At 71.9% G+C, this 56,057-nt stretch carries 51 protein-coding genes, 1 tRNA gene and 1 pseudogene (1 of these 53 running past the window's edge); 23 read left to right on the plus strand and 30 right to left on the minus strand.

The annotated features are described in order from the left end of the window. Window positions 1–124: 124 nt before the first annotated feature. From HTV45_RS01705 to HTV45_RS01730, 6 genes are all read left to right on the plus strand, one after another. On the plus strand, window positions 125–715 hold the full coding sequence (locus HTV45_RS01705; RefSeq protein WP_215203771.1) for a Tat pathway signal sequence domain protein: 591 nt from the start codon (window positions 125–127) through the stop codon (window positions 713–715). Window positions 716–1,002: 287 nt separating this feature from the next. After that, window positions 1,003–2,235, plus strand: coding sequence for a branched-chain amino acid ABC transporter substrate-binding protein (locus tag HTV45_RS01710; RefSeq protein WP_215203772.1), 1,233 nt, complete (start codon window positions 1,003–1,005; stop codon window positions 2,233–2,235). 116 nt (window positions 2,236–2,351) lie between these two features. After that, window positions 2,352–3,284, plus strand: coding sequence for a branched-chain amino acid ABC transporter permease (locus HTV45_RS01715; protein ID WP_215203773.1), 933 nt, complete (start codon window positions 2,352–2,354; stop codon window positions 3,282–3,284). Between the two features lie 5 nt (window positions 3,285–3,289). Beyond that, the gene (locus HTV45_RS01720; protein ID WP_215203774.1) at window positions 3,290–5,116 is read left to right on the plus strand and encodes a branched-chain amino acid ABC transporter permease; all 1,827 of its coding nucleotides are present in this window, start codon (window positions 3,290–3,292) and stop codon (window positions 5,114–5,116) included. A 5-nt stretch (window positions 5,117–5,121) separates the two neighbouring features. Then, window positions 5,122–6,099 carry an ABC transporter ATP-binding protein gene (locus HTV45_RS01725; protein WP_215203775.1) on the plus strand — a complete coding sequence of 326 codons (978 nt, stop codon included), beginning with the start codon at window positions 5,122–5,124 and terminating at the stop codon, window positions 6,097–6,099. After that, complete coding sequence (locus tag HTV45_RS01730; protein ID WP_215203776.1) at window positions 6,096–6,812, plus strand: ABC transporter ATP-binding protein; 717 nt, start codon at window positions 6,096–6,098, stop codon at window positions 6,810–6,812. Before HTV45_RS01725 ends, HTV45_RS01730 begins: the two co-directional genes overlap by 4 nt. 75 nt (window positions 6,813–6,887) lie before the next feature. On the opposite strand, the gene HTV45_RS01735 is transcribed toward HTV45_RS01730, so the two are convergent. Next, window positions 6,888–7,544 (minus strand): ANTAR domain-containing response regulator, encoded by a 657-nt coding sequence (locus HTV45_RS01735; protein ID WP_215203777.1) that lies wholly within the window; start codon window positions 7,542–7,544, stop codon window positions 6,888–6,890. Window positions 7,545–7,646: 102 nt separating this feature from the next. On the opposite strand from HTV45_RS01735, the gene HTV45_RS01740 reads away from it, so the two are divergent. Both HTV45_RS01740 and HTV45_RS01745 read left to right on the plus strand, forming a co-directional pair. After that, window positions 7,647–7,721, plus strand: a tRNA-Leu gene (locus tag HTV45_RS01740). Between the two features lie 104 nt (window positions 7,722–7,825). Next, window positions 7,826–8,598 (plus strand): annotated as a pseudogene (locus HTV45_RS01745) (transcriptional regulator). A 25-nt stretch (window positions 8,599–8,623) separates the two neighbouring features. Here HTV45_RS01745 and pyk read toward each other — a convergent pair. The 6 genes from pyk to HTV45_RS01775 form a co-directional block, all read right to left on the minus strand. Continuing rightward, entirely contained in the window at window positions 8,624–10,060 is a 1,437-nt protein-coding gene (gene pyk, locus HTV45_RS01750) for a pyruvate kinase (RefSeq protein ID WP_215203778.1), read from the minus strand. A gap of 288 nt (window positions 10,061–10,348) precedes the next feature. Next, complete coding sequence (locus tag HTV45_RS01755; protein WP_215203779.1) at window positions 10,349–11,743, minus strand: lysine N(6)-hydroxylase/L-ornithine N(5)-oxygenase family protein; 1,395 nt, start codon at window positions 11,741–11,743, stop codon at window positions 10,349–10,351. Continuing rightward, window positions 11,740–13,110: an aminotransferase class V-fold PLP-dependent enzyme gene (locus tag HTV45_RS01760; protein ID WP_215203780.1), complete on the minus strand. Its 1,371-nt coding sequence runs from the start codon at window positions 13,108–13,110 to the stop codon at window positions 11,740–11,742. Before HTV45_RS01760 ends, HTV45_RS01755 begins: the two co-directional genes overlap by 4 nt. A 420-nt stretch (window positions 13,111–13,530) precedes the next feature. Further along, a complete protein-coding gene (pepN, locus tag HTV45_RS01765) occupies window positions 13,531–16,068 on the minus strand; it encodes an aminopeptidase N (protein WP_215203781.1) in 2,538 nt (845 codons plus the stop codon). Window positions 16,069–16,116: 48 nt separating this feature from the next. Then, the gene (locus HTV45_RS01770; protein ID WP_215203782.1) at window positions 16,117–16,659 is read right to left on the minus strand and encodes a two-component system response regulator; all 543 of its coding nucleotides are present in this window, start codon (window positions 16,657–16,659) and stop codon (window positions 16,117–16,119) included. A gap of 112 nt (window positions 16,660–16,771) precedes the next feature. Continuing rightward, complete coding sequence (locus HTV45_RS01775) at window positions 16,772–17,146, minus strand: chorismate mutase (protein WP_215203783.1); 375 nt, start codon at window positions 17,144–17,146, stop codon at window positions 16,772–16,774. 107 nt (window positions 17,147–17,253) lie between these two features. Between HTV45_RS01775 and HTV45_RS01780 the strand changes: the two genes are divergently transcribed. Continuing rightward, complete coding sequence (locus tag HTV45_RS01780; protein ID WP_215203784.1) at window positions 17,254–18,147, plus strand: hypothetical protein; 894 nt, start codon at window positions 17,254–17,256, stop codon at window positions 18,145–18,147. A 95-nt stretch (window positions 18,148–18,242) separates the two neighbouring features. On the opposite strand, the gene HTV45_RS01785 is transcribed toward HTV45_RS01780, so the two are convergent. Continuing rightward, entirely contained in the window at window positions 18,243–18,968 is a 726-nt protein-coding gene (locus tag HTV45_RS01785; RefSeq protein WP_215203785.1) for a VWA domain-containing protein, read from the minus strand. A gap of 143 nt (window positions 18,969–19,111) precedes the next feature. On the opposite strand from HTV45_RS01785, the gene HTV45_RS01790 reads away from it, so the two are divergent. Both HTV45_RS01790 and HTV45_RS01795 read left to right on the plus strand, forming a co-directional pair. Next, a complete protein-coding gene (locus HTV45_RS01790; protein ID WP_215203786.1) occupies window positions 19,112–20,038 on the plus strand; it encodes a rhomboid family intramembrane serine protease in 927 nt (308 codons plus the stop codon). Then, complete coding sequence (locus HTV45_RS01795) at window positions 20,035–20,934, plus strand: chitosanase (RefSeq protein WP_308309004.1); 900 nt, start codon at window positions 20,035–20,037, stop codon at window positions 20,932–20,934. Before HTV45_RS01790 ends, HTV45_RS01795 begins: the two co-directional genes overlap by 4 nt. Before the next feature lie 161 nt (window positions 20,935–21,095). On the opposite strand, the gene HTV45_RS01800 is transcribed toward HTV45_RS01795, so the two are convergent. The 3 genes from HTV45_RS01800 to HTV45_RS01810 form a co-directional block, all read right to left on the minus strand. Next, complete coding sequence (locus tag HTV45_RS01800) at window positions 21,096–22,559, minus strand: glutamate synthase subunit beta (protein WP_215203787.1); 1,464 nt, start codon at window positions 22,557–22,559, stop codon at window positions 21,096–21,098. Then, window positions 22,552–27,150, minus strand: a complete 4,599-nt coding sequence (gltB, locus tag HTV45_RS01805) for a glutamate synthase large subunit (RefSeq protein WP_215204092.1) — start codon at window positions 27,148–27,150, stop codon at window positions 22,552–22,554. The genes HTV45_RS01800 and gltB overlap by 8 nt, the downstream gene beginning before the upstream one ends. 369 nt (window positions 27,151–27,519) lie before the next feature. Further along, window positions 27,520–28,251, minus strand: coding sequence for a VIT1/CCC1 transporter family protein (locus HTV45_RS01810; protein ID WP_215203788.1), 732 nt, complete (start codon window positions 28,249–28,251; stop codon window positions 27,520–27,522). 261 nt (window positions 28,252–28,512) lie between these two features. Between HTV45_RS01810 and HTV45_RS01815 the strand changes: the two genes are divergently transcribed. From HTV45_RS01815 to HTV45_RS01840, 6 genes are read left to right on the plus strand one after another with little or no spacing between them, the layout of a single operon-like run. Continuing rightward, on the plus strand, window positions 28,513–29,517 hold the full coding sequence (locus tag HTV45_RS01815) for an ADP-ribosylglycohydrolase family protein (RefSeq protein ID WP_215203789.1): 1,005 nt from the start codon (window positions 28,513–28,515) through the stop codon (window positions 29,515–29,517). Further along, complete coding sequence (locus HTV45_RS01820) at window positions 29,514–30,812, plus strand: ADP-ribosylglycohydrolase family protein (RefSeq protein ID WP_215203790.1); 1,299 nt, start codon at window positions 29,514–29,516, stop codon at window positions 30,810–30,812. The genes HTV45_RS01815 and HTV45_RS01820 overlap by 4 nt, the downstream gene beginning before the upstream one ends. Before the next feature lie 7 nt (window positions 30,813–30,819). Further along, on the plus strand, window positions 30,820–32,001 hold the full coding sequence (locus tag HTV45_RS01825) for an ADP-ribosylglycohydrolase family protein (protein ID WP_215203791.1): 1,182 nt from the start codon (window positions 30,820–30,822) through the stop codon (window positions 31,999–32,001). Beyond that, the gene (locus HTV45_RS01830) at window positions 31,989–33,410 is read left to right on the plus strand and encodes an ADP-ribosylglycohydrolase family protein (protein ID WP_215203792.1); all 1,422 of its coding nucleotides are present in this window, start codon (window positions 31,989–31,991) and stop codon (window positions 33,408–33,410) included. Before HTV45_RS01825 ends, HTV45_RS01830 begins: the two co-directional genes overlap by 13 nt. Beyond that, window positions 33,407–34,651, plus strand: a complete 1,245-nt coding sequence (locus tag HTV45_RS01835; protein ID WP_215203793.1) for a CaiB/BaiF CoA-transferase family protein — start codon at window positions 33,407–33,409, stop codon at window positions 34,649–34,651. Before HTV45_RS01830 ends, HTV45_RS01835 begins: the two co-directional genes overlap by 4 nt. Continuing rightward, complete coding sequence (locus tag HTV45_RS01840; RefSeq protein WP_215203794.1) at window positions 34,648–35,478, plus strand: CoA ester lyase; 831 nt, start codon at window positions 34,648–34,650, stop codon at window positions 35,476–35,478. The genes HTV45_RS01835 and HTV45_RS01840 overlap by 4 nt, the downstream gene beginning before the upstream one ends. A 209-nt stretch (window positions 35,479–35,687) precedes the next feature. On the opposite strand, the gene lgt is transcribed toward HTV45_RS01840, so the two are convergent. From lgt to hisI, 11 genes are all read right to left on the minus strand, one after another. After that, the gene (gene lgt, locus HTV45_RS01845; RefSeq protein ID WP_215203795.1) at window positions 35,688–36,752 is read right to left on the minus strand and encodes a prolipoprotein diacylglyceryl transferase; all 1,065 of its coding nucleotides are present in this window, start codon (window positions 36,750–36,752) and stop codon (window positions 35,688–35,690) included. A 96-nt stretch (window positions 36,753–36,848) separates the two neighbouring features. Further along, entirely contained in the window at window positions 36,849–37,628 is a 780-nt protein-coding gene (locus HTV45_RS01850) for a thioredoxin domain-containing protein (RefSeq protein ID WP_215203796.1), read from the minus strand. A 120-nt stretch (window positions 37,629–37,748) separates the two neighbouring features. Then, window positions 37,749–38,564: a tryptophan synthase subunit alpha gene (gene trpA, locus HTV45_RS01855; RefSeq protein WP_215203797.1), complete on the minus strand. Its 816-nt coding sequence runs from the start codon at window positions 38,562–38,564 to the stop codon at window positions 37,749–37,751. Further along, the gene (gene trpB / locus HTV45_RS01860; RefSeq protein WP_215203798.1) at window positions 38,561–39,844 is read right to left on the minus strand and encodes a tryptophan synthase subunit beta; all 1,284 of its coding nucleotides are present in this window, start codon (window positions 39,842–39,844) and stop codon (window positions 38,561–38,563) included. Before trpB ends, trpA begins: the two co-directional genes overlap by 4 nt. A gap of 56 nt (window positions 39,845–39,900) precedes the next feature. Continuing rightward, window positions 39,901–40,149 (minus strand): tryptophan biosynthesis modulator TrpM, encoded by a 249-nt coding sequence (gene trpM, locus HTV45_RS35145; RefSeq protein WP_368860765.1) that lies wholly within the window; start codon window positions 40,147–40,149, stop codon window positions 39,901–39,903. A gap of 24 nt (window positions 40,150–40,173) precedes the next feature. Then, entirely contained in the window at window positions 40,174–40,983 is an 810-nt protein-coding gene (trpC, locus tag HTV45_RS01865; RefSeq protein ID WP_215203799.1) for an indole-3-glycerol phosphate synthase TrpC, read from the minus strand. Between the two features lie 125 nt (window positions 40,984–41,108). Further along, complete coding sequence (locus HTV45_RS01870; protein ID WP_215203800.1) at window positions 41,109–41,549, minus strand: DUF2752 domain-containing protein; 441 nt, start codon at window positions 41,547–41,549, stop codon at window positions 41,109–41,111. Between the two features lie 79 nt (window positions 41,550–41,628). Next, window positions 41,629–41,880 (minus strand): HGxxPAAW family protein, encoded by a 252-nt coding sequence (locus HTV45_RS01875; RefSeq protein ID WP_215203801.1) that lies wholly within the window; start codon window positions 41,878–41,880, stop codon window positions 41,629–41,631. A 195-nt stretch (window positions 41,881–42,075) separates the two neighbouring features. Beyond that, a complete protein-coding gene (locus HTV45_RS01880) occupies window positions 42,076–42,720 on the minus strand; it encodes a TIGR02234 family membrane protein (RefSeq protein ID WP_215203802.1) in 645 nt (214 codons plus the stop codon). After that, window positions 42,720–44,264 carry an anthranilate synthase component I gene (locus HTV45_RS01885; RefSeq protein ID WP_215203803.1) on the minus strand — a complete coding sequence of 515 codons (1,545 nt, stop codon included), beginning with the start codon at window positions 44,262–44,264 and terminating at the stop codon, window positions 42,720–42,722. Before HTV45_RS01885 ends, HTV45_RS01880 begins: the two co-directional genes overlap by 1 nt. A gap of 11 nt (window positions 44,265–44,275) precedes the next feature. Continuing rightward, window positions 44,276–44,707: a phosphoribosyl-AMP cyclohydrolase gene (gene hisI, locus HTV45_RS01890; protein ID WP_215203804.1), complete on the minus strand. Its 432-nt coding sequence runs from the start codon at window positions 44,705–44,707 to the stop codon at window positions 44,276–44,278. Window positions 44,708–44,872: 165 nt separating this feature from the next. Here hisI and HTV45_RS01895 point away from each other — a divergent pair, with 165 nt between their 5' ends. Next, a complete protein-coding gene (locus HTV45_RS01895) occupies window positions 44,873–45,508 on the plus strand; it encodes a TIGR03085 family metal-binding protein (RefSeq protein WP_215203805.1) in 636 nt (211 codons plus the stop codon). Window positions 45,509–45,531: 23 nt separating this feature from the next. Beyond that, on the plus strand, window positions 45,532–45,930 hold the full coding sequence (locus HTV45_RS01900) for a VOC family protein (protein WP_215203806.1): 399 nt from the start codon (window positions 45,532–45,534) through the stop codon (window positions 45,928–45,930). Between the two features lie 13 nt (window positions 45,931–45,943). On the opposite strand, the gene hisF is transcribed toward HTV45_RS01900, so the two are convergent. Genes hisF through hisD form a run of 8 tightly spaced genes read right to left on the minus strand, consistent with a single transcriptional unit; the run spans window position 45,944 to window position 51,673 of the window. Then, window positions 45,944–46,699, minus strand: a complete 756-nt coding sequence (gene hisF / locus HTV45_RS01905) for an imidazole glycerol phosphate synthase subunit HisF (protein WP_215203807.1) — start codon at window positions 46,697–46,699, stop codon at window positions 45,944–45,946. Further along, entirely contained in the window at window positions 46,696–47,100 is a 405-nt protein-coding gene (locus HTV45_RS01910; RefSeq protein ID WP_215203808.1) for a Rid family hydrolase, read from the minus strand. The genes hisF and HTV45_RS01910 overlap by 4 nt, the downstream gene beginning before the upstream one ends. Before the next feature lie 16 nt (window positions 47,101–47,116). Continuing rightward, a complete protein-coding gene (priA, locus tag HTV45_RS01915; protein WP_215203809.1) occupies window positions 47,117–47,839 on the minus strand; it encodes a bifunctional 1-(5-phosphoribosyl)-5-((5-phosphoribosylamino)methylideneamino)imidazole-4-carboxamide isomerase/phosphoribosylanthranilate isomerase PriA in 723 nt (240 codons plus the stop codon). A gap of 4 nt (window positions 47,840–47,843) precedes the next feature. Then, entirely contained in the window at window positions 47,844–48,485 is a 642-nt protein-coding gene (gene hisH / locus HTV45_RS01920) for an imidazole glycerol phosphate synthase subunit HisH (protein WP_215203810.1), read from the minus strand. 4 nt (window positions 48,486–48,489) lie between these two features. Further along, window positions 48,490–48,648 carry a hypothetical protein gene (locus tag HTV45_RS01925; protein WP_215203811.1) on the minus strand — a complete coding sequence of 53 codons (159 nt, stop codon included), beginning with the start codon at window positions 48,646–48,648 and terminating at the stop codon, window positions 48,490–48,492. A gap of 3 nt (window positions 48,649–48,651) precedes the next feature. Further along, window positions 48,652–49,245, minus strand: coding sequence for an imidazoleglycerol-phosphate dehydratase HisB (hisB, locus tag HTV45_RS01930; protein ID WP_103540374.1), 594 nt, complete (start codon window positions 49,243–49,245; stop codon window positions 48,652–48,654). Then, window positions 49,242–50,351, minus strand: a complete 1,110-nt coding sequence (locus HTV45_RS01935; RefSeq protein WP_215203812.1) for a histidinol-phosphate transaminase — start codon at window positions 50,349–50,351, stop codon at window positions 49,242–49,244. The genes hisB and HTV45_RS01935 overlap by 4 nt, the downstream gene beginning before the upstream one ends. Further along, window positions 50,348–51,673 carry a histidinol dehydrogenase gene (hisD, locus tag HTV45_RS01940; RefSeq protein WP_215203813.1) on the minus strand — a complete coding sequence of 442 codons (1,326 nt, stop codon included), beginning with the start codon at window positions 51,671–51,673 and terminating at the stop codon, window positions 50,348–50,350. The genes HTV45_RS01935 and hisD overlap by 4 nt, the downstream gene beginning before the upstream one ends. 193 nt (window positions 51,674–51,866) lie before the next feature. Here hisD and HTV45_RS01945 point away from each other — a divergent pair, with 193 nt between their 5' ends. From HTV45_RS01945 to ybaK, 4 genes are all read left to right on the plus strand, one after another. Beyond that, complete coding sequence (locus HTV45_RS01945; RefSeq protein WP_215203814.1) at window positions 51,867–53,444, plus strand: oxidoreductase; 1,578 nt, start codon at window positions 51,867–51,869, stop codon at window positions 53,442–53,444. 336 nt (window positions 53,445–53,780) lie between these two features. Next, window positions 53,781–54,857, plus strand: coding sequence for a hypothetical protein (locus HTV45_RS01950; RefSeq protein WP_215203815.1), 1,077 nt, complete (start codon window positions 53,781–53,783; stop codon window positions 54,855–54,857). Window positions 54,858–54,868: 11 nt separating this feature from the next. Then, window positions 54,869–55,609 (plus strand): LON peptidase substrate-binding domain-containing protein, encoded by a 741-nt coding sequence (locus tag HTV45_RS01955; RefSeq protein ID WP_215203816.1) that lies wholly within the window; start codon window positions 54,869–54,871, stop codon window positions 55,607–55,609. A gap of 28 nt (window positions 55,610–55,637) precedes the next feature. After that, a protein-coding gene (ybaK, locus tag HTV45_RS01960) for a Cys-tRNA(Pro) deacylase (RefSeq protein WP_215203817.1) crosses the window boundary here: on the plus strand, window positions 55,638–56,057 show its 5' portion. Its footprint extends 111 nt past the window's final position; only the first 420 of its 531 coding nucleotides appear in the window; the start codon lies at window positions 55,638–55,640; its stop codon lies off the right edge, out of view.

Here is a 56,057-nt window from a genome sequence, read left to right on the forward strand (position 1 = left end):
CCGGCGCCGCACGGACCGCGCGGCGCCGGGCGGCGGCCGGGACGGGACGGCCGACCGACCGTGAGGCGCGCGCGGAGCGCCTCGCGTGGTACCGCTCCGGCGGGCCGGGCGAGGGGCCTCGGCGATGAGCGGGATCGGCCCCGTCGAGCCGGAGGAGGGCACCCACGCCCTGGACACCCGCGCCGCGCCCCGCCCTCAACGTGAGGGCTACGCACGGACGTTCGAGCGGCATCGCAGGGCCGTGACCGCCGGGCTCCTCGCCGGCGCCGTACTCACCGGCAGCGGCTACCTCTACGTCACCCGGCCCCGCCCCGAGCCGCCGTACCCGAGTCAGGTGACCGCGGTCGCCTACCTGAAAGCGCAGGCCACGGACCTCGACACCCCTGCGCGCGGCTTCACTTTCGATGTGGAGATGACCACGGAATCCGGCCCTCCGGTCACCGTCACCCGGATTTCCCAGCCGTACGCGGGGCTGTCCGTGACCTCCAGCCCGCGCGCCCCTTTCCGGACAGAAGCGGGCTCCCCCCGCAAGATCAAGATCACCGTACAGGTGACGGAATGCGGAAAAGTGCCACGGAATGCCGGACTCCCTTTCCTGGATGTAACTCTGCGTAATACGCGCGCAATGCAGGACCACAGCTTCATCCTCGGATCCCGGTACGCACAGGACCTCTCCCGGGCCTTGCGGGTAGCCTGCGGCAACGATACGCGGTAATGAGCAAAAACGCCGAGACGCCTGAACCAACCCCTCCGGGTCCTGCGGTTTCTCACCATCCGGACAGGGCAAAACGGCGAGAATTCTGCTCTTCCCCCCACCGAGTACCGCTCTGCAATACGTCGTGTCATAACAAGAGCGTCACAGCCTTGGCCAGAGTCTCCTCCGCATTCCCCACCCGCGCTTAGAGTCACGGCCAGTCACCGCGCCGCCTGATTCTCACTCGGCCCAGCGCTCGACTCGGCCGTTTCCACCGGGAGGCGGCTGTCAGGGGAAAGGACTGGATCGTGCGTCAACGTTCGCTCATAGCCATCACCGCCGCCCTGGCGGCGGGTGCACTCACCCTCACCGCCTGCGGCTCACGCGACGACGACGGCGGCGGCTCGGACTCCGGCAACGGTGGCACCACCGTGGTCATCGGCGTCGATGCGCCACTGACCGGCGACCTGTCCGCGCTGGGTCTCGGTATCAAGAACTCCGTGGACCTGGCGGCCAAGACCGCCAACAAGGACAAGTACGTCGAGGGCATCACCTTCGAGGTCGAAGCCCTCGACGACCAGGGCCAGGCCTCCGTCGGCCAGCAGAACGCCACCAAACTCGTCGCCAACGACGACGTCCTCGGTGTCGTCGGCCCGCTGAACTCCTCCGTCGGCGAGGCCATGCAGAAGGTCTTCGACACCGCCAAGCTGGTCGAGGTCTCCCCGGCCAACACCAACCCCGCCCTCACCCAGGGCGTGAAGTGGCAGACCGAGAAGGCCCGGCCGTACAAGTCCTACTTCCGCACCGCGACCACGGACGCCATCCAGGGCCCGTTCGCCGCCCAGTACGTCTTCAACGACGCCAAGAAGAAGAAGGTCTTCGTCATCGACGACAAGAAGACCTACGGCGCCGGCCTGGCCGCCACCTTCACCGACGAGTTCAAGAAGCTCGGCGGCCAGGTGGTCGGGACCGAACACATCAACCCCGACAGCAAGGACTTCAACGCTGTCGCCACCAAGGTCAAGAACTCCGGCGCCGACGCCGTCTACTACGGCGGCGAATACCCGCAGGCCGGCCCGCTCAGCAAGCAGATCAAGGAAGCCGGCGCCAACATCCCCCTCGTCGGCGGCGACGGCATCTACAGCGCCGACTTCATCAAGCTCGCCGGCACCGCGGGCACCGGCGACCTCGCCACCTCCGTCGGCGCACCCGTCGAGGAGCTCCCCTCCGCCAAGGAGTTCGTCGCCAACTACAAGGCCGGCGGCTACAAGGAGGACTACGAGGCCTACGGCGGTTACTCCTACGACTCCGCGTGGGCGATCATCGAGGCCGTCAAGAAGGTCGTCGAGGACAACGACGGCAAGCTCCCCGACGACGCCCGCTCCAAGGTCGTCGACGCCATGCAGAACGTCTCGTTCGACGGAGTGACCGGCAAGGTCGCCTTCGACGAGTTCGGTGACGCCACCAACAAGCAGCTCACCGTGTACTCCGTCAAGGACGGCGACTGGACGACGGTGAAGTCGGGCACCTTCACCGGCTGACCGCCACCCGCACCACTCCCACGAGCCGCGCGGGGCGCTGTTCCACTGGCGCCCCGCGCGGACCGGTTTCCGACCCCATCCGTCGAACTCATCCGAACGTCATCGGAGGACATGCGGTGAACGAACTGCCGCAGCAGCTGGTCAACGGCCTGCTACTGGGATCCATGTACGGGCTGATCGCCATCGGCTACACGATGGTCTACGGCATTGTCCAGCTCATCAACTTCGCGCACGGCGAGATCTTCATGGTCGGAGCTTTCGGCGCGCTCACGGTACACATGTACCTTCTGCCCGACGGCACCTCCATCTGGGTATCCCTCCCTCTGATGCTGCTCGGCGCCATGATCGTCTCCGTCCTGGTCGCCATCGGAGCGGAACGGTTCGCCTACCGCCCCCTGCGCGGAGCCCCCCGGCTCGCCCCGCTCATCACCGCCATCGGGCTCTCCCTCGCGCTCCAGCAGGCCATCTGGGCCTTCTACCCCAACGCCAAGTCCAAGCTCGCCTTCCCCCAGATCGAGGGCGGCCCCTTCACCATCGCCGGCGCGACCGTCCAGACCGGCGACATCTTCCTGCTCATCGCCGCCCCGGTCGGCATGGCCTTCCTCGCCTACTTCGTGATGCGCACCCGCACCGGACGCGGCATGCAGGCCACCGCCCAGGACCCGGACACCGCCAAGCTCATGGGCGTCAACACCGACCGCATCATCGTGGTCGCCTTCGCCCTCGGCGCCGTCTTCGCCGCGATCGGAGGCGTCGCCAGCGGCCTCAAGTACGGCCAGATCGACTTCAAAATGGGCTTCATCCTCGGCCTCAAAGCCTTCACCGCCGCGGTCCTCGGCGGCATCGGCAACATCTACGGCGCCATGATCGGCGGCGTGGTCCTCGGCGTCGCCGAAACCCTGGCAACCGCCTACATCTCCGACATCCCGGGCCTGGGCCAGTTCGGCAGCCAGTCCTGGGCCGACGTCTGGGCCTTCATTCTCCTCATCCTCGTGCTCCTGTTCCGGCCACAGGGCCTGCTCGGCGAGCGCGTTGCGGACAGGGCGTGACACCGATGACGACACAGACCACCACTTCGACCACCAAGGCCACCCCGGCCGCGAAGACCCCCACCGGCCTCATCGGTCTCCCCCCGCACATCGGCCGCGCCCTCGCCACCGGCGGCAGCGCCCTCGCCGTCGCCTCCACCTTCCTCGCGTGGACCTGGACCGCCGAATTCCCCGGCGACCTCACGTACTACGGCTACCCCGGCGGACTACAGGTCCTCGTCCTCGTGGGCGCCCTGCTCACCACGCTCTTCGCGCTCGCCTCCCACGGCGTCAAGGGACTCCGCCGGCTCACCCCGGGCGGCGCCGACGCGGCCCTCAAATACGCCGCGCTGGGCACCTTCGCCACCGCCTGGTACACGATCCTCGCCATCAGCACCAAGCTCGGCGGCGTGGTCAACCTCGAACCCGGCGGGTACGTCGCGGCCGCCGCCACACTGGCAGCCCTCCTCGGCGCCCTCGCCCTCCCCTTCGAGCGCCCCGAGCCCGACCCCATCGACCCGGACGACAACGCCTGGGAACACTTCAAACACGACACCAGCCACCTCTGGGCCACCCTGCGAGCGGCCTTCGCCGCCGGCAGCCCCCGCCCCGTACGCGCCCTGCCGTCCTACGCCGAAATCCTGATCATCGTCGGCATCCTGGCAGTCGCCCTGCTCGTCTTCACCTACGGCATCGGCACCGAGTACGACGAACTCTTCGTCGGCTTCCTGATCACCGCCGGCTTCGGATTCACCGCCCTGCACCGCTCAGGTCTGATCAGCCACGCCTCCCAGATCACCGCACGCCACACCAACATCACCGTATGCGGCGCCTTCATCGCAGCCGCCTGCTTCCCCTTCACCCAGACCGACGACCAGTACGCCACCCTCGGCGTCTACATCCTCATCTTCGCAACCGTCGCCCTCGGCCTGAACATCGTCGTCGGACTCGCCGGCCTCCTCGACCTCGGCTACGTCGCCTTCCTCGGCGTCGGCGCCTACGCGGCCGCACTCGTCTCCGGCTCCCCGAGCTCACCGTTCGGCGTCCACTTCCCCTTCTGGGCCGCCGTCCTCGTCGGAGCCGCCGCCTCACTCGTCTTCGGCGTACTCATCGGCGCACCCACCCTCCGGCTGCGCGGCGACTACCTCGCCATCGTGACCCTGGGCTTCGGCGAGATCTTCCGGATCGCGGTCAACAACACCGACGGCACCTCCGGACCCGACCTCACCAACGGCTCCAACGGCATCGCATCCATCCCGGACCTGAACATCCTCGGCTTCGACCTCGGCGTGCAGCACGACATCGGCGGCTTCACCATCGGCCGGTTCGCCAACTACTTCTTCCTGATGCTGCTCATCACCGCCGTCGTCGTACTCGTCTTCCGGCGCAGCGGAGACTCCCGCATCGGCCGCGCCTGGGTCGCCATCCGCGAGGACGAGACAGCGGCCGAAGCCATGGGCATCCACGGCTTCCGGGTCAAGCTCATCGCCTTCGCGGTCGGCGCCACCCTCGCCGGCCTCGCCGGAACCGTGCAGGCACACGTCACCTACACCGTGACACCCGAGCAGTACCTGTTCGCCGGCACCACCCCGCCCAACTCCGCCTTCCTGCTCGCCGCCGTCGTCCTCGGCGGCATGGGCACCATCGCCGGACCCCTCATCGGAGCGGCGCTGCTCTTCCTCATCCCCAACAAGCTCCAGTTCCTGGGCGACTTCCAGCTCCTCGCCTTCGGTCTCGCACTGGTCCTGCTGATGCGCTTCCGGCCCGAAGGCCTCATCCCCAACCGGCGCCGCCAACTGGAGTTCCACGAAGAGGCCGACGCGCCCACAGTCCTGAGCAAGACAGGGGCCTGACCACCATGACCACCGACACCACCACCAAGGACACCGCCCCGGGCGCACCCGCCCCCGGCACCCCCGTCCTCGACGCACGCGGCGTCACCATGCGCTTCGGCGGCCTCACCGCCGTCCGCGACGTCGACCTCACCGTCAACAGCGGCGAGATCGTCGGACTCATCGGCCCGAACGGCGCCGGCAAGACCACGTTCTTCAACTGCCTCACGGGCCTCTACATCCCCACCGAGGGCGAGGTCCGCTACAAGGACAAGGTCCTGCCCCCCAAGTCCTTCAAGGTCACCGCCGCCGGCATCGCCCGCACGTTCCAGAACATCCGGCTCTTCGCCAACATGACGGTGCTCGAGAACGTCCTCGTCGGCCGCCACACCCGGACCAAGGAGGGCTTCTGGTCAGCCGTCCTGCGCGGACCCGGCTTCCACCGGGCCGAGGCGGCCTCCCGCGCGCGCTCCATGGAACTGCTGGAGTTCGTCGGCCTCGCCGCCAAGGCCGACCACCTGGCCCGCAACCTCCCCTACGGCGAGCAGCGCAAGCTGGAGATCGCCCGCGCCCTCGCCAGCGAGCCCGGTCTGCTGCTCCTCGACGAGCCCACCGCCGGTATGAACCCCCAGGAGACCCGGGCGGCCGAGGAGCTCATCTTCGCCATCCGCGACCAGGGCATCGCCGTCCTCGTGATCGAGCACGACATGCGGTTCATCTTCAACCTGTGCGACCGCGTCGCCGTCCTCGTCCAGGGCGAGAAGCTCGTCGAGGGCGACCCGGCCGCCGTGCAGGGCGACGAGCGCGTCATCGCCGCCTACATCGGCCAGCCCATGGAGAACGACCCCGGCGCCGCCGAAGCCGCCGAGGTGGAAGCCGCCGAAGCCGCCGCCGCCGCGGGGGCCGACGACGCGGGGGCAGAGGCAGGGGCGGAATCAGAGGCGGAGGCCGAGGCCGTCACGGACGCCACGGACGCCGCGCCCGGCAAGGAGAACGACCGATGACCGCACTCCTCGAGGTCGAGGACCTCAAAGTCGCCTACGGCAAGATCCAGGCCGTCAAGGGCATCTCGTTCAGCGTCGGCGCCGGCGAGGTGGTCACCCTCATCGGCACCAACGGCGCCGGCAAGACCACCACCCTGCGCACCCTGTCCGGGCTCCTCAGGCCCGTCGGCGGCCAGATCAGGTTCGAGGGCAAGTCACTCAAGAAGATCCCCGCCCACAAGATCGTCTCCCTCGGGCTCGCCCACTCCCCCGAGGGCCGGCACATCTTCCCCCGCATGACGATCGAGGACAACCTCCGCCTCGGGGCCTTCCTGCGCAGCGACCGGGCGGGCATCGAGAAGGACATCCAGCGCGCCTACGACCTCTTCCCCATCCTCGGAGAACGCCGCAAACAGGCCGCCGGCACCCTCTCCGGCGGTGAGCAGCAGATGCTCGCCATGGGCAGGGCCCTGATGTCGCAGCCGAAGCTGCTGATGCTCGACGAACCCTCGATGGGCCTCTCGCCGATCATGATGCAGAAGATCATGACGACCATCGCCGAGCTGAAGGCACAGGGCACCACCATCCTGCTCGTCGAGCAGAACGCCCAGGCAGCCCTCTCCCTGGCGGACCACGGCCACGTCATGGAGGTGGGCAACATCGTCCTCTCCGGCACCGGTGAGAGCCTCCTGCACGACGACTCCGTGCGCAAGGCCTACCTCGGCGAGGACTGAGGCAGGCGGCGCAGGCACACGCAGAGGCCCGCTCCCTTCGAGGGGAGCGGGCCTCTGCCGTACCCTGACGTCTCGCTAGCCCTTGGCCGCCTTCTTCTCCTCGGCGTCGTCGATGACCGCCTGCGCCACCTGCTGCATCGACATCCGCCGGTCCATCGACGTCTTCTGGATCCACCGGAACGCCGCCGGCTCCGTCAGCCCGTACTGTGTCTGCAGCACCGACTTCGCCCGGTCCACCAGCTTGCGCGTCTCCAGCCGCAGACTCAGGTCCGCGACCTCACGCTCCAGCTCCTTCAGCTCCGTGAATCGCGACACCGCCATCTCGATGGCCGGCACCACGTCGCTCTTGCTGAACGGCTTCACCAGATAGGCCATGGCCCCCGCGTCCCGCGCCCGCTCCACCAGGTCGCGCTGCGAGAAGGCGGTCAGCATCAGCACCGGGGCGATGCTCTCCTCGGCGATCTTCTCCGCCGCGGAGATGCCGTCAAGCTTCGGCATCTTCACATCGAGGATCACCAGATCGGGCCGGTGCTCACGCGCCAGCTCGATGGCCCGCTCACCGTCGCCGGCCTCACCGACGACGGTGTACCCCTCCTCCTCCAGCATCTCTTTGAGATCGAGCCGGATCAGGGCCTCGTCCTCGGCGATGACCACGCGTGTGGTCATCGGAGGCACGTGCGACTTGTCGTCGTCGGGCACGTCTACAGGCTGGGGCGGCTCGGGGGCGCTCACGTGGGCTCCTTGGTGCGGGGCAGACCGGTACTGCTGACAAGAGCGTACCCAGCTGCGGTAAAGTAGTGGGCACGGAGTCGGGGTAAACCTTCGATTCCACGGGCCCCGGTAGTCCAATTGGCAGCAGACGATGGTCTCAAACACCATACAGTGTGGGTTCGAGTCCCACCCGGGGCACATTTCTTCGATTGCAAGGTCGACACGAAAGCGGATGTCCACGTTCCCGTGAACATCCGCTTTTTGCTGCGCCCAGCCACGCTGAACGACTCACAGTGGTGGGTATGTACGACATGGGTACACGCAAGCGAGCACTGACACTGGTGGCACAGAGGCGCAGCCTGAACTCCGTCAGCAAGGAGATGGGGATCTCCAGATACGCCATCCGCTCCTGGCAGACGTGCATCGAGCCGGTCAAGCACGGAGGCATGCCCTGCCCGCGCTGTCAGGACACCCCACCGCCCCCGAGGAACCTGCGGCCTACGCCTACCTCCTCGGCCTTTACCTCGGCGATGGCTGCATCAGCGCCCATCGCCGAGGCGTGTACTTCATGCGCATCACCCTGGACAACGCATGGCCGGGCATCATCGACGAGTGCGAGACGGCACTGCGCGCCGCTCGCCCGGACAACAGCGTCTTCCGCGTTCAGAGGCAGGGCTGCGTATCAGTCACCAGCAGCAGCAAGCACTGGCCCTGCCTCTTCCCCCAGCACGGCCCAGGCATGAAACACACCCGCAAGATCGCCCTCGAACCATGGCAGCAGGCTATCGCCGACAACCACCCCTGGGCCCTCATCCGCGGGCTCATCCATTCAGACGGCTGCCGCATCACCAACTGGACGACCCGCATCGTCGCCGGCGAGCGCAAGCGCTACGAGTACCCCCGGTACTTCTTCACCAACACCTCGGCCGACATCATCCGACTCTTCACGGACGCCCTCGATCGCGTCGATGTCGAGTGGAAGCCGCTCAACCAGAGCCGCGCCGCGGTCACGATCTCCGTCGCCCGCAAGGCCTCCGTAGCCCTGATGGACCTCCACGTGGGCCCCAAGTACTGACCGCTCCGGGGCCCGCACCGGCCCCCTACTTCGGGCTGTCGTCCTCGCCGATGTGGTGGACGCGGAGCAGGTTGGTGGAGCCGGAGACGCCCGGCGGGGAGCCGGCCGTGATGACGACCGTGTCGCCCTTGTCGCAGCGGGCGTACCTCAGCAGCAGGTCGTCGACCTGGTCGACCATCGCGTCGGTGGAGTTCACACGGGGGCCGAGGAAGGTCTCCACGCCCCAGCTGAGACTGAGCTGTGAGCGGGTCGCCGGGTCGGGGGTGAAGGCGAGGACGGGGATCGGGGAGCGGTAGCGGGAGAGCCGGCGGGCGGTGTCGCCGGACTGGCTGAAGGCGACCAGGAATCGGGCGCCGAGGAAGTCACCCGTCTCGGCCGCCGCGCGGGCGACCGCGCCGCCCTGGGTGCGGGGCTTGTTGCGTTCGGTGAGGGGCGGGAGTCCCTTGGCGAGGATGTCCTCCTCGGCCGCCTCCACGATGCGCGCCATGGTGCGGACGGTGTCGATGGCGTGTTTGCCGACGCTGGTCTCGCCGGAGAGCATCACGGCGTCGGTGCCGTCGATGACGGCGTTGGCGACGTCGGAGGCTTCGGCGCGGGTGGGGCGGGCGTTGTCGATCATCGAGTCGAGCATCTGGGTGGCGACGATGACCGGTTTGGCGTTGCGCCGGGCGAGTTCGACGGCACGCTTCTGGACGATGGGTACCTGTTCGAGGGGCATCTCGACGCCGAGGTCGCCGCGGGCGACCATGATGCCGTCGAAGGCGGCGACGATGTCGTCGATGTTGTCGACGGCCTGGGGTTTCTCGACCTTGGCGATGACGGGGAGGCGGCGGTCCTCGTCGTCCATGATGCGGTGGACGTCCTTGATGTCGCGCCCGCTGCGGACGAAGGAGAGGGCGATGACGTCGAAGCCGGTGCGCAGTGCCCAGCGGAGGTCGTCCTCGTCCTTCTTGGAGAGCGCGGGCACGGAGACGGCGACGCCGGGGAGGTTGAGGCCCTTGTGGTCGGAGACCATGCCGCCCTCGACGACGGTGGTGCGGACGCGGGGGCCGTCGACGGCGGTGACCTCGAGGGTGACCTTGCCGTCGTCGACGAGGATCCTCTCGCCGGTGGTGACGTCGGCGGCGAGGCCGGCGTAGGTGGTGCCGCAGCCGTGGCGATCGCCTTGGGCGCCGTCCTCGACGGTGATGGTAAAGGTGTCGCCGCGTTCGAGGAGTGCGGGTCCTTCGGTGAAGCGGCCGAGTCGGATTTTCGGGCCTTGAAGATCGGCGAGGAGGCCGACGCTGCGGCCGGTCTCGTCGGCGGCTTTTCGTACCCGGTGGTAGCGCTCCTCGTGCTCGGCGTGTTCGCCGTGGCTGAGGTTGAATCGGGCCACGTCCATTCCGGCGTCGACCAGGGCTTTGATCTGGTCGTAGGAGTCGGTGGCGGGGCCCAGTGTGCAGACGATTTTCGCTCGGCGCATGGTTCGAGCCTATGGCTTACCGGCGGGTAGCGATCTGGTGGCGCGTGGCGACTCAACGACCCGTGGGTGAAAGGTTGTTGACAGGGGTTGAATTGTGCGCGGGGGTGCTCCGATGAGCATGTCCGGGCCTGGGTGCGGGCGTTTCATCGGATCGCAGCGGACCCGGATCGCGGAGTGGGCGACGGGGAGGGGTGTGCTGGATCCGGCGGACTTCGCGTCGGTGGACTGGAAGCTGACGCGGGACGGTACACCGGTGTTCTGAGGCGTCGTCCGTCGTGGCGGGTGACTTCAGGTCCCGTCCGCCGGAGAGGTGAGCCGTGCGGCCTGCCGGGCGGGCGGGACCTGCCGTGTCCGGGGGTGGAGGCCGAAGGTGGTGAAGGCGGTGCGGGCGGGGAGCGCGTAGACCGTCCGGCCGGTGAGGTGGTTGAGGATCGTGGCGCTGCGCCAGGCGGCGAGTCCCAGGTCCGGGGCGCCGACGCCGTGGGTGTGCAGTTCGGCGTTCTGGACGTAGACACCGCCGGTGAGGGAGCGGTCGAGGACGAGGCGGAAGTGCGCGTCGATACGGGGACGGCCGGCGCGGTCGCGGCGCAGGTGGGGTTCGAGCGGGCCGAGGAGCGTGTCCAGGGAGCGTGGCCGGTGGCCGGTGGCGAGGACGACGGCGTCGGTGGTGAGGCGGGTACGGGTCTGCTGGTGGACGTGTTCGAGGTGGAGTTCGATTCTCGCGCCGGCGGTGCGGTGGGCGGCCCGGACGTGGACGGCGGGGGTGAGGACGGTGTCGGGCCAGCCGCCGTGGAGGGTGCGCCGGTAGAGCTCGTCGTGGATGGCGGCGAGGGTGGCCGTGTCGACGCCCTTGTGGAGCTGCCACTGGGCGGGGACGAGCCGGTCGCGGACGGGTTCGGGGAGGGCGTGGAAGTAGCGGGTGTGGTCGGGGGTGAAGTGTTCGAGGCCGAGTTTGGAGTACTCCATGGGGGCGAAGGCCCCGGTGCGGCCGATCCAGTGCAGCCGTTCTCGGCCCTGTGGCCGGTGGCGCAGCAGGTCGAGGTACACCTCGGCGCCGGACTGTCCGGTGCCGACGACGGTGATGTGGTCCGCGGCCAGGAGGGTGTCGCGGTGGGTGAGGTAGTCCTCGGTGTGGACGACGGGGAGGCCGGGGGTGCCGGTGAGGGGGCGCAGCGGTTCGGGCGTCCAGGGTTCGCTGCCGATGCCGAGCACGATGTTGCGGGCGTGGACGCGGCCGGTGGCGGCGGTGTGGCCGTCGGCGGCGGTGCGGGTGAACTCGGCTTCGAAGAGGGCGCTGCGGGCGTTCCAGCGGACGGTGTCGACCCGGTGGCCGAAGCGGAGCGCGGGCAGGTGGCCGGCGACCCAGCGGCAGTAGGCGTCGTACTCGGTGCGGCGGATGTGGAAGTGCTCGGCGAAGTAGAAGGGGTAGAGGCGGTCGCGGGCTCTGAGGTGGTTGAGGAAGGTCCAGGGGCTGGTCGGGTCGGCCAGGGTGACGAGGTCGGCGAGGAAGGACACCTGGACGGTGGCGTCGTCGAGGAGCAGGCCGGGGTGCCAGGTGAAGTCGGGGCACCGGTCGTAGAAGGCGGTGCGCAGGCCGGGGAGGGGGTGGGCGAGGGCGGCGAGGGAGAGGTTGAAGGGGCCGATGCCGATGCCGAGCAGGTCGTACGGGGTGGTGGGCGTCATCGGGGTCCTTCCGCGTGGGCCCGGCGGACGAGGGTGAGCAGGCCCGCCAGGTCGTCGGGGCGGGTGGCGGGGTTGAGGAGGGTGGCCTTCAGCCAGAGCCGGCCGTCGGCGCGGGCGCGGCCGAGGACGGCGCGGCCGGTGGCGAGGAGGCGCCGGCGCACTTCCGCGACCTCGGGACCGGTGGCGTCCACGGGCCGGAAGAGGACGGTGCTGATGACGGGCCGGTCGTGCAGGTCGAAGCAGGGGTCGGCGTGGACGAGGCGGGCGAACTCCTCTGCCTGGGCGCAGACCTGGTCGACCAGGGCGCCGAGTCCGGTGCGGCCGAGGGTCTTGAGGGTGACGGCGATTTTGAGGACGTCGGCGCGCCGGGTGGTGCGCAGGGAGCGGCCGAGCAGGTCGGGGAGTCCGGCGTCGGTGTCGTCGTCGGCGTTGAGATAGTCGGCGTGGTGGTGCAGGGCGCTGAGGTCCTGGGGGTCGCGGACGGTGAGAAGGCCGGCGGGAACGGGCTGCCAGCCGAGTTTGTGCAGGTCGAGTGCGATGGTGTCGGCGGCGTCGAGTCCGGCGAGTTTGGGCCGGTGGCGGTCGCTGAAGAGGAGGGGCCCTCCGTAGGCGGCGTCGATGTGCAGCCGGGCACCGTGGGCGGCGCAGCGGGCGGCGATCTCGGGCAGCGGGTCGATGAGGCCGGTGTCGGTGGTGCCGGCGGTGGCGGCGACCAGGTGGGGTCCCGGCAGGCGGGTGAGGGTGTGGTCGAGGGCGGTGGGGTCGAGGGTGCCGGTGGGGGCCGGGATCTCGACGGGGTCGGGCAGGCCGAGGAGCCAGGCGGCGCGGGGCAGTGAGTGGTGGGCGCCGGCGGCGTGGACCAGCCGTACGGCGGGGCCGTGCGTTTCCCTGGCGAGGAGGAGGGCGAGCTGGTTGGCCTCGGTGCCGCCGGTGGTGACGAGGCTGTCGGTGTGGCCGGCCTCGGCGGCGAGGGCGCGGGTCAGGAGGGCTTCCAGGGTGGAGGCGGCCGGGGCCTGGTCCCAGGAGTCGAGGGAGGGGTTGAGGACGCTCGCGGCGAGGTCAGCGGCGACCGCGACGGCGAGCGGCGGGCAGTGCAGGTGGGCGGCGCACCAGGGGTGTGCGGGGTCGGCGGCGCCTTCGGCGAGGGCGCGGACGAGGGTGTGCAGGGCGTCGGGGTCGCCCCGGTCGGGCAGGACGTCGCCGAGCGCGTCCCGGACTGCCGCGGTGACCGCTTGCGGTCCCCCGGGCGGCAGCGGTCCTCCGCGCGTCCGGGCGCCTCTGCTCAGGGCGTCGAGGACGGTGTCGAGCAACGGCCTCAGACGGTCGGGGCCCTGAGGGCCCGAGGCGAGGGGCGGGGGCGTGCTCATGGGCGTCCTCCGGGGCGGCGCGCGGGAGGATGCCAGCTTGTACGGGGATGGGGTGCCACGCCCGGAAAGGCAGGTAATCAAACCCTAACGAGGGTATGCCCTGTTTGACGAGGTGCGGATCGGGCCGGAGGGCGTCGACGGCCGCACACGGGCGCTGCGTGCGGGCGAGCGGGACCAGGACGCGGGAACGCCGGCACCCGGCGGCGCCGCCCGTGGGGGTGCCCGCGGGAGCACCCGCGCACAGGTCACAGGCGCCCCCGCACGGCGTGTGGTGCCAGGGCCTGTCCGGCGGATCAGGTCGGAGAAGGCCGGCAGCGTTCCGCGTCCCAGGAGTCGACGCGGAGCGGTCGGGGACCGGCGACCACGCCGCAGGGGGTCGGGCCGGATCCCAGGTCCGCGGCGTGATCGGCGGGACAAAGCCTACTCCTGCTGTACGCGCAGCGCGCGTGCCAGGTCGTCGAGTTGGTCGGCGAGCTTGCGGCGCAGGGCGGGCGTGGGGTCGGCCTTGCGCAGGCACTTCTGGCCGAGCTTGAGGTTCTCGGCGTCGACGGCGTACGCCGGGAAGGCCCAGCGTCCGACGGCCTCGGCGATGGCGGGTCCCCGGCGGTCGGCGAGGGCGACGGCGTCCTTGTAGTAGCGGGCCACGTAGGGGCGTACCAGGTCGGCCTGTTCGGGCTGCCAGAAGCCCCGGGCGGTGGCGGTGAACAGGTAGTTCGACAGGTCGGCGCGGTCGTCGGAGCCGAACATGGCGTCCCAGGCGCGGGCCTTGGCGTCCTCGTCGGGCAGGGCGGCGCGGCAGCGGGCGGCGCCCTCCCGGCCGGTGGCGCTGGGGTCGCGTTCCAGTTCGGCGGCGATGGCGGCCTCGTCCACGGCGCCGAGCACGGCGAGACGGGCGAGGACCCGCCAGCGCAGTTCGGGGTCGAGTTCGGGGCCGCCGGGGACGGTGCCGTCGGCGAGCCAGGCGGCGATGGTGTCGGGCTGGGCGGCGGTGTCGATGCGGTGGCGTACGGCGATGAGGCGCAGGCCGGGGTGGTCGCCGTCCTCGGTGCGGCGGATGAGGTCGCGGCACAGTGCGGTGAGGGTGGCGAGCGCGGCGGGTCGCCGGCCGGGGCCGGTGTAGCGGTCGGCGACGTGGGCGCAGGCGAAGGCGAGGACCCCCTGGACGAGGGCGAGGTCGGTCTCCTCCGGCAGGTGGGCGGCGGCGGTGGCCAGGTAGTCGGCGGGGGCGAGCTCTCCGTCGCGGACCATGTCGCGCAGCGTGTTCCACACGACGGCCCGGGTGAGGGCGTCGGGGATGCCCGACAGCCCGCGCAGGACGGTCTCCAGGGAGGTGTCGTCCAGGCGGATCTTGGCGTAGGTGAGGTCCAGGTCGTTGGGGACGACGAGGGCGGGGCGGGTGCCGGTGCGCGGTTCGGGGGCCGTGTCCTGGGGGATGTCGGCCTCGTGGCGTTCCCTCAGCAGGAGACTGCGGCCCTCGTGGAGGTCACGGTCGTACACGCCGACGGTGACGCGGTGCGGGCGGTCGCCCTCGCGGTCGAGGGCGAGGGTCCACTGGCCGGGGCGGGCGTCGACGGTGGCGGTGAGGGTGTCGACGCCGGTGGTGCGCAGCCAGGCGTCGGCCCAGGCGTGGACGTCGCGTTCGGTGGCGGCGGCGAGGGAGTCGATGAAGTCGGCGAGGGTGGCGTTGGCGAACCGGTGCCGCTGGAAGTGGATGTTGATGCCGGCGAGGAAGTCCTTCTCACCGAGCCATGCGACGAGCTGGCGCAGCGCGGAGGCGCCCTTGGCGTAGGAGATGCCGTCGAAGTTGAGCAGCGCGGAGGCGGTGTCCGAGACGTCCCCGGGGGCCACGGGGTGGGTGGAGGGCCGCTGGTCGGCGTCGTAGCCCCAGGCTTTGCGGGAGACGCCGAAGTCGGTCCAGGTGTCGGTGCCCCTCCATCGGGGGGGCTGCCCCCCGGACCCTCCGGGGGCGACTTCGTTGAGGGTCTGGTAGCCCATGTACTCGGCGAAGGACTCGTTCAGCCAGATGTCGTCCCACCACCTCAGGGTGACGAGGTCGCCGAACCACATGTGGGCCATCTCGTGGGCGATGACCATGGCGCGGGTCTGGCGTTCGGTGTCGGTGACGGCGGAGCGGTAGACGAACTCGTCGCGGAAGGTGACCAGTCCGGGGTTCTCCATGGCGCCCGCGTTGAACTCGGGGACGAAGGCCTGGTCGTAGGAGTCGAAGGGGTAGGGCTCCTCGAACTTCTCGTGGTAGCGGTCGAAGCAGGCGCGGGTGATGTCGAGGAGTTCCTCGGCGTCGGCGTCGAGGTACGGGGCGAGTGAGCGGCGGCAGTGGATGCCGAAGGGCAGTCCGCGGTGCTCGGTGCGTACGGAGTGCCAGGGCCCGGCGGCGACGGCGACGAGGTAGGTGGGGATCAGCGGGGTGGGCGCGGCCCGCCACACTCCGCCGCCGGTGTGCTCGGTCACGCCGTTGGCGAGGACGCTCCAGCCGTCGGGGGCGGTGACGGCGAGGTCGAAGACGGCCTTGAGGTCGGGCTGGTCGAAGGCGGCGAAGACCCGCTGGACGTCGTCGAGGAACAACTGGGTGTAGACGTAGGTCTCGCCGTCGGTGGGGTCGGTGAAGCGGTGCATGCCCTCGCCCGTGCGGGAGTAGCGCATGCTCGCCTCGACGCGCAGTTCGTGGTCGCCGGCGGTGAGGTTCTTCAGGGGCAGTCTGTTGCCGTCGAGGGTGGCGGGGTCCAGGGGCTGTCCGTCGAGGGTGACGGAGCGCAGCTCGGCGGGCTTGATCTCGAGGAAGGTGTCCGCGTCCGCGCGGGCGCCGAACCTGATCAGGGTGCGCGAGTCGAACGTCTCCTCACCGGTGGTCAGATCGAGTTCGACCGTGTAACGGTGGACGTCGAGGAGTTCTGCTCGGTTCTGCGCTTCGTCGCGCGTCAGTACGGACATGCGGGCCATGCTGCCTGATGCCGTTGCCGTGGCACAGAGGCGGATCGGGTACGTGGCCTATGTCCGGTCTCGTTCGAGCTCCCCGGTCTGCGCCCCCGCGGGCTGTCCGGGCGCCATGTGCGCGTGCGGGTGGGGCAGGGCGGGATGCGCGGGGGCGGAGGTGCGTTCGGCGAGCCGGGCGCGCAGGGTGCGGATCTCGGCCTCCAGGCCGAGCCGGCGCTGGTGGGCGTCGTAGAGGTGGCGGATCTTGGTGCGCAGGGCCCAGGGGTCGACGGGTTTGGTGACGAGGTCGGCGACGCCGAGGCCGTACGCGGCGGCCCCGAGCTGCCGGTCGCGGGCGAAGCCGGTGAGCAGGACGACGGGTATGTGCCGGGTCTGTTCCAGGCGCCGCATGTAGCGCACGACGTCGAGACCGCCGGTGCCGGGCATGTGGACGTCGAGGAGCAGCAGTCCGACGTTTCCGCGCAGGAGCTGTTTGAGGGCCTCGTCGCCGCTGGTGGCCCGGCCCAGCAGGTGACCCAGCGGGGCCAGGGCGCTCTCCAGGGCGTACAGGGTGTCCTCGTGGTCGTCGACGATGAGGATCCGGGCGTGGGTCGGCATGGCGCACACATCCCTCCTCGGAAGGGACCGGAGACTGTCCGGACGCTGACGCTCGGTGCTCGTCAGCCGACAAGGAGTGCACAGCGCAGCATGCCCCGCGCGGGCCGTCCTGTCACTCCCCGGCGGCGGAGGTCGTGGCCCGGTTCGCCGAGAGCGTGGCGCCGGCGGTGTCGTCGGCGATGCTCTCGTGGTGGCGGATCACCTCGGCGATGATGAAGGTGAGGAACTTCTCCGCGAAGGCCGGGTCGAGTTTGGCGTTCTCGGCGAGGGCGCGCAGCCGGGCGATCTGGCGGGCCTCGCGGCCGGGGTCGGCGGGCGGCAGCCGGTGCTCGGCCTTGAGGCGGCCGACCTGCTGGGTGCACTTGAAGCGTTCGGCGAGCATGTGGACGACGGCGGCGTCGATGTTGTCGATGCTGTCGCGCAGCCGGCCGAGTTCCTCGCGGACCGCGGGGTCGGCGTCACCGGTCGTGGTGTTGCTGGTGGTCATGGGGCGTCAGCCTACGGTGCGGGCGGCCGGCGGGGCGGCGGTGTCCGGGGCGCGGGCCGGGGCGGGACCGTACAGTGGAACCGGGTTCAGGCGCGCGGGGGTGCGACATGGCGGACGGCGGACCGGTGGAGCACGGTTTTCCGCATCTGGAGACGGTGCGGGAGGCCGTCACGGCGCTGTACCGGCGGTTGTCGTACGACACGGTCCGGACGTTCTCGGTGAGTGTGGCGCCCGCCGATGTGGCGTTCTGTGACACGGACGACCTGCATCTGGGGGCGCAGCGGGTGGCCCACGAGATGGTGCGGCACTACCGGCTGCCGGACGCGCGGCTGATCGTCGGCTTCCGTGCGATGACCCATGCGGCGAACGTGGAACTGACGGCGGGGCCGGAGTACTTCGTCGAGCTGAACGACCGGTTCCGGACCCATCGGCGGGACATCGGGGCGGCGCTGGCGCACGAGGTGGCGCATGTGTATCTGCACCGGCTGGGGCTGTCGTTCCCGGGGACCCGGGACAACGAGATCCTCACCGACACGGCGGCGACGTATCTGGGGGCGGGGTGGCTGCTGCTGGACGCGTTCCGCCAGGACGGGGCGTCCTCGCAGAAGCTGGGGTACCTCACACCGGAGGAGTTCGGGTACGTGCTGGCGAAGCGGTCACTGATGTTCGGGGAGGACCCGTCGGTGTGGTTCACCAGCGCGCAGGCGTACACCGCGTACGGCAGGGGGATGGCGCTGGCGCGGCGGGACGGGGAGCAGCCGCCGCTGCGCTCCGCGGGGTGGGTGGGGAGGCAGCGGTATGCGCGGGATCGGCGGCATGCCCGGGACCACCGCCCCGTCGCCGGTGAGGCGAAGGTGCCGTACCGCTTCGCGGCGGGCAGCGAGGGACTGCTGGTGTCGTTTCCGTGTCCTGCCTGTCATCAGTGGATTCGGGTGCCGGTGAAGGGGCGCGTGCGGGTGCGGTGCGGGTTGTGCCGGACGGTGTCGGAGTGTGACACGTGAGGGTTCACCGGTGGTCCGCCGAGTGCGGGTGCGTCGTGGCTGGTCGCGCCCGCGCGGCGGAGCCGCACATCGATGCAGCCCCGCCCTCCGGGAGGCTATGGCTCACGCACGATCCCCTGTGAGCGGGCCTCGGCCAGCCATTCGGGGAACTCGCCCACCAACTGGTCGTACAGCTCGGCGTCCGTGACTTCGCCCGGGTTCGCGCCGGCGTGGAAGAAGCCCGCGTTGTCCACGACGCGTTTCGCCGGGACGGCCAGGTCGTCGAGCCGGCGGAGGTAGTCGAACTGTCTGCTGTGCGGGTCGCCGAAGCCGATGAACTGCCAGAAGAGCGGGAGGCGGGCGGCCTTGCACAGGTACTTCTCCGCGGCGAGCTTGTTGACGGGGCCGCCGTCGGTCTGGAAGACGACGAGGGCCGGGTCGGTGGAGCCGCTGTCCAGGTAGTGGTCGATGACCGCGTCCATGGCCAGGTGGTAGCTGGTCCTGCCCATGTGGCCGAGGCCGGACACGATCCGCTCGATGCGGCCCCGGTGGCCGCCGAGGGCGATGTCGGTGACGGCGTCGACGTCGGTGGAGAAGAAGACGACCGGGACCGTGCCGTCGTCGTCGAGGTGGGCCGCGAGACCCAGCACCCGGTCGGCGAGGGCCTGCACGCTGCCGTCCCTGTAGTACGGCTTCATCGAGCCGGAGTAGTCGACCACCAGGTAGACGGCGGCGCGCAGACCGTCCAGCCCGTGCTCGGCGAGTGACACCCCGGCGGTCTTGTAGAGGCTGACCAGCGCGGGCGCGGTCTCCTCGACCTTCGTCAGGCTGATCGCGGCCATACGGCTCCCCCTCGGTCACGGAACTGGGCCCGAGAGTACGGCACGCCCACCCCGCCCCTCACCGTGTCCACCCGGGTTCGCTATTTTGTTCGCCGCCGTCCCCACCGGCTCTTTTTCCGTCCGCGTCCCCGAGGAGCCGGCCCGTGGATTCCGAGTCCGCCGTCACCACCTGCTACCGCCACCCGAAGGTGGAGTGCCACGTCCGCTGCATGCGGTGCGAGCGGTACATCTGCCCGGACTGCATGCGGGATGCGGCCGTGGGCCACCAGTGCCCCGAGTGCGTGAAGGAGGGCGCGCGGTCGATGCGGCAGGCCCGCACCCTGGTGGGCGGCCGGGTGTCGGCGGTACCGGTGGTGACGTACGTACTGATCGCCGTCAACCTCCTGGTGTATCTGGCGGAGTTGCTGCGGCCGGAGGTCGTGGACCGGTTCGCGATGGTGGGCGCGGGGCTGCTCGGGCCGGACGGGGAGCACTATGTGTGGCTCCACCCGTACCCGGGGGGCTTCACCCCGGAGGGGGTGGTGGACGGGGAGTGGTACCGGCTGCTGACCGGCGCGTTCCTTCATCTGCCGCCCGCCGAGGGCACGTTCGGGATCCTGCACATCGTGATGAACATGGCGGTGCTGTGGAATCTGGGCCGGCTGGTCGAGCCGATGCTCGGCCGGGTCCACTACCTCGCGCTGTACCTGCTGTCGGCCCTGGGCGGGTCGGTGCTGGTGCTGCTGATCTCGCCCGGGGACGCCGTGGTCGGCGCGTCCGGTGCGATCTTCGGTGTCGGGGCCGCGTACTACGTGGTGGCGCGGCGCGTGGGCGCCCCCATGGCACAGGTCAACCGGTTCATGGCCGGGCTGCTGCTGTGGCTGGTGGTCTCCGCGGTGGTCACCTCCTGGGAGGGGCACCTCGGCGGGCTGCTGGCGGGCGGTGCGGTGGCGGCGGTCTTCGCGTACGTGCCCCGGGGCGACCGCCGGGTGCTTCTCCAGGCGGCGGCCTGTACTGTCCTGCTGGCGTTGTTGCTGGTGGCGGCCGCGGTGAAGGTGTCCGGGCTGACGAGCGGAGGTGCCGCGCTGTGAAACCCGCAGGTGTGCTCCTGTCCGCCGTCCCCCTGGTCGCCGCGGCGGTGTACTTCATGTTGCCGTCCGACTCCCCCGGCACCCCGGCACCACAGCCCGCGGCCACCGCGCAGACGGCGCTGGAGGAGGCCAAGGACCGGGCCGAGCAGGAACTGGCGGCCGACGACGCGGTCGTCGCCGCCCGGCCGCCGGGGCTGGCCGCCCCGGAGAAGAAGGATCTGGCCCAGCGGCTGGTGGCGAGCGCCGAGCACGCGACGACCGACTGGCGCTCCACCTACGGCTCGATCGGGGACGCGGACGACGGCTGCGGGTACACGGCGGGCATCGTCGGCTTCTGCACCGGTACCCACGATCTGCTCGCGCTGGTCGAGACCTACACCGAAGACCACCCGGACAACGGGCTGGCGCCCTATCTGCCGGCGCTGCGCGACGTCGACGGCACGGACTCGCACGAGGGACTGGACCCCGGCTTCCCGGCCGCCTGGACGGCGGAGGCGAAGACGGACGCGTTCCGCGCGGCGCAGGAGGCGGAGCGCGACCGCCGGTACTTCGGACCGGCGGTACGCCTGGCGAAGCTGGACGGCCTCGGCACCCTCGGCCAGTTCGTCTACTACGACGCGATGGTCCTCCACGGGCCCGGCACCGGGGCGGGCGGCTTCTACGACGTCCGCGCACGGGCCCTCGACCGGGCCCGGACGCCCGCGGCGGGCGGTGGCGAGGAAACGTATCTCGGCGCCTTCCTGGACGTCCGCCGCGCCACCATGCTGGACCGGTACCCGGACCACGACACCTCCCGCGTCGACACCGCCCAGCGCCGCTTCCTCGACAAGGGCGACCTGGACCTCGGCACCCCGCTGGAGTGGGAGATGTACGGGGTGGCCTACAGGGTGGCGTGAGCCCCGACGTGTGAAGGCGCCTGCCCTGATGTCCGGTCGGGGACGGCGGGCAGGCGCCTTCTCGGGGGGTCTGGGGGGTCTCCCCCCACAGATATCCCGCCCGTACGCCTTTGTACGGGACGTATATGAGGGACCGTCAGGTCACCTTGTGCACCGCAGGGTCAGACCGTCAGCGCGCGGTCCGTCGGGCGGACCGGGGCCGGCAGCTCGCTCGCCCCGGTGAGGGCGCGGTCGCAGCCGCGGGCGGCGGAGCGGCCCTCGGCGATCGCCCACACGATGAGCGACTGGCCGCGTCCCGCGTCACCCGCGACGAACACACCCGGCACATTGGTCTGGAAGTCGGCGTCGCGAGCGATGTTACCGCGCTCGTCGAGCTCCAGGCCGAACTGCTCGACCAGGCCGTTGTCCCGGTCGGTGCCGGTGAAGCCCATGGCGAGGGTGACCAGCTGGGCGGGGATCTTCCGCCCGGTTCCCGGCTTCGGCGTGAGGCGGCCGTCTACGAACTCCACCTCGCTCAGGTGCAGCCACTGGACGTTGCCGTCCTCGTCGCCCTCGAAGTGGGTGGTGGAGACGGAGTAGACCCGCTCGCCGCCCTCCTCGTGGGCGCTGGTGACCTTGTAGAGCATCGGGAAGGTCGGCCACGGCTGGGCGACGGGATTCCGCTCCTCGTCCGGACGGGGCATGATCTCCAGCTGGGTGACGGACGCGGCGCCCTGGCGGTGGGCGGTGCCCACGCAGTCGGCACCGGTGTCACCGCCGCCGATCACCACGACGTGCTTGCCCTCGGCGGAGACCGGCGGGGCGACGTAGTCGCCCTCCTGCACCTTGTTGGCCAGCGGCAGGTACTCCATGGCCTGGTAGACGCCCTTGAGCTCCCGGCCGGGCACCGGCAGGTCACGCGCGGTCGTCGCGCCGACGGCGAGGACCACGGCGTCGTACCGCTTGCGCAGCGCCGTGGCGGGCATGTCACGGCCGATCTCGATGCCGGTGCGGAACTTGGTGCCCTCCGCGCGCATCTGCTCGATACGGCGGTTGATGTGCCGCTTCTCCATCTTGAACTCGGGGATGCCGTAGCGGAGCAGACCGCCGATGCGGTCGGCGCGCTCGTACACCGCGACCGTGTGGCCGGCCCGGGTCAGCTGCTGGGCGGCGGCCAGGCCCGCGGGTCCCGAGCCGACGACCGCGACGGTCTTGCCTGAGAGGCGTTCCGGGATCTGCGGGGCGACGTCACCGGTCTCCCACGCCTTGTCGATGATCGAGACCTCGACGTTCTTGATGGTGACCGGCGGCTGGTTGATACCGAGCACACACGCCGACTCGCACGGAGCCGGGCAGAGCCGGCCGGTGAACTCCGGGAAGTTGTTGGTGGCGTGCAGCCGCTCGGAGGCGGCGCCCCAGTCCTCGCGGTAGGCGTAGTCGTTCCACTCGGGGATGAGGTTCCCGAGCGGGCAGCCGTTGTGACAGAACGGGATGCCGCAGTCCATGCAGCGACTGGCCTGCTTGCTGATGATCGGCAGCAGGGAGCCGGGGACGTAGACCTCGTTCCAGTCCTTCGTGCGCTCTTCGACCGGACGCGACCTGGCGACCTCGCGGCCGTGGTTGAGAAAGCCCTTCGGATCAGCCATTGAGCGCCGCCTCCATCATCTTCTCGGTGATCCCGGTCTCGGACAGACCGGCTCGCTCGGCGGCGTCCTTGGCGGCGAGCACTGCCTTGTACGTACGGGGGATGATCTTGCTGAAGCGCTCCACGGCGGTGTCCCACTCGGCGAGCAGCTTCCCGGCGACGGTGGAGCCGGTCTCCTCCCGGTGCCGGCGGACCACGTCCTGCAGCCACTGCCTGTCGGTGTCGTCCAGTGCCTGCACCGCGTCCAGGTTGCCCGCGTTGACGTTGTCCCGGTCCAGGTCGATGACGTAGGCGACGCCGCCGGACATGCCGGCCGCGAAGTTGCGCCCGGTCTCGCCGAGGACGACCGCGTGACCGCCGGTCATGTACTCGCAGCCGTGGTCGCCCACGCCCTCGGAGACGACCAGGGCACCGGAGTTGCGGACACAGAACCGCTCGCCGGTGCGGCCGCGCAGGAACAGTTCGCCGCCGGTCGCGCCGTACGCGATCGTGTTGCCCGCGATGGTCGAGTACTCGGCGAGGTGGTCGGCCGCGCGGTCCGGGCGGACCACCAGACGGCCGCCGGAGAGGCCCTTGCCGACGTAGTCGTTGGCGTCGCCCTCCAGCCGCAGTGTGATGCCGCGCGGGACGAAGGCGCCGAAGGACTGGCCGGCGGAGCCGGTGAACGTGATGTCGATGGTGTCGTCCGGCAGGCCCGCACCGCCGAACTTCTTGGTGACCTCGTGGCCGAGCATGGTACCGACCGTGCGGTTGATGTTGCGGATGGCGATCCGCGCGCGCACCGGCTGGGCGTCCTCGGCGCCGGCCGCCGACAGCGCGTCGGTGGCGAGCTTGATCAGCTCGTTGTCGAGCGCCTTCTCCAGGCCGTGGTCCTGGGTGACGGTCCGGTGGCGGACGGCGCCCTCGGGCAGCTCGGGCACGTGGAACAGCGGCTCCAGTTCCAGGCCCTGGGCCTTCCAGTGGTCGACCGCGCGGGTCACGTCGAGGATCTCGGCGTGACCGACGGCCTCCTCGATGGAGCGGAAGCCGAGCTCGGCGAGGAGCTCGCGGACCTCTTCGGCGATGAACCTGAAGAAGTTCACCACGTACTCGGCCTTGCCGGTGTAGCGGTCGCGCAGCACCGGGTTCTGGGTGGCGATGCCGACCGGGCAGGTGTCCAGGTGGCAGACGCGCATCATGACGCAGCCGGAGACGACCAGCGGGGCGGTGGCGAAGCCGAACTCCTCGGCGCCCAGCAGCGCGGCGATGACCACGTCGCGGCCGGTCTTGAGCTGGCCGTCGGTCTGGACGACGATCCGGTCGCGCAGGCCGTTGAGCAGCAGGGTCTGCTGGGTCTCGGCGAGGCCGAGCTCCCAGGGGCCGCCGGCGTGCTTCAGCGAGGTGAGCGGGGAGGCGCCCGTGCCGCCGTCGTGACCGGAGATGAGCACGACGTCCGCGTGGGCCTTGGAGACACCCGCGGCGACGGTGCCGACGCCGACCTCGGAGACCAGCTTGACGTGAATGCGCGCCTGGGGGTTGGCGTTCTTCAGGTCGTGGATCAGCTGGGCGAGGTCCTCGATGGAGTAGATGTCGTGGTGCGGCGGCGGGGAAATGAGACCGACGCCGGGGGTGCTGTGCCGGGTCTTGGCGACCCAGGGGTAGACCTTGTGGCCGGGCAGCTGGCCGCCCTCGCCGGGCTTGGCGCCCTGGGCCATCTTGATCTGGATGTCGTCGGAGTTGACCAGGTACTCGGAGGTCACTCCGAAGCGGCCGGAGGCGACCTGCTTGATGGAGGACCGGCGGGCCGGGTCGTACAGCCGCTCGGCGTCCTCGCCGCCCTCACCGGTGTTGGACTTGCCGCCCAGCTGGTTCATGGCGATGGCGAGGGTCTCGTGCGCCTCCTGGGAGATGGAGCCGTACGACATGGCGCCGGTGGAGAAGCGCTTGACGATCTCGCTGACCGGCTCGACCTCCTCGACGGGGATCGGGCCCCGGCCGGACTTGAAGCCGAAGAGCCCGCGGAGCGTCATCAGCCGCTCGGACTGCTCGTTCACCCGGTCGGTGTACTTCTTGAAGATGTCGTAACGGCCGGCGCGGGTGGAGTGCTGGAGGCGGAAGACCGTCTCCGGGTCGAACAGGTGAGGCTCGCCCTCGCGGCGCCACTGGTACTCGCCGCCGATCTCCAGGGCACGGTGCGCGGGCGCGATGCCGGAGGCGGGGTAGGCCTTGGCGTGGCGGGCGGCGACCTCCTTGGCGACGACGTCGATGCCGACGCCGCCGATCTTGGTGGCGGTGCCGTTGAAGTACTTCTCGACGAAGCCCTGAGCGAGGCCCACGGCCTCGAACACCTGGGCGCCGCGGTAGGAGGCGACGGTGGAGATGCCCATCTTGGACATGACCTTCAGGACGCCCTTGCCGAGCGCGTGGATCAGGTTGCGGATGGCCTGCTCGGGCTCCATGCCGGGCAGGAAGGTGCCCGCGCGGACCAGGTCCTCGACGGACTCCATCGCCAGGTAGGGGTTGACGGCGGCGGCGCCGAAGCCGATGAGCAGGGCGACGTGGTGGACCTCGCGGACGTCACCGGCCTCGACCAGCAGGCCCACCTGGGTGCGCTGCTTGGTGCGGATGAGGTGGTGGTGGACGGCCGAGGTGAGCAGCAGCGACGGGATCGGCGCGTGCTCGGCGTCGGAGTGCCGGTCGGACAGGACGATGAGCCGGGCGCCGTTGTCGATGGCGGCGTCGGCCTCGGCGCAGATCTCCTCGATCCGGGCGGCGAGGGCGTCGCCGCCGCCGGAGACCCGGTACAGGCCGGAGAGGGTCGCGGCCTTGAAGCCGGGCATGTCGCCGTCGGCGTTGACGTGGATGAGCTTGGCCAGCTCGTCGTTGTCGATCACCGGGAAGGGCAGCGTGACGCTGCGGCACGCGGCGGCGGTCGGCTCGAGCAGATTGCCCTGCGGGCCCAGCGAGGAGAGCAGGGAGGTGACGAGTTCCTCGCGGATCGCGTCCAGCGGCGGGTTGGTGACCTGGGCGAACAGCTGGGTGAAGTAGTCGAAGAGCAGCCGCGGGCGCTCGCTCAGCGCGGCGATCGGCGAGTCGGTGCCCATCGAGCCGATCGGCTCGGCGCCGGCCTTGGCCATCGGCGCGACGAGGACGCGCAGTTCCTCCTCGGTGTAGCCGAAGGTCTGCTGGCGGCGGGTGACCGAGGCGTGGGTGTGCACGATGTGCTCGCGCTCGGGCAGGTCGGAGAGCTCGATCTGGCCGGCCTCGAGCCACTCCGCGTAGGGGCGCTCGGCGGCGAGGCCGGCCTTGATCTCGTCGTCCTCGATGATGCGGTGCTCGGCGGTGTCGACGAGGAACATCCGGCCGGGCTGGAGGCGGCCCTTGCGGACGACCTTCGCCGGGTCGATGTCGAGCACGCCGACCTCGGAGCCGAGGACGACCAGACCGTCGTCGGTGACCCAGTAGCGGCCGGGACGCAGGCCGTTGCGGTCGAGTACGGCGCCGACCTGGGTGCCGTCGGTGAAGGTGACGCAGGCGGGGCCGTCCCAGGGCTCCATCATCGTGGAGTGGTACTGGTAGAAGGCGCGCCGGGCCGGGTCCATCGAGTCGTGGTTCTCCCACGCCTCCGGGATCATCATCAGCACCGAGTGGGGCAGCGAGCGGCCGCCCAGGTGCAGCAGTTCCAGGACCTCGTCGAAGGACGCCGAGTCGGAGGCGTCGGGGGTGCAGACCGGGAAGATCCGCTCGAGGTCGGTGCCGCCGCCGATCAGCTCCGAGGCGAGCTGGGACTCGCGGGCGCGCATCCAGTTGCGGTTGCCCTTGACCGTGTTGATCTCACCGTTGTGCGCGACGAAGCGGTAGGGGTGCGCGAGCGGCCAGGAGGGGAAGGTGTTCGTGGAGAACCGGGAGTGCACCAGCGCGATCGCGGAGCCGAAGCGGCGGTCGGACAGGTCGGGGAAGAAGGGCTCCAGCTGGCCGGTGGTCAGCATGCCCTTGTAGACGATGGTGCGGGCGGACAGGGAGGGGAAGTAGACGCCCGCCTCGCGCTCGGCCCGCTTGCGCAGCACGAACGCCTTGCGGTCCAGTGCGATGCCCCGGCTGTCACCGGCGGTGACGAAGATCTGCCGGAAGACCGGCATGGTCGAGCGGGCGGTGGCGCCGAGCAGCTGGGGCGCGACCGGCACCTCGCGCCAGCCGAGGACGGTCAGGTCCTCCGCGGCGGCGATCTCCTCGATACGGGCGACGGCGGCGTCGATGCCGTCCTCCGGGAGGAAGGCGGTACCGACGGCGTAGCCGCCGGCCTCGGGCAGTTCGAATCCGGCCACCTCGCGGAAGAAGGCGTCCGGCACCTGGGAGAGGATGCCCGCGCCGTCGCCGGAGTCCGGCTCGGAGCCGGTGGCGCCGCGGTGCTCGAGGTTGCGCAGCACGGTGAGGGCCTGCTCGACCAGGGCGTGGGACGCCTCGCCTGTGAGGGTGGCGACGAAGCCGACGCCGCAGGCGTCGTGCTCGTTGCGGGGGTCGTACATACCCTGCGCAGCAGGGCGAGCATCCATGAACGACCAGTTGGGGCGGTCGCTCGGAGAATGCTGGGACGGCTGGCGCGGCGTACGCATCGGCTCTCCCGTCGTCGTCATGTGGCATGTGAAGTGCCGAGGGACGACGTTGGCCCTCTGCTGGAGTGCAAAATTTCGTGCAGGTTACATGATGGAGCGGTTCTCGGGAACCGGGATATTCCGTTCCAGCATGCGGACACCGGGTGGGCCGCGGCGGGGGTTCCGCACCCTCGGTGGAAGTCCGGGGGACCGGACCGGGCAGATCGATGCCGGTCGGTCCGTGGCGGGAAAGAGCTCCTTCGCCCGACCCGCGAGGCACGCCGCCGGCCTCATTGCCCACAGCGCTTACGGCTCATGCCCAGTGGTCATGCCGCCGAAACCAGCAGGTAACGACTACTTATGCGGCCCCTGGCATAAACACGAAGGCCACTATCCTATGGCCGTTCCGAACAGCGCACCCAGGGCGTACGTCACACCGGCCGCCGCGCCGCCGAGGGCGAGCTGCCGCAGGCCGCTGAACCACCAGGTGCGTGCCGTCACCCTGGCCACCACCGCACCGCACAGGAAGAGCCCGAGCAGCGCCAGCAGTACGGCCGGCCAGAGACTGCTCGCGCCGAGCAGATAGGGCAGTACGGGCAGCAGCGCGCCCAGCGAGAAGGAGCCGAAGCTGGACACGGCGGCCACGGTGGGCGAGGGGAGGTCGCCGGGATCGATGCCCAGTTCCTCGCGGACGTGGATCTCCAGGGCCTGCTCGGGGTCCTTCGACAGCTGACGGGCGACCTCGCGGGCCAGCTCGGGCTCGACACCGCGGGCCTGGTAGAGGGCGGCGAGTTCCGCCTCCTCGTCCTCCGGGTGCTTGCGCAGCTCGCGCCGCTCGACGTCCAGCTCGGCCTGGACCAGCTCGCGCTGGGAGGCGACGGAGGTGTACTCGCCCGCGGCCATGGAGAAGGCGCCGGCGGCCAGTCCGGCGAGGCCGGTGAGGGCGACGGTCTGCGGAGCGACCGCACCGCCGGCGACACCGGTGATGAGGGCGAGGTTGGAGACCAGTCCGTCCATCGCGCCGAACACCGCCGGGCGCAGCCAGCCGCCGCTCACATCCCGGTGCGTGTGGTTGTCGCGGTGCGCCTCGTGCAGCGCCGCCTCGGTCTCGATGATGGCCATGCCTGTCCCCCACAGCTTCTTCTTTGGACAAGTTCTACTCTTCGACAGAAACCAATCTACGCTTCCGCCTTCCCTCCCGCCAGCCAGGGAAGGCTCCTCTAACCTGCGGTGACACGCCGTCCGCCGGTGCGGGTGGAGGAACCTGGCGATGTCGACCGGGTGACGCTGCGGCCGGTGAGGCTGCGGCGGTCACCACACCGGGGACAGTTCCGCCAAGGGCTCGGCGCCCTTCTCGGGGCGCGCCTGAGAGGAGAGCCGCGTATGCCGTCGACTGCCCGCATCCCCTCACCCCCGGCGGCCGGAAACGCCCTCGGGCGCCGCGAACGGGCGCGCGGCGCGCTGCTCGGCCTGGCCGTCGGCGACGCGCTGGGCGCCCCGGCCGAGAACATGAAGCCCTCCGAGATCCGCGCCAGATGGGGCCGCATCACCGGCTACGTGACCGACCGCCCGGCGGGCACGGACGACACCGAGTACGCGATCTTCTCCGGCCTGCTGCTGGCCCGGCACGGCTCCGCGCTCACCCCGGCACATGTCGAGGCGGCCTGGCACGAGTGGATCGCGGACCGCTCCGAGGGCCTCTTCAGGGGCGCCGGCTTCAGCGAGCGCGGCACCCTGGAGAACCTGCGCCGGGGACTGGCGGCGCCCATCTCCGCCCAGCACCGGCACGCCTGGAGCGACGGGCTGGCGATGCGGGCGGCGCCCCACGGGGTGTTCGCCGCGGGCCGTCCCGACGAGGCGGCCCGGCTGGCGGCGGTCGACGGTTCGGTCAGCCACGACGGCGAGGGCATCTACGGCGGACAGGCGGTCGCGGCGGGCGTCGCCGCGGCGATGGCCGGGGCGCCGGTGGTCGCGGTGGTGGCCTCGGCCCTGGCGGTGGTACCGGAGGACTCCTGGACCGCCCGTTCACTGCGCCGCGCCGTGACGGCGGCCCACCTCGGCGAACGGGCGGTCCGCGCGGCGGTGGTGATCGGCGGCTACCCGTGGACCGACCTGGCCCCCGAGGCGGTCGCCCTCGCCTTCGGCGCGTACGCGGCGGCCGACGGGGACTTCGAACAGGCCGTGCTGACGGCCGTCAACATGGGCCGCGACGCCGACACGACGGCGGCGGTCGCGGGGGCACTGGCCGGCGCCACCCAGGGCGTCGACGCGGTCCCCGCCCGCTGGGCGGCGGCCATCACCCCGGCCCGGGGCAGCTGCCTGCCCGCCATGGCCGGCCACCACGTCCTGACCATCGCGGACCTCCTGACCCCGGAGCCCTCCTCATGACAACAGAAGCCACCCCCCACCCCCCACCCAGCGCACCCGGCGACGCCGCTCAACCCCCACCAGGGCCGCCCGCACCCGGCATCGAGAGCCGCACGCGTGGCGCGGGTGGGAACACCCGGGCCGAAGGCGCGGCCGAGGCCGAAACCCCCACCCAGCAGCCGCGGGCGGAACCCCCCGCCCAGCCGCCGCGGGCAGAAGGCCTCCTCCTCGGCCTGGCCGCAGGCGACGCCGCCGGCTGGCCCGCCGCCCGCCACCGCGCGGCGAGAATGCCGGAGTGGACCCGCCGCCTCACCCGCGAGCTCGACACCTTCGCCGAACAGAACGCGACGACCACCCTCCCCGTGCCCATCGCCCTCAACCAGCCCTCCGAACCGCTCCGCCTCGGCCCCTCCGACGACGCCGAATGGGCGGCCTTCGCCGCCGAGGCGGTCCTGCGCGCCGGTGACGACACCGTCTTCGGCGACCTCAGCCGCGAACGCCGTACCCGCGCGGCCATCGACCTGACCTGGAGCACCGTGGCCGGCGAGGTCGCCGCGGCGGCGCACCGCGCCCCCGAGACGGAGTCCGCCGTACTCCCCCTGCGCGCCCGCATCTCCGTCCGCGCCGGTCTCGGCAACCTGGCCACCGGTCTGCGCCCGCCCGCCACCGGCCACGACAACCCGCACTACTTCGACGACGCGGCCTGCGTACGGGCCTGCGTGCTGGCCGTGGCCCACCCCGGCGATCCCCGCGCCGCCGCCGATCTCGCCGAGTTCGACGCCCGCTACACCCAGGACGGCGACGGCGTGCGCGGCGCCCGCGCCATGGCCGCCGCCGTCGCACTGGCCCTGACCGGCGCCGACCCGGAAACCTGCGTGGCCGCGGCCTGCGCCGAGCTGCCCGAGGACACGGAGATCGGCCGCAACGTCCGGTACGCGCTGAGACTCGCGGCGGACGCCGACAGTGCCTTCGCCCTCGTACCGCCGCTCGAGCACCACATCGTCGACCACGTCTACAGCTACGGCATCGCAGCCGCCGAGACGGTGCCGGTCGCCCTCGCGCTCACCGTCGCCGCCCGCGGCAGGATCGCCGAGGCGGTCCCGGCGGCGGCCTGTCTGTCCCGGGTCGCGGACTCCGCCCCGGCCCTCGCCGGCGCCCTCACCGGCGCACTGGGCGGCGGCGCGGCCGTCCCCGCGTCGTGGCGGGAGAGCTGCCGCACCCTCTCCGGCTGTGTGCTCCCCCGGCTCACCGGCACCGACCTGGTGGAACTCGCCGGACAACTGGCAGCCGCGTACCCGTCCCCGACGGAGGGATGATGCAGACATGACGCGCGAAGAACCGCAATTCACCCCGCCCGGTCCGTCCCTGGAGGAGCGGATCACCGGCGCCCTCGTCGGAGCGGCCGTCGGGGACGCCCTCGGCGGACCGGTCGAGGGCTACTCCCCCGAGCAGATCCTGGAGCGCCACGGCGGGCGCGTACACGGTGTCGTCGGCCCGTGGAACGGCGACGCGTGGCGCACCGCCCGCCCCATCGCGCCGTACCACAAGGGTGACGGCCACATCACCGACGACACCCTGATGACCCACGCGCTGGTCCGGGTCTACGCGAAGGTCCGGGACCACCTGGACGCCCACGCGGTCGCCGATCACCTGGTCCCGGACCTGATGACGAACCCGCGCTGGATCCCGGAGCTGGAGGCGGAGACGATCCCGCTGCACCGGCTCTTCCTCGCCGAGAAGTGGCTGGTGGCCCGGCTGCACTACGGTCACATCGACCCGCGCGAGGCGGGCACCGGCAACATCGTCAACTGCGGGGCCGCGATGTACATGGCCCCGGCCGGACTGGTCAACGCCGCCCACCCGGCCGCCGCCTACGCCGAGGCGCTGGATGTGGCGGGCGCCCATCAGTCGTCGTACGGCAGGGAGGCGGCCGGTGTCTTCGCGGCGGCCGTCGCGGCGGCGTGCGCACCGGGCGCGACGCCGGACTCGGTGGTCGCCGCGTGCCTGTCCCTGGCGAAGGACGGAACCCGGGAGGCGATCGACAAGGTCTGCGACGCGGCGTCGCGCCATACGGACACCGAGTCGGCGCTGCGTCCGCTGCGGGAGGCGGTGGCCCCCTACGACACCGTGGGCCCCGACTACCGCTCCCCCTCCCTGGGCGCGCGCCGCCCTTCACGGCTGCACTCCATCGAGGAACTCCCCATCGCCCTGGGCATGGTGGTGGCGGCGGGGGGCGACTTCCGGCACGCGGTGCTGGGCGCGGTGAACTACGGCCGCGACTGCGACTCCATCGCCACGATGGCGGGCGCCGTGACCGGCGCGCTCGGCTCGCCCGTCCCGGAGGACTGGTCCAAGACGGTGGCCGAGGCCAGCCGCCTCGACCTGTGGGAACCGGGGGTCACACTGACCGGAGTGACCCGGGAGGTCTTCGCACGCGATGTGCGGCGCCGTCGCGCCCATGAGCGGGCCGTCGCGGAACTGGGAGGCCCGGGTTGCTCCGACTGACCTGGGTCCAGCCGGAGGACCTGATCGGCCACGAACTGCGCCAGGCGTCCCTGGACGGCCGCGCGCCCTCGGCCGTCGCGGCCCGCTGGCGGGCGGCGGGCGGCCCCGAAGCCCCCCTGGCCGCGGGTGCCTCCCCGACCCCCGCTTCCCGCTACCTCCGCCTCCTCGCCACCGACCTCCTGGACGAGCTCGCCGACCTCCCCAGCACGCTGGCCGACGCGGAACCGACCGGCCTTACCGCCATCAGGTCCCTGTGCGCCGACTGGCCGCTCACCGCGGGCGGTCGAGTGGGGGACGGCGGTCGCGGCGACGCCCCGCGGACGCCGGGCCGCACGGCCCGGCCCCACCCGGCGTCCCCCGCCCGCCTGGAAGCCGCCTGGCTCGGCAGGGCGGTCGGCTGCCTGCTGGGCAAGCCGGTGGAAAAGCTCCCCCTCACCGCCATCCGGCACCTCGCCCAGGCCGCCGGCAACTGGCCCCTGACCACCTACTTCACCGCTCGTGGCGTCCCCGGGGACCTCCTCGCCCGCCACCCCTGGAACCGCCGCTCCGCGTCCACCTCCCTCGCCGAGAACATCGACGGCATGCCCGAGGACGACGACCTCGACCACCCCCTGCTCGTCCTGCTCCTCCTCCAGCGCCACGGCCGCACCTTCACCACCTCCGACGTGGCCCGCGTCTGGCTGGACGAACTCCCGGCCGGCCGCGCCTTCACCGCCGAACGCGTCGCCTACCGCAACCTCCTCAGCGGGCTGGAGCCCCCGCTGACCGCCCGCCACCGCAACCCCTTCCGCGAATGGATCGGCGCCCTGATCCGCGCGGACATGCACGGCTGGACCAACCCCGGCGACCCGGCCGCCGCCGCCGAGCAGGCGCACCGCGACGCGACGCTCACCCACACCGGCAACGGCGTCTACGCCGCGATGTTCACCGCCGCCGTCATCGCCACCGCCGCCACGGGGGACCACGACGTCCACGCCTGCCTGCGCACCGGCCTCGCCGTGGTCCCTCCCCGCTCCCGCCTCGCCGGGGCCGTCCGGCAGGGCATCCGGCTGGCCCACGAGCACGCCGACTTCCAGACCGTCGTCGACCTCCTGCACCACACCCACGCCTCCACCCACCACTGGGTGCACGCCATCCCCAACACCGCCCTGATCGCCGCGGCGCTCACCCACGCGGACGGCGACTTCACCGGCTCCATCTGCCGCGCGGTCTCCGGCGGCTGGGACACCGACTCGGCCGGCGCCACCGCCGGCAGCGTCGCCGGCCTGCTCGCGGGCTCACCCGACGCGCTCCCCGAACGCTGGACGGCCCCGCTGAAGAACCGCCTGGCCACCTCCGTGGGCGACTTCCACGGCACCGGCTTCGACACCCTGGCCCGTCTGACCCATCTGGAGGCCTCCCGCCCATGACGCCCTCCGACCCGGCCCCCGCCGCGGCACCGCCCGCCCGCACGCCCGCCCCCGCCGATCCCCCGCTGACCGGCCTGCGCGTCCTGGACCTCGCCACCCTCTTCGCCGGCCCCCTCGCCGCGACCCTGCTCGGCGACTTCGGCGCGGAGGTCGTCAAGGTCGAGCATCCGACGAAACCGGACCCCTCCCGGGGCCACGGCCCGTCGAAGGACGGCATCGGCCTGTGGTGGAAGATGCTCGGCCGCAACAAACGAACCATCACCCTGGACCTGTCCACCCCCGGCGGCCGGTCCACCCTGCTGCGGCTGGCGGCCACCGCCGACGTCGTCGTCGAGAACTTCCGCCCCGGCACCCTGGAGAAGTGGGACCTGGGGTGGCCCGAACTGTCCGCCGTGAACCCCCGCCTGGTCCTGGCCCGGGTCACCGGCTTCGGCCAGTTCGGCCCGTACGCGCACCGTCCCGGCTTCGGGACCCTCGCCGAGGCGATGAGCGGCTTCGCCGCGATCACCGGCGAACCGGACGCCCCGCCGACCCTCCCTCCCTTCGGCCTCGCGGACTCCATCGCCGGCCTGACCACGGCGTACGCGATCATGACCGCTCTCGCCGCCCGCGACCGCACCGGAGAGGGCCAGGTCGTCGACACGGCACTGATCGAACCGATCCTGACCGCGCTCGGCCCGCAGCCCACCTGGTACGACCAGCTCGGCCACGTCCAGCCCCGCACCGGCAACCGCTCCCAGAACAACGCCCCGCGCGGGACCTACCTCACCGCCGACGGCACCTGGGTCGCCGTGTCCACCTCGGCCCAGTCGATCGCCGAGCGCCTGATGGTGCTGGTGGGCCGCCCGGATCTGATCGACGAGCCCTGGTTCGCCACCGGCGGGGACCGGGCCCGGCACGCGGACGTCCTGGACGAGGCGGTCGGCGGCTGGATCGCCCGGCACACCCGTACCGACGTCCTGGCGGCCTTCGAGAAGGCGGAGGCGGCCGCCGCCCCCGTCCAGGACGTACGGGACGTCATGACCGACCCCCAGTACCAGGCACTGGACACCATCACCACCGTCGACGACCCCGAGCTGGGTCCGCTGCGCATGCAGAACGTCCTCTTCCGGCTCTCCGCCACCCCGGGCGCGATCCGCTGGGCGGGCCGCCCGCACGGCGCGGACACCGAGGCGGTCCTGACCGAGCTGGGCCTCGGCCCCGACGACCTCGCGGCGCTGCGCTCGGAGGGCGCGCTGTGAAGGGCTACCCGCTGACCTGGCTGTACGCCCCCGGCGACCGTCCCCCCGTGGTCGCCAAGGCGCTGGCCTCGGGGGCCCATGTCGTGGTGATCGACCTGGAGGACGCGGTGGCTCCCGACCGCAAGGCGTACGCCCGGTCGGCCACCGCCGAGCTGCTGCGCGACCCCCAGCCGGTCCCGGTCCACGTCCGCGTCAACGCCCTGTCCGGCCCCTGGGGACGCGCCGACCTCGCGGCCGTCGCCCCGGCCCCCGGGCTGTCCGGGCTGCGGCTGCCGAAGGTGTCGTCCCCGTCCGACGTCGTACGCGTCGCACGCCGGGTGGTGTCCGCCCGCGGTGGTGTACCTCCCTTGTACGCCCTCCTGGAGACGGCCCTCGGCATCGAGCGCGCCCACGCGGTGGCCACCGCCCATCCGTCCCTGCGCGGGATCGCCATCGGGGAGGCGGATCTACGGGCGGACCTGGGCGTACGCGACGACGTGGGCCTCGACTACTCCCGCTCGCGGGTGGTCGTCGCCGCGCGGGCGGCCGGCCTGCCCCCGCCCACCCAGTCCGTGCACCCCGACACCCGCGACCTGGACGGTCTGATGGCCTCCTGTGCCCGGGGCCGCGCCCTGGGCTTCCTGGGCCGTGCCGCGATCCACCCCCGCCAGCTCCCGGTCATCGAGCGGGCCTACCTGCCCACGGAGCAGGAGATCGAGCAGGCGGAAACCGTCCTCAGGGCGGCCGCCGTGACCCAGGGCGCCCAAGCCCTCCCCGACGGCACCTTCGTCGACAGAGCAGTAGTCACCACAGCCCGCCACACCCTGACCCTCCCGCACACCCCCTGACCCCCACCCGAGCCCTCGGCCCCGGGCCCTCTCCACCCCCGCGTCCCCCGCGTCCCCGCGGGCAATCGTGCCGCAGGGCGGCACGGGTGGGCGACGGCCGAGAGCGGAGGAGGCATCCCGCCGGCGCCGGGCCGCGCGCCACCCCCGCCCGGCACACACCGAGGGCGCCCGGAAGATCCGAGCGCCCTCGACGTCGTACGACGGACCGGTCAGCCCTTCTTCGCCGACCCGGCCTCGTCCTTGGAATCCTTGGAGGCCTTGGAGTCCTCGGAGTCCTCGGAGGCCTCGGATCCCTTGGAATCCTCGACACCTCCGGAAGCCTCGGAACTCTCAGGTGTCTCAGGGCTCTCGGGGTCGGAGCTCCCGGAACCTTCGGAGCTCTCGGAGGAACCCTCCGGCGACTTGCCGGTGTCAGCCGCGTCCCCTCCCCCCGGGGAAACCTCGCCCTCACCGCCGGAGCCGCCCGGCTCCACCTCTTCCTCCCGCCCCGGCCGCTTCCGCGCGGACAGCACGAGGTACACCACCGCCAGCAGGAACACCAGGATCGAGGTCCAGTTGTTCAGCCGCAGTCCCAGGATCTCGTGCGCCTCGTCGACCCGCATGTACTCGATCCAGAACCGCCCCGCGCAGTAGGCGGCGACGTACAGCGCGAACGCCCGCCCGTGCCCGAGCTTGAAGCGGCGGTCCGCCCAGATCACCAGCAGCGCCACACCGACGCACCACAGCGACTCGTACAGGAACGTCGGGTGGTACGTACCCGGGACCCGTCCGTCGGACGAGGACGTGATCTCCACCGCCCACGGCAGGTCCGTGGACCGCCCGTACAGCTCCTGGTTGAACCAGTTGCCCCAGCGCCCGATCGCCTGCGCGAGGGCGATACCCGGCGCGATGGCGTCGGCGTAGGCGGGCAGCGCGATGCCCCGGCGCCGACAGCCGATCCAGGCGCCCACCGCGCCGAAGGCGATCGCACCCCAGATACCGAGGCCGCCCTCCCAGATCTTGAAGGCGTCCACCCAGTCACGGCCCTCGCTGAAGTACAGCTGGTAGTCCGTGATCACGTGGTAGAGCCGGCCGCCGATCAGGCCGAAGGGCACCGCCCAGACAGCGATGTCGGCCACCGTGCCGGCTCGCCCGCCCCGGGCGACCCAGCGCTTGTTGCCGAGCCAGACGGCGACGAAGACGCCGATGATGATGCAGAACGCGTAGCCGCGCAGCGGAACGGGGCCGAGGTACAGCACCCCGCTCGACGGGCTGGGAATATAGGCAAGTTCCATGGCAGGGTCGACGCTACCGTGCCGGACCGGCCGCGCGGTGGGCGGCCCGGCAACGGCTCCATAACAGGAAGACCGGAGTTCCCCCGGTGACCGGCGCTACGCCTTGTTCGCCTCCTCGACCATCTCCTTGAGCTTCTCGGGGGTCATCGCGCGGTCCGCGTAGATGTTCTCGCCCTCGAACAGCACGGTCGGTGTGCCGCTGAAGCCGCCCGTCTGGAACGCCTCGTGCGACTTGGCGACCCAGCTGTTGTGCGTGCCGTCCTCGACGCAGGCGCGGAAGGCGGGGGTGTCGAGTCCCTCGACCTTGCCGGCCAGGTCGATCAGCCTGTCCTTGTCGGCGAAGGCGTCCTCGCTCTCCATCGGCTGGTTCTCGAACAGCACGTCGTGGTAGGCGGCGAACTTCCCGGCGTCCTGGGCGCAGGCGGCCGCGTTGGCCGCGTTGCGCGAGCCGGTGCCGCCCATGCCGCCGTCGATCAGGGTGACCAGGTGGTACTCCACCTTCAGCTGACCGGCGTCGGTCAGCTCACGGAGGGTGGGGCTGTAGACCTGCTCGAAGGACTTGCAGGCCGGGCAGCGGAAGTCCTCCCACACCGTGAGCGTCGCCTTGGCGTCCGGTTTCCCGACCGGGATGGCGGTGCCGTCCTTGCCGAGGGCGCCCGAGGGCGCCACGACCGGGCCCGTCGCCTCGCTCTCGCTGTCGTCGTCGCCGGAATTGGCGGCGACCACACCGATCACCGCCGCCAGCCCCAGGACACAGACCACGCTCGCGCCCACGATCAGGGCGCGCCGTCGCTTGTCCGCCGCCTTCTGCTTCTCGCGCTCGGCCGCCAGCCGCTCCCTGGCGGTGCGCTTTCCCTCTCGCTTCTTCTCGCTCACACCCCGCAGAACGAACCGGGGAGGCGCACAGCGCCTCCCCGGTCCCAGGTCCACCCGTACGAGGGACCCGTATGACTGCCTGCCGGTCGCGGCCCTCTTCTGCTGCCGGTACCGGCCCGGTCAGAGCTGCCCGCGTACGCCCCTCGCCAGTTCTCCGGCCAGCGCGCGGACCGCCTCGACGCCTGCCGCGTCGTCGGGTGCGTCCAGCATCCGCTTGACGAAGGCCGAGCCGACGATCACACCGTCGGCGAAACGGGCGACCTCGGCCGCCTGGGCGGGGTTGGAGACGCCCAGGCCGACACAGACCGGAAGGCCGGTGGTGGCGCGGGTGCGCCGGACCAGGTCCTCGGCCTGCGCACCGACCGACTCCCGGGTGCCGGTGACGCCCATCAGGGAAGCGGCGTAGACGAAGCCGCTGCCGGCCGCGGTGATCTCGGCGAGCCGCTTGTCCCTGCTGCTGGGCGCGACCACGAAGACCGTGGCGAGCCCGTGCTTCTCCGCGTGTTCCCGCCACAGTGCCGACTCCTGCACCGGCAGGTCGGGCAGGATGCACCCGGCGCCGCCCGCCTCGGCGAGCTCGGCGGTGAACCGCTCGACGCCGTAGCGGTCGATGGGGTTCCAGTAGGTCATCACGAGGACCGGCTTGCCGGTGGCCGCGTGCGCCTCCCGGACCGTGCGCATCACGTCGGCGATCCGCACCCCGCCGCGCAGGGCGATGTCGTCGGCGGTCTGGATGACCGGGCCGTCGAGGACGGGGTCGCTGTGCGGCAGTCCCACCTCGACCACGTCCGCGCCGCCCTCCAGCGCTGCCCTGACCGCCTCGATGCCGCCGTCCACGGTGGGGAACCCGGCCGGAAGATAGGCGATCAGGGCGGAGCGGCCCTCGGCCTTCGCCGCGGCGAGGGTGTCGTTCAGCAGCCGTACGTTCCCGCTCACTTGGCGTCCCCCTCGATCTCGGCGGTGCCGGCCTCGTCGGCGGCGACCTCGGCGTCGGTGTCGTACAGCCCGAAGTAGCGGGCGGCGGTGTCCATGTCCTTGTCGCCGCGCCCGGACAGGTTGACGACGATCAGCCCGTCCCTGCCCAGCTCCCTGCCGACCTCCAGGGCTCCGGCGAGGGCGTGCGCGCTCTCGATGGCGGGGATGATGCCCTCGGTGCGCGACAGCAGGCGCAGCGCCTGCATGGCCGCGTCGTCGGTCACCGCGCGGTACTCGCCGCGGCCGCTGTCCTTGAGGTGGGCGTGCTCCGGTCCGATGCCCGGGTAGTCGAGACCGGCCGAGATGGAGTACGGCTCGGTGATCTGGCCTTCGTCGTCCTGGAGGACGTAGCTGCGGGAGCCGTGCAGGATGCCGGGCTCGCCCGCGGTGAGGGTGGCCGCGTGCTCGCCGGTCTCGATGCCGTGTCCGGCGGGCTCGCAGCCGATGAGGCGTACGTCCGGGTCGGGGAGGAAGGCGTGGAAGAGGCCGATCGCGTTGGAGCCGCCGCCGACGCAGGCGATCGCGGCGTCGGGCAGCCTGCCGGCCCGCTCCAGGAGCTGGCGGCGGGCCTCGACCCCGATGACGCGGTGGAAGTCGCGGACCATCGCCGGGAAGGGGTGGGGGCCGGCGACCGTGCCGAAGAGGTAGTGGGTGCGGTCGACGTTGGCGACCCAGTCGCGGAACGCCTCGTTGATGGCGTCCTTCAGGGTGCGGCTGCCGGACTTCACGGCGATGACCTCGGCGCCGAGCATGCGCATCCGGGCCACGTTCAGGGCCTGGCGCTCCGTGTCGATCTCGCCCATGTAGATCGTGCAGTCGAGCCCGAAGAGGGCGCAGGCGGTGGCGGTGGCCACGCCGTGCTGCCCGGCGCCGGTCTCGGCGATGACGCGGGTCTTGCCCATGCGCTTGGTGAGGAGGGCCTGACCGAGGACGTTGTTGATCTTGTGTGAGCCGGTGTGGTTCAGGTCCTCGCGCTTGAGGAAGACGGTGGCTCCGCCGGCGTGCCCGGCGAACCGGGGAACCTCGGTCAGCGCGGAGGGGCGGCCGGTGTAGTGGGCCAGGAGGTCGTCGAGCTCCCGGGCGAACTCGGGATCGGATTTGGCCTTGTCGTACTCGGCGGCCACCTCGTCGACCGCCGCGACGAGGGCCTCGGGAATGAACTTGCCGCCGAAGGCGCCGAAGTACCCCTCGGCGCTGGGGACCTGACCCTCCGGGTCGGGGACGAAGAAGGTGCTGGGCATGCGTGTACCTCACGGTGAGTGTGTGCTGGGTACTTTTCGCCGTGGGGGCGGGGTTGTCAGGCCGCTGCGGGCCCGTTGCGTCTCGTCGCGCTCACGCGACGGAGTCGCATGTCCGGTACAGCCCCGCGCCCCTGGGTCGGCCGCTGCCATCGCATGCCGTTGACCTGCCCCGGCTCGTCACCGATGACATACCGCACCCGGCGGCCGTGCACCCGGCGTGCGGGCGCTCGGCAACCGCGGGGGCGGCAGCCTCGCGCCAGGCGCGCGTAAGGGTCCCGGGGTGCCGGGGCGGGGGCAGGAGTCATCGGCGGTCAGCCTAGCGGAGCGGATCAGCCGCGGCCGTGGCGCAGTGCCGGGTGTTCGCCCGCCGCCACCAGATCGGAGACGGCCGTCCTGGGGTCCTTGCCGGTGACCAGCGACTCGCCGACCAGGACGGCGTCCGCGCCGGCGTTGGCGTAGGCGATGAGGTCGTGCGGGCCGCGGACGCCGGACTCGGCGACCCTGACCAGGTGGGCGGGGACCTCGGGGGCGACCCGCTCGAAGGTGCCGCGGTCGACCTCGAGGGTCTTGAGGTTGCGCGCGTTGATGCCGATGACCCTGGCTCCCGCGTCGACCGCGCGCTCCACCTCGTCCTCGTCGTGGACCTCGACGAGCGGGGTGAGCCCGATGGACTCCGCGCGCTCGATCAGCGACTCCAGGGCCGGCTGGTCGAGGGCCGCCACGATCAGCAGCGCCAGGTCGGCGCCGTACGCGCGGGCCTCCCAGAGCTGGTACGACGTGACGATGAAGTCCTTGCGCAGCACGGGGATGTCGACGCGCGCGCGGACGGCCTCCAGGTCGGCCAGCGAACCGCCGAAGCGGCGCTCCTCGGTGAGGACGGAGATGACGGACGCGCCGCCCGCCTCGTAGTCGGCGGCGAGTGCGGCCGGGTCGGCGATCGCGGCCAGCGCGCCCTTGGACGGGCTGGAGCGCTTGACCTCGCAGATCACCTTGACGCCGTCGCCGCGCAGGGCGGCCACGCCGTCCTTGGCCGCCGGGGCCTTCGCCGCGCGCTCCTTGAGCTCGTCGAGGCTGACGCGCGCCTGCCGCTCCGCGAGGTCGGCACGGACTCCGTCGATGATCTCGTCGAGCACACTCACGCGAGCGGCCCCCTTCCCTACGGTCGGTCTTCGGTGTCACTGGTCACTGCGATGGTATCCGGAGCAGGGCGTATGCCCCGCATCCGGTCGACGCCGGTCCCACTACCCGGACGGCCGTCCGGTGATCAAGGATGCAACCAGCCGCCGAACGGCAGGTTCCGGACAACCGTGAACACCAGCACCAACGCGCCCAGGGACCACAGGAGCACCGGCGGCGGATCGATCCTCGGGGCCGGTGCGCCGCGGGCGGCGCGGACCACCCAGACGGTCCACAGCACGGCGAAGCCCGCGTAGCCGAGGACGGCGGGCGCGTTGGCCTGGAGGGCGGCCAGAAGGTCGCCGTGGGCGACGGCGTGCGCGCTGCGCAGGCCGCCGCAGCCGGGGCAGTACAGGCCGGTGAGGTGCAGCAGCGGGCAGACGGGATAGTGACCGGGCTCGTTGGGGTCGACGGCTCCGACGTAGGCGAAGGCTCCGGTGACGGCGGCGAGCAGCCCGGCGGGGACGGCCAGCCGGGCCGCCCTGCCGCCGCGGGACACGCTGGGGCTGGGGGCGTTCACAGGGTGCATTGTGCCCCGGACGCGGGTCAGGGGCGGTTCCGGCTCCGCCGTGCGGGCCGCCGCCCCTGCTCCTGGCTCCGGGTGGTGCTCAGCTCCGGGCGCCGGCCGGGGACGAGTCGCCGGTGGTCCGGTGCACGGGGTGGTCGCTCTTCGGCTGGCCCATGCCCATCGAGCGCATGATGTAGCCGACCACACCGCCGAGGAGGACGACGCCCAGGCTCGCCCAGAAGCCCACCGGCTGGTCCATGACCATGAACGCGCCCGCGGCACAGAAACCGATGAAGGCGATGATGACACCGGTCCAGGCGGCCGGGGTGTGACCGTGGTTGCTGCCCGCCATTGCTTGCTCCTCGTTGCTGTGTACGTGTCTGAGCAGGACGCTCCCCTCCATCATCCCGTACGACCCGGTCCCGGGTGATCGGGGGTACCGGGACCGCGGGCGGCCGGCGGGGAGGGAGGAGCACCCCGTGACCGCGTCACCTCGCCGGATGGTGACCGGAGCCGGTCACGCCTGCCGGGGTCACGCCTGCCGGAATCACGCCCCCGTCGGGTCCTCGCCCCGGTCGAGCGCCTTCCAGAGGTCCTCCGGACGGTCCGGGTCGGCCGGCGCGGGCCGACGGCGCGGGCGGGCCTGCGCGCCGGCCCGCTCGTAACGGCCCGACATGGCCGGCCACAGCCGCCCGTACCGCAGCGCCAGCAGCCCCGCCACCAGCAGCAGCGCACCGCCCGCGGCGGCGACGTACGGCCACGCCGTATGGCTGAGGGCGGCCACCGTCGCCGACGTGTCGCCCGACACCTGCGCCGCCTGCTCGTCGAGCGCCGCGCGGTCCGACGCTCCGAGCAGCGCCGCAGCGACCGTGCCCGCCCCGGAGAGGGCGAGCACCGCGGCGACGGCTAAGCGGCCGGCCCGGCGGACGGCGAAGACGGCGACGAGCGCGGCCAGCCCCACGACCGCCAGGGCGGCCGGCACGCCGGTGATGTCGCTTCCCGTGGCGGTCAGCGGGAACGCGCCGCCGGCCACCGTCGCGGTGCCCTCCGACCACTGCTGCCGGGTGGCGAGCAGGACCACGGCGGCGCCCAGGGCACCGGACAGCAGGGCCACGGCGAGGCTGAGGCGGCCGGTCCTGGCGGAGCCGGCGGCCTCGGAAGGGGGGGTAGGTGCAGCAGTCACGCCCTCCACTATCGCTCGAACCCCGGGCGAACCGGTACCCGGGGTTCGTCCCGGACGTCCCGGTTCACGCCCAGCCGGTTCGCCGTGTGCACGGCGCGCAGGGCCGCCGCCGCCTTGTTGCGGCACTCGGTGTCCTCGGCGGCCGGGTCCGAGTCCGCGACGATTCCGGCTCCCGCCTGGACGTACGCGGTGCCGTCCCGCAGCAGCGCGGTACGGATGGCGATGGCGGTGTCGGAGTCGCCGGCGAAGTCTAGGTAGCCGACACAGCCGCCGTACAGACCGCGCCGGGACGGTTCGAGTTCGTCGATGATCTGCATCGCGCGGGGCTTGGGCGCGCCGGAGAGCGTGCCGGCCGGGAAGCAGGCGGTGAGCACGTCGAAGGCGGTGCGGTCGTCCGTGACCCGGCCGGTGACCGTGGAGACGATGTGCATGACGTGCGAGTAGCGCTCGACGGACATGAAGTCGACCACCTCGACGGAGCCGGGTGCGCAGACCCGCCCGAGGTCGTTGCGGCCCAGGTCGACGAGCATGAGGTGCTCGGCGCGCTCCTTGGGGTCGGCGAGCAGTTCGTCGGCGAGGGCCTGGTCCTCCTGCGGGGTGGCACCGCGGTGCCGGGTGCCGGCGATGGGGTGGACCATGGCCTGTCCGTCGTCGACCTTCACCAGGGCCTCGGGGGAGGAGCCGACCACGTCGAACCCGTCGAAGCGGAACAGGTACATGTAGGGGGACGGGTTGGTGGCGCGCAGCACCCGGTAGACGTCGAGGGCGGTCGCCGTGCACGGCGTCTCGAACCGCTGGGAGGGGACGACCTGGAAGGCCTCCCCGGCGCGGATGCGTTCCTTGACGTCCTCCACGGCCGCCCGGAAGTCGGGACCGCCCCACCGGGCGGTGTACTCGGGCAGTTCGGACGGGGGCAGGACGGCGGGCGGCTGGGCCACCGCACGGGTGAGGTCCGCCTCCATGGCGTCCAGCCGGGCCACGGCGTCGAAGTACGCCTCCTCTACGCCGGTCTCCAGGTCGTTGTGGTTGATCGCGTTGGCGATCAGCCGGACGGAGCCCTCCCAGTGGTCCATGACGGCGAGGTCGCTGGTGAGCAGCATGGTCAGCTCGGGGAGCCGCAGATCGTCCCGTTCGCCGGGGCCGATGCGCTCCAGGCGGCGCACGATGTCGTAGCCGAGGTAGCCGACCATGCCGCCGGTGAAGGGCGGCAGGCCGAGGTCGTGGGCGAGGTCCCGGGGGGTGTGCAGGGTCCGGAGGGTGGCGCGCAGTGCGGCGAGCGGGTCGCCGTCCGTGGGGACGCCCACCGGCGGGGTGCCCTCCCAGTGCGCCCGGCCGTCGCGTTCGGTGAGGGTGGCGGCGCTGCGGACGCCGACGAAGGAGTACCGGGACCAGGTCCTGCCGTTCTCCGCGGACTCGAGCAGGAACGTGCCGGGCCGCTCGCCGGCGAGTTTGCGGTAGAGCGCGACCGGGGTGTCGCCGTCGGCGAGGAGCTTGCGGGAGACCGGGATGACCCGGCGGTCGGTGGCCAGTTCGCGGAACGTCTCGAGATCCATGGCGGCAGACCCTACTGATCCGCGGCGGGCGCGTCGGCCATCAGCACGTCGGCGTCGAAGCAGGTGCGGGCGCCGGTGTGGCAGGCCGCGCCGACCTGGTCCACCTTGACCAGCACGGTGTCGGCGTCGCAGTCCAGGGCGACCGACCTGACCCGCTGGACGTGGCCGGAGGTGTCCCCCTTGACCCAGTACTCCTGGCGGCTGCGCGACCAGTAGGTACAGCGGCCGGTGGTCAGCGTGCGGTGCAGTGCCTCGTCGTCCATCCACCCCAGCATCAGCACCTCACCGGTGTCGTACTGCTGGGCGATGGCGGGCAGGAGGCCGTCGGAGCTGCGCTTGAGCCGGGCGGCGAGCTCCGGGTCGAGGCGGCTGGGCGGAGCGCTGTGGGGCGCGGCGCCTCCGTGAGGGGTGGTGGCCGGGCGACGGGCGGGCGTGCTGGTCATGCGGACCATTGTGCCGCGCCGGGCGCGCGCGCCCGCGGACTCGTCCACCGATTGGGCAGCGGTGGCACGACGGACGTGCTCCGTGCCGTCCGGGCGCCGGGCGTGCGCCACCGCGGGACGGTGACCGGGTGGGCGGACTTTGCGGGCGGCCGTAGGCTGGCTTGCATGTCGACCCATGCGAAGCGTGAACGACTCCTGCTGGCCGATCTGCTGGAGACCACGGGCCCACAGGCCCCTACCTTGTGCGAGGGCTGGACGACCCGGGACCTCGCCGCCCATGTGGTGGTGCGCGAGCGCCGCCCCGACGCAGCCGGCGGCATGCTGGTGAAGCAGCTCGCGCCGCGTCTGGAACGGGTGACGGCGGAGTTCACCGCCAAACCGTACGAGGAGCTGATCCAGCTCATCAGGACCGGCCCCCCGCGCTTCTCCCCCTTCTCGCTCAAGCAGGTCGACGAGCTGGCGAACATCGTCGAGTTCTACGTCCACACCGAGGACGTCCGCCGGGCCCAGCCGGAGTGGACGCCGCGCGAGCTGGACCCGGTGTTCCAGGACGTCCTGTGGTCGCGGCTGGAGCGTTCCGCCCGGCTGATGGGGCGGGGGGTCCCGGTGGGTCTGGTGCTGCGCCGTCCGGACGCCCGGACGGTGGTGGCCCATCGCGGCACGCCCGTGGTCACGGTGACCGGGGAGCCGTCCGAGCTGGTGCTGTTCTCCTATGGCCGGCAGAGCGCGGCCGAGGTCGGGCTGGAGGGCGACGACCACGCGATCGCCAGGCTGCGGGAGACCAAGCAGCTCGGCATCTGATCCGTACCCGAAAGGCACAGCTCGTGATCAAAGTGGCCATGACCAGCGTGTACGTCGACGACGTGGCGAAGGCGCACGCCTTCTACACCGACGTTCTCGGCTTCGAGACGCGTACCCACAGGGACCTGGGCGACGGGACGCCGTTCGTCACGGTGGGCGCGCGCGAGGGCGCCCAGCGGGATCTTGAGCTGCTGCTGGAGCCGGGCCGCAGTCCCATCGCCGAGCCCTACCGGCGGTCACTGCGGGAGGCGGGGCTCCCGGCGATCGTGTTCTCGGTGGACGATCTCCGCGCGGAGTACGAGCGGCTGCGCGGAGAGGGTGTCCACTTCGTCCAGGACCCCCGGGAGCAGGGTCCGGTGATCATGGCGGTCCTGGACGACACGGTCGGCAACCTCATCCAGCTGGCTCAGCCGGCCGGCTGAGCCGGGCCCGCCTTCAGCGCACGGGGTGGCCGGCCGCCCGCAGTGTCTCCTTGACCTGGCCGATCCGCAGGTCGCCGAAGTGGAAGACCGAGGCGGCCAGCACGGCGTCCGCGCCCGCCGCTACGGCGGGCGGGAAGTCGCCGAGCCTTCCGGCGCCGCCGGAGGCGATCACCGGGACGGTGACGTGCTTGCGGACCGCCGCGATCATCTCCAGGTCGTAGCCGTCCTTGGTGCCGTCGGCGTCCATGGAGTTGAGCAGGATCTCGCCGGCGCCCAGTTCGGCCGCACGGTGCGCCCATTCCACGGCGTCGATGCCGGTGCCGCGGCGGCCGCCGTGGGTGGTGACCTCGAAGGTGCCGGCCTCGGTGCGGCGGGCGTCCACCGACAGGACGAGGACCTGGCGGCCGAAGCGTTCGGCGATCTCGCGGATGAGTTCGGGGCGGGCGATGGCCGCGGTGTTGACGCCGACTTTGTCGGCGCCCGCGCGGAGCAGCTTGTCCACGTCGTCGGCGGTGCGGACGCCGCCGCCCACCGTCAGCGGGATGAACACCTGTTCGGCGGTGCGGCGCACCACGTCATAGGTCGTCTCACGGTCGCCGGACGAGGCGGTGATGTCCAGGAACGTCAGCTCGTCGGCGCCCTCGGCGTCGTACACCTTGGCCATCTCCACGGGGTCGCCCGCGTCCCGCAAATTCTGGAAGTTGACCCCCTTGACCACCCGGCCGTTGTCCACGTCCAGGCAGGGGATGACTCGGACCGCCAGGGTCATGAATCCACGGCTCCTCTGAATGCTTCGAGTTCCACTGAGACCAGTACGCGCGAGTCGATGAAGCCCTCCACCACCAGCAGCGTGGTGACCGGGCGCACCGCGTCGAACAGCTCCTTGTGCGCGCGTCCGGCCGCGTCGACGTCCCGCGCGTGGGCGAGATGGATTCGGGTGCGGATCACGGACCCGGTGCCGAGCCCGAACTCCCCGATCGCCTCCAGCGCGAGGGTGAAGGCCTCCTTGGCCTGCTCGTAGGGGTCGCCCTCCCCGTGGAGCACATCGCCCCGGAAGGCGGTCGTGCCGCCCACCAGGACGCGGTCGCCCGCCGCCACGGCGCGTGCGAAGCCGAGGGTCTCCTCCCAGGGGTTCCCGCTCTGCACGCGTCGCACGGCGTCGGAGGTCATCGCGCGGTGTCCCGGTTCACGAGGTGGCCTCCAGGGCCTCTTCCAGGGTGAACGCCTTGGCGTACAGGGCCTTGCCGACGATGGCGCCCTCGACGCCGAGCGGGACGAGCGCGGCGATGGCGCGCAGGTCGTCGAGGGACGAGACGCCGCCGGAGGCGACGACGGGGCGGCCGGTGGCGGCGCAGACGTTCTTCAGCAGGTCCAGGTTGGGGCCCTGGAGGGTGCCGTCCTTGGCGATGTCGGTGACGACGTAGCGGGCGCAGCCCTCCTTGTCGAGGCGCTCCAGCGTCTCGTAGAGGTCGCCGCCGTCGCGGGTCCAGCCCCGGCCGCGCAGCGTGGTGCCGCGTACGTCGAGGCCGACGGCGATCTTGTCGCCGTGCTCGGCGATGACCCTGGCGACCCATTCGGGGGTCTCCAGGGCGGCGGTGCCGAGGTTGACGCGGGTGCAGCCGGTGGCGAGGGCGGCGGCGAGGGTGTCGTCGTCGCGGATGCCGCCGGACAGCTCCACCTTGATGTCCATCGCTCCCGCGACCTCGGCGATCAGCGCGCGGTTGTCACCGGTGCCGAAGGCGGCGTCGAGGTCGACCAGGTGCAGCCACTCGGCGCCCGAGCGCTGCCAGGCGAGCGCGGCCTCCAGGGGCGATCCGTACGACGTTTCCGTCCCGGACTCCCCGTGCACGAGGCGGACGGCCTGGCCGTCGCGGACGTCGACGGCGGGGAGGAGTTCGAGCTTGGCCATGTCTCTACAGGGTTCCGATCCAGTTGGTGAGGAGCTGGGCGCCGGCGTCGCCGGACTTCTCGGGGTGGAACTGGGTGGCCCACAGGGGGCCGTTCTCGACCGCGGCCACGAACGGCTCGCCGTGGGTGGACCAGGTGACCAGCGGAGCGCGGATCGCCGGGTTCGTGGTCCGAAGCGTCCAGTCGTGCACGGCGTAGGAGTGCACGAAGTAGAAGCGGGCGTCCGCGTCGAGGCCGGCGAACAGCTCGGAGCCGGCCGGGGCCTCCACGGTGTTCCAGCCCATGTGGGGCACGATCGGGGCCTGGAGCGGCTCGACCGAGCCGGGCCATTCGTCGAGGCCCTCGCTCTGCACGCCGTGCTCGATGCCCCGCGCGAAGAGGATCTGCATGCCGACACAGATGCCCATCACCGGGCGGCCGCCGGACAGCCTGCGGTCGACGATCCAGTCACCGCGCGCCTCCTTCAGGCCTTTCATGCAGGAGGCGAAGGCGCCGACGCCGGGCACCAGCAGACCGTCGGCGTTCATGGCCGTGTCGAAGTCGCCGGTGATCTCGACGTCGGCTCCCGCGCGGGCGAGGGCCCGCTCGGCGGAGCGGACGTTGCCGAAGCCGTAGTCGAAGACCACGACCTTCTTGGTGGCGCTCACAGGGTCACACCTCCAGGTACAGAAGGCCCGTGCCGAGACACATCGCGGCGCCGACCGACAGCAGCACGATGAGGTTCCTGGGCATCTTCTGCTTGGCGAAGGAGATGATCCCGCCGACGAAGAACAGGCCGACGACGATCAGGACCGTGGACATTCCGTTCATGGCTTACAGCGCGCCCTTCGTGGAGGGCAGGATGCCGGCCGCGCGGGGGTCGCGTTCGGACGCGTAGCGCAGGGCGCGGGCGAGCGCCTTGAACTGGCACTCCACGATGTGGTGCGCGTTGCGCCCGTAGGGCACGTGCACGTGCAGGGCGACCTGGGCCTGGGCGACGAAGGACTCCAGGATGTGCCGGGTCATCGTGGTGTCGTACTCGCCGATCATCGGCGCCATCTTCTCGGGCTCGGTGTGCACGAGGTAGGGGCGGCCGGACAGGTCGACGGTGACCTGGGCGAGGGACTCGTCCAGGGGCACCGTGCAGTTGCCGAAGCGGTAGATGCCCACCTTGTCGCCGAGCGCCTGCTTGAAGGCGGCGCCGAGCGCGAGGGCGGTGTCCTCGATGGTGTGGTGGGAGTCGATGTGCAGGTCGCCCTCGGTCTTCACCGTCAGGTCGAACAGACCGTGCCGGCCGATCTGGTCGAGCATGTGGTCGTAGAAGCCGACCCCGGTGGAGATCTCGGTCTTCCCGGTGCCGTCGAGGTCGATCTCGACGAGGACGGACGTTTCCTTGGTGGTGCGTTCCACGCGTCCAACGCGGCTCATACGCTCTGCTCCTTCTTGATCTCACGTACCGCGTCGAGGAACGCGTCGTTCTCGGCCGGGGTGCCCGCGGTGACCCGCAGCCATCCCGGTACGCCGTTGTCCCGGACCAGGACGCCCCGGTCGAGGATCTCGCGCCAGACGGCGTGGGAGTCCCCGAACCTGCCGAACTGGACGAAGTTCGCGTCGGACTCGGTGACGTCGTAGCCGAGCGCGCGCAGTTCGACGACCAGCCGGTCGCGCTCGGCCTTCAGCTGCTCGACGTAACCCAGCAGCGTGTCGGTGTGTTCCAGGGCGGCCAGTGCGGTCGCCTGGGTGACGGCGGACAGGTGGTACGGCAGCCGCACCAGCTGGACGGCGTCGACGACGGCCGGGTGCGCGGCCAGGTAACCGAGGCGCAGGCCCGCCGCACCGAAGGCCTTGGACATGGTGCGGGAGATCACCAGGTTCGGGCGTCCGTCGAGCAGCGGGAGCAGCGAGCCGCCGTGGCTGAACTCGATGTACGCCTCGTCCACGACCACCATCGACGGCCCCGCCGCCTGGGCGGCCTCGTACAGCGCGAGGACCGTCCCGGCGGGGACCGCGTTGCCGGTGGGGTTGTTGGGGGTGGTGACGAAGACGACGTCGGGACGGTGCTCGGCGATGGCCTGCCCGGCGGCGGCGAGGTCGATGGTGAAGTCGTCGTGGCGGGGCCCGGAGATCCAGCCGGTGCCGGTGCCGCGGGAGATCAGGGCGTGCATCGAGTAGGAGGGCTCGAAGCCGATCGCCGTGCGGCCCGGTCCGCCGAAGGTCTGCAGCAGTTGCTGGAGGACCTCGTTGGATCCGTTGGCCGCCCAGACGTTCTCCAGGGCGACCGGGTGGCCGGCCGTCCGGGTCAGGTACTCGGCCAGCCCGGTGCGCAGTTCGACCGCGTCCCGGTCGGGGTAGCGGTTGAGGTGCCGGGCGGCCTCACGGACCCGCTCGGCGATCCGGTCGACCAGCGGCCCGGGCAGCGGGTAGGGGTTCTCGTTGGTGTTCAGCCGGACGGGGACGTCCAGCTGGGGCGCGCCGTAGGGGGACTTGCCGCGCAGCTCGTCCCGTACGGGGAGATCGTCGATTCCGAAGCTCACTTGTTCTCAGGCACCTTCCACCCGAACCTTGCCTTGACCGCCGCGCCGTGCGCGGGCAGGTCCTCCGCCTCCGCCAGCGTGACCACATGGTGCGCGACCTCGGCCAGCGCGTCCTCGCTGTAGTCGACGATGTGGATGCCGCGCAGGAAGGACTGCACGGACAGGCCCGAGGAGTGGCAGGCGCAGCCGCCGGTGGGCAGGACGTGGTTGGAGCCGGCCGCGTAGTCGCCGAGGGAGACCGGGGACCAGGGGCCGACGAAGACCGCGCCCGCGTTGCGCACCCGGTCGGCGACGGCGGCGGCCGCGGCGGTCTGGATCTCCAGGTGCTCGGCGCCGTAGGCCTCGACGACCCGCAGGCCCTCGTCGATGCCGTCGACCAGGACGATCGCGGACTGGCGGCCGGACAGGGCCGGGACGATCCGCTCGTCGATGTGCTTGCTGGCCTCGACCTGCGGTTTCAGTTCCTTCTCCACCGCGTCCGCGAGCTCGGCCGAGTCGGTGACCAGGACGGCGGCGGCCAGCGGATCGTGCTCGGCCTGGCTGATCAGGTCGGAGGCCACGTGCACCGGGTCGGCCGTGGAGTCCGCGAGGATCGCGATCTCGGTCGGGCCGGCCTCGGCGTCGATGCCGATCCTGCCGGTGAAGTAGCGCTTGGCGGCGGCGACCCAGATGTTGCCGGGGCCGGTGACCATGTTGGCGGGCGGGCAGGACTCGGTGCCGTACGCGAACATCGCGACGGCGGTGGCGCCGCCCGCCGCGTAGACCTCGTCGACGCCGAGCAGCGCGCAGGCGGCGAGGATCGTCGGGTGCGGCAGCCCGCCGAAGTCGGCCTGGGCCGGGGAGGCGAGCGCGAGGGACGGGACACCGGCCTCCTGGGCGGGGACCACGTTCATGATCACGGAGGACGGGTAGACGGCCCGGCCGCCCGGCGCGTACAGCCCCACGCGGTCGACCGGTACCCACTTCTCCGTGACGGTCCCGCCGGGCACGACCTGGGTGGTGTGCGTGGTGCGGCGCTGCGCCCGGTGGACGAGCCGGGCGCGCCGGATGGACTCCTCCAGGGCCGCGCGCACGGCCGGGTCGAGTTCCTCCAGGGCGCGCGTGAGAGCGGCGGCGGGGACGCGTACCCGGTCGAGCTCGACGCCGTCGAATCTCGCCGCGAAGTCGACCAGCGCCGCGTCGCCCCGATGATGCACGTCCTCGCAGATGGGCCGCACCTTCTCCAGGGCGGCCGCGACGTCGAAGTCGGCTCGGGGCAGCAGGTCGCGCAGGGCCGAACCCTCGGGAAGGGCGTCGCCGCGCAGATCGATTCGTGAGATCACGTGCTCAATTCTCTCAGACCGCGACCGTGGACCGTCCGCCTGTTCCAGTGGCTGATACGGACCCCCTCCGGTGACGGTCCGCGCACATGTCCGAGATCCTCTTCACTTTCCGTGTTCAACAGGTCACCGCACCGGGCATCACCGGTTGTACGAAGGGACGAACCGACGAGTAGGTGAGGAGGAGGGGAGGTCCGTGACCCACGGTGCGGGACCGGGCGGCGCGGAGCCGCCGGAGGACCTGACCGCCGCGGAGGCCGGGATGTGGCAGGCCTTCCGCAACGGCAGTGTGTACGACCTGAGCAGCGGCGACACGGTCGTCGACGATCCGCACGGAGGTCATCCGTGGGGACCGGAGCGGACGGTCCGGGCGCGCGTGGTGTGCTGGCTGCTGCTGGACGGCCCGCCCGCGCTGGCCGGGCGGGTGTCGTCGCTGAAGCTGGCCGGTGTGCAGATCAGCGGAGTGCTCGATCTCGCCGGGGGCACGGTGGTGCCGTACTGGGAGCTGCGCGGCTGCCGCTTCGAGCGGGACGTCCTGCTGCCGGAGACCCGGTTCACGACCGTGCGGATGGTGGACTGCTCGATCCCGCGCCTGGAGGCGGCCCGGCTGCACACCGAGGGCGATCTGCATCTGCCGCGCTGCCGGTTCCCGGGCGGCATCCGGCTCACCGACGCGCGGATCGGTACGGATCTGCTGCTCAACCAGGCGATCGTGCACCGGGACCGCCACGGCCGCTCGATAGCCGCCGACGGGCTGACCGTCGGGCAGGACCTCCAGGCGGAGATGCTGGAGTCGCACGGCGAGCTGAGCCTGCGCAGCGCGACGATCGGCGTCTCGCTGAGCCTGCGCGGCGCCCGGCTGGGCAACTCGCACGCCCGGCTCGCACTGAACGCCCCGCAGCTGACCGTGGAGCGCACGCTGTATCTGACCCCGGCGGGAGTGGGCGCCCAGGCGCGCAGCGGGATGACGCCGGCGCGCGGGACGCGGATCCAGCGGTTCGAGTGCCGGGGCGGGGTGCGGCTGGACGACGGCCGGTTCGGGGACGCGGTCGACTTCGAGGGTGCCCGGTTCCTCCTCACCGACGGGCAGGAGCTGTCGCTGCGCCGGGTGCAGACACCGGAGCTGCGGTTCCTCGGGGAGCGGCCGGCGCGCGGCAGGGTGGTGCTGTCGGGTGCGCGGGTGGTGAACCTGGTGGACCGGGCGGACAGCTGGCCGGGCCCCGGCCGGCTGCACATGGGCGGCTTCGTCTACGAGAACCTGGTGCCGCGCGGGCCGTTCCCGCTCGCGCTGCGGCTGCGCTGGGTGGACGCGGCGAGCGCCGAGTACAACCCGGAACCGTACGAGCGGCTGGCCGCCGTGCTGCGGGAGAGCGGGGAGGACGAGGACGCCCGGGAGGTGCTGCTCGCCCGGCAGCGCCGCCGCCGCGAGAGCCTGCCGCTCGCGGGCAAGCTGTGGGGTTACGCGCAGGACTGGACGGTCGCGTACGGCTACCGGCCGGGCCGGGCCGCGGTGTGGATGGCGGTGCTGTGGGCGGCCGGCTCGGTGGCCTTCGCGCGCGCGGACCACCCACCGCTGAAGAGCGGTGAGCATCCGGCCTGGAATCCGGCGCTGTTCGCGCTGGACCTGCTGCTGCCGGTGATCGACCTGGGCCAGGTGGGCTTCTGGCAGCTGCGCGGCGTCTGGCAGTGGCTGTCGGCGGCGTTCGTCCTGCTGGGCTGGATCCTCGCGACGACCGTGGCGGCGGGTGCGACGCGGACGCTGCGGCGCACGTAGGCCGCGGGGGTGCGGGCCGGGGTGCGGGGTGCGGGCCGGTCTGGGTGCGGGGGTGCGGGGCCGGTCTGCGGTCTGTTCCGCGGTCTGTGAGGACGTGCGGGGCTTCGGGGCGGTGCGCGACCGTGGTGACGCGTGCGGGAGGTGAGGCCGGTACGCAGTCCGTGGTGATGGTGTGCGGCATGTGGGGCCGGTGTGTGACTCATGGGGCGGATGTGACCGCAGAGGGCGGCGCAACGTGAGGGGCGCTCTGTTTTTTGCCGGGCCTTGACCGATCCCCGTACAACTTTCCGCGACTTCCGTGCGCCCTCTGGCGCTGCTGTGAACTGCGGACTTTCAATGGTCGACACAATGGCTCTGCTGCACGGGTTCACCCGTACGTCCCGGGTGCGAGGAAGGACGGCGGGCGCCGCGCCCCCCGTCCCCGCCGTACTGCCCGGCGACGACGAGATACTCCTCGACGCGCCCGACGACGTGCTGGGCCCGGCCCTGGTCGGCGCCGCCGACGGCGACCACACAGGGGCCGCTGGGCTGCTCGCCGCCACCCGGCACACCCGCTCCTGGGAGCACCGCGACCGGTATGTGCGCCAGCTGGCCGCCTTCGCCCGCGCGCGCCCCGGATGGCTGGACACCTGGCGCGCCCTCGCCCCGCGCGACCCGGACGCGCTGCTGGTGGACGCGCAGCGCGCGGTGGACCACGCCTGGCAGTCACCGGCCCGCACCGAGCTGCTGCGCGAGGTGAGCCCGCTGATCACGGCCGCCGCCCGGGGCGACCACCGCGACCCGGTGCCCTGGCGCCTGGCCCTGGACCACGCCCGGGGCACGCGGGCCGGCCACACCTACTTCGGAGAGCTGTGGGAGGCGGCGGTACGGCGCGCCCCGCACCACCACGGCTGCCATGTCTCGGCCCTGCGCTACCTGGCGTCCTCCTGGCGCGGCGCGCACCGGGAATGCCTGGACTTCGCGGACCGGGCCGCCCAGGACGCACCGGAGAACTCGCTCACGCAGACGCTGCCGCTGCGGGCGGCCTTCGGCTATCTGACCGACGACTGCGGTCCCGAGGTACCGCGGGAACGGCTCGAAGCGGCGGCCGACCGCGCCGGCGCGCTGTCCTCGCGCCTGCCCGCGAACGAGTCGTGGCCGGCCGAACCCCGCAACCTGCTGATCTACGTCCTGGTCCGCCTGGAACGCTGGCAGGACGCCCTGGACCAACTCCGTCTGACCGGCCCGTACGCCACCTCCTTTCCCTGGGACCGGGACGCCGAGGACCCCCTCGGACGGTTCCTGGAGGTGCGCCAGGGGGTGTGCGCGGCGGCCGTGTCCGGCTCCCCCACGGCCGGAAACGGTGTGTCCGTCCCGGCTTCCGGCCGTCCGAGGAGTGGGCGGGGCGGTCGACTCCGCTCCGGCGACCATTAGGCTTTTGCGTCGTGACCACCGTCCGGCTTCCGCTCTTCCCCCTGAACACGGTGCTGTTCCCGGGGCTCGTGCTCCCGCTCAACGTCTTCGAGGAGCGCTACCGCGCCATGATGCGCGACCTGCTGAAGACCCCGGAGGACGAGCCACGCCGGTTCGCCGTCGTGGCGATCCGGGACGGCCATGAGGTCGCGCCGAGCTCCCCCGGACTGCCCGACCCGACGGCCGTACCCGACCGGGGCCCGTCCGCGGGCTTCGGCCCCGAGCCGCTGCGCGCCCTCCACAAGGTGGGATGTGTCGCCGACGCGGCGACGGTCCGGGAGCGGCCCGACGGCTCCTTCGAGGTCCTGGCGACCGGGACGGCCCGGGTGCGGCTGCTGTCGGTCGATGCCTCGGGGCCCTATCTGACGGCCGAACTGGAGCCGGTCGAGGAAGAGGCGGGCGAGGAGCCGGGGGCGCTGGCGGAGGCGACGCTGCGGGCGTTCCGCCAGTACCAGAAGCGGCTGGCGGGAGCGCGGGAGCGGTCGCTGGCGACCGGCGCGGACCTGCCGGACGAGCCCGGGGTGGTCTCCTACCTGGTCGCCGCCGCGATGATGCTGGACACGCCGACGCGGCAGCGTCTGCTCCAGGCGCCGGACACCGCCTCCCGGCTCCGTGACGAGCTGAAACTCCTTCGCACGGAGACGGCCATCATCCGTAATCTGCCGTCGTTGCCGGCGTCGGAACTGACGCGCGGCCCGATGAGTCTCAACTGACCCACGACTGTCCGGAGCGGCGGCCATCATGGCGAAGAAGTCCAGGAAACAGCAGCCCGGGGGAACACCCGCGACGGTGGCGCTCACAGCGGCCGGGGTGCCGTTCACGGTGCACTCCTACGACCACGACCCCGCCCACCCGTCGTACGGCGAGGAGGCGGCCGAGGCGATGGGGGTCGCGCCGGACCGGGTGTTCAAGACACTGGTGGCGGACGTCGACGGGGCGCTGACGGTGGCGGTGGTGCCGGTGGCGGGCCGGCTGGACCTCAAGGCCCTCGCGTCGGCGGCCGGCGGCAAGCGGGCGGCGATGGCCGACCCGGCGCTGGCGGAACGTACCACCGGGTACGTGCGGGGCGGGATCTCACCGCTGGGCCAGCGCAAGAGGCTGCCGACGGTCGTGGACGAGTCGGCCACGCTGCACGACACGATCTGCGTCTCGGCCGGCCGC

It is taken from the genome of Streptomyces sp. CHD11, assembly GCF_018638295.1.
Classification (GTDB): Bacteria; Actinomycetota; Actinomycetes; order Streptomycetales; family Streptomycetaceae; genus Streptomyces.

What these genes read in the sequence shown, in the direction of transcription:
- lgt (WP_215203795.1), bottom strand. Translation starts at nt 36,752, where the DNA reads ATGGAACTTGCCTATATTCCCAGCCCGTCGAGCGGGGTGCTGTACCTC.
- HTV45_RS01775 (WP_215203783.1), bottom strand. Translation starts at nt 17,146, where the DNA reads ATGACCACCAGCAACACCACGACCGGTGACGCCGACCCCGCGGTCCGC.
- HTV45_RS01925 (WP_215203811.1), bottom strand. Translation starts at nt 48,648, where the DNA reads ATGAACGGAATGTCCACGGTCCTGATCGTCGTCGGCCTGTTCTTCGTC.
- gltB (WP_215204092.1), bottom strand. Translation starts at nt 27,150, where the DNA reads ATGCGTACGCCGCGCCAGCCGTCCCAGCATTCTCCGAGCGACCGCCCC.
- pyk (WP_215203778.1), bottom strand. Translation starts at nt 10,060, where the DNA reads ATGCGCCGAGCGAAAATCGTCTGCACACTGGGCCCCGCCACCGACTCC.
- HTV45_RS01730 (WP_215203776.1), top strand. Translation starts at nt 6,096, where the DNA reads ATGACCGCACTCCTCGAGGTCGAGGACCTCAAAGTCGCCTACGGCAAG.
- HTV45_RS01725 (WP_215203775.1), top strand. Translation starts at nt 5,122, where the DNA reads ATGACCACCGACACCACCACCAAGGACACCGCCCCGGGCGCACCCGCC.
- HTV45_RS01780 (WP_215203784.1), top strand. Translation starts at nt 17,254, where the DNA reads ATGGCGGACGGCGGACCGGTGGAGCACGGTTTTCCGCATCTGGAGACG.
- hisF (WP_215203807.1), bottom strand. Translation starts at nt 46,699, where the DNA reads ATGACCCTGGCGGTCCGAGTCATCCCCTGCCTGGACGTGGACAACGGC.
- HTV45_RS01950 (WP_215203815.1), top strand. Translation starts at nt 53,781, where the DNA reads ATGGTCGACACAATGGCTCTGCTGCACGGGTTCACCCGTACGTCCCGG.
- HTV45_RS01820 (WP_215203790.1), top strand. Translation starts at nt 29,514, where the DNA reads ATGACAACAGAAGCCACCCCCCACCCCCCACCCAGCGCACCCGGCGAC.
- pepN (WP_215203781.1), bottom strand. Translation starts at nt 16,068, where the DNA reads ATGGCCCGCATGTCCGTACTGACGCGCGACGAAGCGCAGAACCGAGCA.
- HTV45_RS01720 (WP_215203774.1), top strand. Translation starts at nt 3,290, where the DNA reads ATGACGACACAGACCACCACTTCGACCACCAAGGCCACCCCGGCCGCG.
- trpB (WP_215203798.1), bottom strand. Translation starts at nt 39,844, where the DNA reads ATGCCCAGCACCTTCTTCGTCCCCGACCCGGAGGGTCAGGTCCCCAGC.
- HTV45_RS01705 (WP_215203771.1), top strand. Translation starts at nt 125, where the DNA reads ATGAGCGGGATCGGCCCCGTCGAGCCGGAGGAGGGCACCCACGCCCTG.
- HTV45_RS01835 (WP_215203793.1), top strand. Translation starts at nt 33,407, where the DNA reads ATGACGCCCTCCGACCCGGCCCCCGCCGCGGCACCGCCCGCCCGCACG.
- HTV45_RS01770 (WP_215203782.1), bottom strand. Translation starts at nt 16,659, where the DNA reads ATGCCGACCCACGCCCGGATCCTCATCGTCGACGACCACGAGGACACC.
- trpM (WP_368860765.1), bottom strand. Translation starts at nt 40,149, where the DNA reads ATGACTCCTGCCCCCGCCCCGGCACCCCGGGACCCTTACGCGCGCCTG.
- HTV45_RS01885 (WP_215203803.1), bottom strand. Translation starts at nt 44,264, where the DNA reads ATGGATCTCGAGACGTTCCGCGAACTGGCCACCGACCGCCGGGTCATC.
- HTV45_RS01785 (WP_215203785.1), bottom strand. Translation starts at nt 18,968, where the DNA reads ATGGCCGCGATCAGCCTGACGAAGGTCGAGGAGACCGCGCCCGCGCTG.
- HTV45_RS01910 (WP_215203808.1), bottom strand. Translation starts at nt 47,100, where the DNA reads ATGACCTCCGACGCCGTGCGACGCGTGCAGAGCGGGAACCCCTGGGAG.
- HTV45_RS01810 (WP_215203788.1), bottom strand. Translation starts at nt 28,251, where the DNA reads ATGGCCATCATCGAGACCGAGGCGGCGCTGCACGAGGCGCACCGCGAC.
- priA (WP_215203809.1), bottom strand. Translation starts at nt 47,839, where the DNA reads ATGGCCAAGCTCGAACTCCTCCCCGCCGTCGACGTCCGCGACGGCCAG.
- HTV45_RS01760 (WP_215203780.1), bottom strand. Translation starts at nt 13,110, where the DNA reads ATGAGCACGCCCCCGCCCCTCGCCTCGGGCCCTCAGGGCCCCGACCGT.
- hisI (WP_215203804.1), bottom strand. Translation starts at nt 44,707, where the DNA reads ATGACCAGCACGCCCGCCCGTCGCCCGGCCACCACCCCTCACGGAGGC.
- HTV45_RS01870 (WP_215203800.1), bottom strand. Translation starts at nt 41,549, where the DNA reads ATGCACCCTGTGAACGCCCCCAGCCCCAGCGTGTCCCGCGGCGGCAGG.
- HTV45_RS01800 (WP_215203787.1), bottom strand. Translation starts at nt 22,559, where the DNA reads ATGGCTGATCCGAAGGGCTTTCTCAACCACGGCCGCGAGGTCGCCAGG.
- HTV45_RS01825 (WP_215203791.1), top strand. Translation starts at nt 30,820, where the DNA reads ATGACGCGCGAAGAACCGCAATTCACCCCGCCCGGTCCGTCCCTGGAG.
- HTV45_RS01875 (WP_215203801.1), bottom strand. Translation starts at nt 41,880, where the DNA reads ATGGCGGGCAGCAACCACGGTCACACCCCGGCCGCCTGGACCGGTGTC.
- HTV45_RS01895 (WP_215203805.1), top strand. Translation starts at nt 44,873, where the DNA reads ATGTCGACCCATGCGAAGCGTGAACGACTCCTGCTGGCCGATCTGCTG.
- hisB (WP_103540374.1), bottom strand. Translation starts at nt 49,245, where the DNA reads ATGAGCCGCGTTGGACGCGTGGAACGCACCACCAAGGAAACGTCCGTC.
- HTV45_RS01815 (WP_215203789.1), top strand. Translation starts at nt 28,513, where the DNA reads ATGCCGTCGACTGCCCGCATCCCCTCACCCCCGGCGGCCGGAAACGCC.
- HTV45_RS01755 (WP_215203779.1), bottom strand. Translation starts at nt 11,743, where the DNA reads ATGACGCCCACCACCCCGTACGACCTGCTCGGCATCGGCATCGGCCCC.